A 57,671-nucleotide genomic window follows, 5' to 3' on the forward strand; every position below is an offset into this window, starting at 1 on the left:
GTGCTCCACGCCTTGGTGCAGTGGGACGTTCGGCAGCCTCGTCGCAGCGATCACCGGTTCCACTCGCCGATCCAGGGAGGGCAGGAGATCGTGCATCCAGTGCAGCAACGCCTCCCCCTCGGCGAGGGGAAAGGTCCAGGTGTCGTGCCACATGACCCGGGGGGCGGCATAGGTCTGCAGGTGGAAGGCGACGACGACGCCCGGGAAGCCGGGACCGGACCCTCGAGCCGCCCAGTAGAGATCGGCGTTCTGGTCGGCGCTGGCGTGGACCAGAACGCCGTCGGCCGTCACCACCTCGACGCCGACGACGCTCTCGCAGGCCCAGCCCCGGGATCGGCTGTTCCACCCCTGGCCGCCCTGGAGCAGGAAGCCGCCGATGCCGACCGATGGGCAGTGTCCGCCGGGGAAGGCTCGTCCACGCTCTGCGAGGAACGGCGCCAGCTCCAGTCCTCCCCTCGTTGCCGGCCCTGCTACGACGATGCCAGTCGCGTCGTCGTACTCGATCGAGCGGAGAGCGGCCAGGTCGATCAGCAAGGCGTCCTGCCGCAGGCTCCAGGCTGCCCACGAGTGACCACCCGAGCGGACCGAGACGCGCCAACCTCGTTGTCGTGCAAGCCGGATGCCTGCGACGATATCGTCGATCGACGCCGCCTCGAGCACGGCCGCGGGATAGCGGTCCTCGCGCCGCTCGTTGAAGATCCGTCCCACCCGCGCCTGGTCGTATGCCGTGTCGCCCCGCTCGACGTACCTCCCGGAGAATGCCGGGTTGCCGACGGCCACCTGGTCTTCCTGGTTCATCTCAGCCCACCGCCGCCGTTCCGCCGTCGACGGGCAGGTTGACCCCCGTGATGTGGCCGGCCTCGTCGCTGGCGAGGAACAGGATCGCGTTGGCGATGTCCTCGGGCTGGCCCAACTTGCGCAACGGGATCCGGGCGACGATGTCGGCGGCTGGACCGTGGGGGTCCCGCAACATCGGTGCGGTGTGGGGAGTCTCGGTCATCGCCGGGCTGACGGCATTCACCCGGATGCCCAGCGGCCCGCCTTCGACGGCGAGCTGGCAGGTCAACGCCAGGACCCCTCCCTTGGCGGCGCCGTGGGCGTTCTGCGGCATGAAGAAGGCTCCGCGCGACCCCGAGATGGAGCCGAGGTTGACGATCGACCCGCCACGCTCCTTGAGGTGGGGCCAGGCCGCGCGGATGGCGTAGTAGACGATGTCGAGCTCGTTGCGGATCGTAAAAGCCCAGTCGTCCACCGACAGCTCGTCGATGGCCCCGAAGCGGATGGCCGAGGCATTGTTGACGAGGATGTCGACCGCCCCCGCGAGCCGTACTGCCTCGTCGACGTAGGCAGCAGCCCCCTCCGCGCTGGCGAGGTCGACCGGCGCGATGGCATCCATCCGGCCGCCGGTGTCGCGCACCAGCCGAACCGTTTCCGCCGACGCCTCCGGGTCGAGGTCGCAGCCGACGACGTGCGCCCCTTCGCGGGCGAGGACCTGGGCCGTCGCCCGTCCGATGCCTCCACCGGTCCCCGTGACCAGGGCGACCTTGCCCGCCAGCCGTCCGCTCATGCCGGAGCTCCCGAATCGGCACCCTGCCTGCAAGACGGCCCTCCGGGCTGACCGCCGCCGGCGATGAGGACGTGCATGGGTCAGTTCCCTTCCGGGTGGACGACAGGATCGAACGAGTCGTAGGCGGCCGCGAGGCCGTCGATCCGGGACCGCTCCGCCCCGTGCCGCTGCGCGGTCTCGATGATCTCGCGGTAGTGCTCGTGCTTCTCCGCCATGGTGATCACCGAGGTGTCCAGGGAGGTCCATTCGACGGAGCCGTCGGACTGCAGGAGCCCTTGCGCACCGCAGGTCGCGCACTCGACCTCCCGGCCGCGCAGCTCGATGACTGACAGGTGGCACAGCGGGCACACCCCGGGCTCGCCGGCATACACGGCCTCGTCGAACGGGCGGCCGAGCTGGCCGGCGACGTGCCGCCCGAGCTGGCCGGCGCGCTCGAGGGCAGCAGTGTCGAGGACCACCGACTTGGGGGTGCCGCAGCCGCTGACGACCAGCTGGTCGACCACGGCGGTCTGCATGGAGAACGTCAGGGTGTGCAGGACCGGGAGGGCGAGCGTGTGCCACCGACCGACGAGCGAGCCTCCTACGGCCATCAGTCCGGCGACGCGCGGCTTGAGCACCCGCTCGTCGAGGCGGAAGGCCATGGCCGGCTGCTCCCCGCGGGCCTGCATGTCGAGCATCGTGCGGACGATCGCCGCATCGGCGTTGGGCCCGAGGAGACGGTCGACGACGACCTTGACGACCGCCGGGACGGTCCGGCTGAAGATCGGGGCGCTGACGACGAGGCCGTCACAGTCGAGGAGACGTTCCCACAGCCACGGGACGTCGTCGTCGCCGGTCTGACCGGCCCCGGTGCCGTAGCGCAGCTCCTCGAGGCGGACCAGCTCGACGGCGACGTTGTCGGACTGCGCGGCCCGCAGGGCCTCCTTGAGCAGGATCTCGGCGCTACCTCCCGGGGCGCCAGCACCGAGGCCGAGGATACGCATGGTCATCAGAACTCCTGGGTGGCGGCGGCCATCGTGAAGCAGTCGAACAACTCTTGCTCTGCGGAAGTCTTCTTCTCACAGTGAGAGTACGCTGAACTCGTTGCGAACGGAAGCGCGGACCCCAAGGAGCTCGAAATGCGGATCACCCACCTCGGCCACGCCTGCCTGCTCGTCGACCTCGACGGCACCCGGCTGCTCATCGATCCCGGCGTGTTCTCGGACGTCTCGGGCGTGACCGACCTGACCGCGATCCTCGTCACCCACCAGCACGGTGACCACCTCGATCCGGCGGGGGTCCGCGAGCTGGTGACGGCGAACCCGTCAGCCGCGTTGGTGATCGACCCCGACACGGCCGAGGCAGTCGTCGGGTTGCCCGAGGCTCGGGTCGTGCGTCCGGGAGAACGACTCCGGCTGGGCGGCGTCGTCGTCGACGTGCTCGGCGGAATCCACGCCCCGGTCTGGGGGCCGGTGCCCGGCTGCACCAACAACGCCTACCTGGTCGGCGACGGCGCGCTGCTGCATCCCGGGGACTCGTTCGTGGTGCCCCACCGCGACATCGACGTCCTGGCCGTCCCGATCGACGCACCGTGGCTGAAGCTGTCCGAGGCCGTTGACTACGTCGCCGAGGTCGCGCCACGCCTCGCCATCCCGATCCACGAGGGCGAGACCACGGACCCGGTGAAGTATGCCGGGATGCTCGCTGCCTTCAGCGCCGACGACGTGGTCCGCCGGCTCGCCCGCGGAGAGGCGACCGAGGTCTGAGCCGGGTCGACGAGTAGTCAGGTCGACGAAGGGTGGGGAAGGTCAGGTCGTCGAGGTCCAGGTGTGCGTGCCGGGGGAGGCCTGGTGTCTGGCCCCGTCGGGCAGCACGACGATCGCCTTTGTGCCCGGCGGGACCCTGACGTCCAACCGCAGGATCCCGTCGGTGATCTGCCAGGCGCTGCTGATCGGGCCGAACGGGCTGTCGAGGTCGGCACGGGCCGAGGTCAGCCCTCCGCCGGGCCGTGGCTCGACCCGGAACGTCCGGTATCCCGGGGAGGTGGGCACCAGTCCCGCGACGTACCGGTGGAGGAAGGAGATCACGGCGCCCTTGCTGTAGTGGTTGAGCGACTCGTGGGCCTCTCCGTCGGCGTCCACTCCCTCCCAGCGCTCCCACACGGTGGTCGCGCCGCGCTCGCGCATCACGAGCCAGGACGGCTGGGTGTCCTGCAGGAGCACGTCGTAGGCCGTGTCGAGGTGGCCGTGGTCGGCCAGGGTCGGCAGCAGCATGGCAGTGGAGAGGAATCCTGTGGCGAGGTGGTCGCCGGCCTCCCGGATCAGCTCGACCAGCCGGTCCGCCACGGCGGCACGGTGCTGCTCGGGAACCAGGCCGAAGGACAGGGCCCGGACGTGGGCTGCCTGCGTCTGCACCGACAGCCGACCCGTGTCGTCGACGAACTCGGCCCGCCAGGCCGCCAAGGTCCCAGCCGCAAGTCCGTCCAGCCACTGGGTCTCCGAAGCGGATGCGCCGACGACCTCGCCCATGCGGGCGGCTTGGACGGCTGACCGGTGGAGGTAGCCCGTGGCGACCTCTGACTTGTCGGCGCTGGCAAAGGCGAAGAAGTCGTGGAGGTCGACCCCCGGCTCGAGCCACTCACCCCAGTGGAACCCGGTGTCCCACAGGTACGCCTCGTGAGGCTGGGGGTCGGACCCGGAACGGCTCGGGTGACGCTGGCTGGCGGCCTGCCCCGCGGCATACCTCAACCACTTCATGAGGGCTGGCCAACCCTCCCGAAGGAGGTGCGCGTCGCCGTAGGCCTCGTGCAGGTCCCACGGGGCGCTGACGACGACGTCGCCCCATCCGGCGGACCCGTTCACGCGGCCGACAGGACCGTCGAAGCCCTCGATCGGGGAGGCGGGGGAGATGTTCGCGACGCACCCGTCGGCGCGCTGGTCGAGGGCCACGTCGCGCAGCCACTTGCGAGTGAAGGCGCCGACGTCGAAGAGGAAGGCCGCCGTCGGCGCGAAGATCTGCCAGTCCCCGGTCCAGCCCGAGCGTTCACGCTGGGGGCAGTCCGTGGGGATGTCGACGATGTTGTCGCGCAGCGACCAGACGGTCGCCTCGTGCAGCCAGTTGAGCCGCTCGTCACTGCACTCGAACCACCCGGTCCGCCGCAGGTCGCTGTGGATCGCCACCCCGGTGAGGTCCGTCTCGGCGAGTGAGTGGGGGAGTCCCTCCACCCGGACGTACTGGAACCCGTGCGTGGTGAACCGGGGTTCGAAGACGTCGCCCTCGACGCCGGCGGACGTGACCACGTCGACCTGCCCGACGGGCAGCTTCTCGGGGAAGATCGGCACGTCGACGTCGAGGTGCGCCGTCGTGAGGTCGCCGCCCACCAGGTGCTCACCGTGCCGCAGGGTCACTGTCGTGCCGGCCGGGCCGAGGTCCGCGAGTCGCACCCGCCCGGTGATGTTCTGGCCGAGGTCGACCAGGCTCGCTCCGTCGGGCAGCCTCGTCACCGAGGCCGGCACGAGCTCCTCGATCGGGCGCACGGGCGGCGCGATCGACCGGACGACCCGCACATCGGGGTCCCGCGCCTCGGCGGGGGCGAAGCCGGCGGGGGTGTGAGCGGGGTCGTGGACGGACGGGTCCAGACGCCGATGGTCCTCCTCCTGTCCTCCGATGAGGTCGGCGACCAGGAGGTGCGACGGCCCGCTCAGCCAACCCGGACCGCTGGTGGTGAGGGTGGCGCCGTCGCCCGACTCGAGCTGGAGCCGCACGGCAGTCTGCGTCCCGAACTGGTCCCCGGCGCGCGGCATACCCACCTGCCCGCGGAACCAGCCGTCGGCGAGCAGGACCGCCACGACGTTCTCGCCGTCGACGAGCAGGTCGTCGACCACGTGAGACTGGTACTGGACCCGGTCGCGGTACTGCGTGTAACCGGGAGTGAGCTCCGCGTCGCCCACGCGCCGGCCGTTGAGCCACACCTCGTAGAGGCCGAGGGCGGTAGCGAAAAGGGTTGCCGGAGTGCCGGATTGGGCATGGAACGTCGACCGCAGCCAGTATGCCGGTCTCCGCCCCTTGGGGGGCACCTCACCTTCGCGCGGACCGATCCAGGAGCCCTGCCAGTCCGCGTCCTCGAGCAGCCCGCTGTCGAGCTCGACGGCGCCGCTCCAGTCGCTCTCGCCGAGGTCGGTCCAGACCTTGACCCGTGCCGACGTGCGCCGCCTCGAGCGGTCGAAGACGGGGACGACGACGAAGCCCTGCTGTCGACCCTCGACCCGGCCGGTCTCGTAGCCGTCCCCGGTCCGGATCGCGTAGGCCACCTGTGCGGTGGCGCCCACGGGCAGCCACCAGCTCAGGGCGGGCTGGTCACCGCGGCCGAAGAAGTCGCCGCCGACGACGTCGACGCGCAGGTTCGTCGGCGGGAGAGGGGTGCTCACGGCAGGCGGTCAGACGAACATCGAGGCGCGCGCCCCAGTGATCCAGCCGACGAGGTGGTCGTTCTCGGTCTCGGCAGTGGGGACGTCGGCGACCAGCTTGCCGCGGTTGAGGACGGCGATCCGGTCGCAGACGGTCATGGCCAGCGGCAGGTTGTGGGTCACGAGGACGCACGCGATGCCCTGGTCGGCCATGCGGCGGATGAGGTTCTGGACCTGGAGCGTCTGCTCGTAGCCGAGGGCGGCCGTGGGCTCGTCGAGCAGCAGGACGCCGTTCTGGTCACCGGTGACCCGGGTCGCGCTGCGGGCCAGGGCGACGACCTGTCGCTGACCGCCGGAGAGCATCTCGACCGGACGGGTCATCGCAGCGGTGCGGACGCCCAGGCGCTCGAGCTCCGCCTCGGAGCGCTTGCGCTGCGCCCGGTGGTCGACGAAACCCAGCCAGCCGAGCGGTCCCTTGCGGATGATCTCGCGACCGATGTTGAGGTTGGTGGAGATGTCGAGGGCGTCGACGAGTGCGAGGTCCTGGTAGACCATCTGGATCCCGGCCGCCGTGGCGTCGCTCGGGGCCGAGAACACCTTCTCGTGGCCGTGGACCCGGAGGGTTCCTCCGGTGGGGCGGTGGGCCCCCGACATGATCTTGAGCAGGGTCGACTTGCCGGCGCCGTTGTCGCCGAGGAGACCGACGACCTCGCCCTGGTTGACCTGGAAGTCGATCCCGTCGAGGGCGCGGACGAAGCCGTAGTGCATGTCGACGCCCTCGAGCTGCAGGGCGGGTGCGGTGTCGGTCATGCGACTCACCTCGTGCCGGTGTGGACGGAGGCCTGTGCCGTGGTCATCAGGCGGGTGGAGACCGCCGTCGAGACCCACTTCTCGAGGCCGAGAGAGGCGAGCAGCAGGACACCGGTCACGCCGGTGGCCCAGTAGGGCTGCACTCCCTTGACGGTCAGGCCGTTGGTGATCGTGGCCAGCACGAGGGCACCGACGAGGACGCGGGGCAGGCTGCCCCGCCCACCGGCGAGGGAGACGCCGGCCAGGGCGACGGCGGTGAGGGCGTCGAAGATGATGCCCGGACTGGCTGAGGGGCTCGCCTCGGTGACGACCGCCGTCGTGACCAGGCCTCCGAGGGCGGCGCACACGGAGCTGATGACGAAGCCGGCGACCTTGTAGCGGTCGCTGTGGATGCCCGAGCGTCGCACCGCCTCGGCGTTGCCGCCGACCGCCATCATCCGGATGCCGTCGCGGGTCCGGGTGAGGAAGACCGTGACGATGACGAAGAGCACGGCGACGATCCAGACCGGTGCGGGCACGCCGAGGTAGCGCTGCGTGCCCATGAAGTTCAAGTTCGTCAGGCCCGGGAAGGTGTAGCCGCCGGCGATGAGGGCCGCGGCGGCACTCGTGATCGAGAGCGTGCCGATCGTGACGATGATGGGGTTGAACCCGCGCAGTGAGATGAGGCCGTTCGCGACCCCGACGAGCGCACCCACCGCGATGCCTGCGGCGATCGAGACGATGACGAGCTGGCCGTGGGTCATGAGCCACCCCGTGGTGCAGCTGGCGACCGCCGCCACGCCGGGGATCGAGAGGTCGAGGGCCCCGCAGATGATGCCGACCGCCACTCCGGCGGCGAAGATCGCCGTGAGGGCCGCGCCGTTGGCAATGAGGATGGCGTTGTCGAACGTCCCGAAGAAGGGACTCGCCCACACCGAGAAGATCACGATGATCAGAGCCCAGAGGACGAAGATCCCGCGCTCGCGGACGAAGATCAGGGCGCGGATACCGATCGGGTCCTTGGCGGGACGCGGGGGAGCAACGGCATCCGGCGTCCCGGCCGCCCCCTCACTGGAGGGAGCGGCCGCGCGCGGGGTCGTGGGGGTGGCGTTCATGGGGAGCTCGCTCAGCCGTTCTGGGTGACGATCTTCTGCGGCACGACCAGCACCTGGCCGACCGCCTTCGGGTCTGCCTGCATCTTGACCAGCGTGTCGAAGGACTGAGCCATGTCGGCCTGGAACTGCAGAGCGACGGAGGCGAAGACTGCACCCGACTTCACGAGGGCGAGGACCTCGTCGTTGCCACCGAAGTCGACGTTGCAGCCGAGGGTCTTGCCCGCCGACTTGAACGCCGTGATGGCGGCGAGGGTGCCTTCGTCGCCGGTGGACATGACAGCCTTGACGTTCGGGTGCCCCTGAAGGACGCTTGCGATCGTCGTCACGCCCTTGGTGCGGTCGACGATGCTCTGCTCGTCGACGATCTTGGCGTTGGGAGCAGCCGCCGCCAGGGCCTTCTTCGCGGCGTCCTCCATCTCCTGCTTGCCCGCGCTACCGGCGGCCGACGTGGAGAACAGAACGTCCGCGTTGCCCCCGAGCTTGCTGGTGATGCACTTGCCGAGCTGGTCACCGAGCGCGGTGCCGGCCTGGGTGTAGTCGATGTAGTCGAACGTGATGCCGGGCTGGGGGCCCGAGAGGCCGTACTCCTCGGGCTTGCCGTTGACCAGGATCGGCACACCCTTGGCCTGGGCCTTCTTCAGCATGTCGCCGAAGCCCTTGGGCGCGACGGCGAGGACCCAGGCGGCGCCGGCTCGCCCGGAGTCGATCACGGCGCTGAGGTCCTGGGTCTGCTTGCTGGGGTTGAAGTTCGGGTCCTGGACGATGACCTGCCAGCCCTTCGACCCGCCGTATCCCTGGACGCCCTTCGACAGTCCCTGAAGGGCCGGCGGGGCGAGCGAGATCGGCGAGAAGACCAGGGTCTTGGGGAGGGTCGAGGCGGCCCCGCTGGACGAGCTCGAGGAGCTCGAGGTCGACGAGGACGAGGTGTCCGACCCCGACCCCGTCCCCGAGGCGCAGGCGGACAGGGCGGTGACGGTCAGGCCGACCGTGACGACGGACAGGGTGCGGGCGTGACGCCGACGGGGGGTGCTCACGGTCGGTCTCCTCTTTGAGTGCGTGGCTGTGGATGTTCGGTTCGACTCTCGCATTGTGAAAGTCGATTTCGGTTATGGTAACTGTAGGCGGTCGCGCGGCGCTTGTAAACGCCTTCCGCGAAATCAGGATCGGGAGGCTTCGAGGCCGTGCAGCAGCGCGCACATGAGGTCGTGTCGCGGGGTCGCGATCCCGCGCCGCCTGCCCTCGGCGGCGATGCCGCCGTTGAGCACGTCGACCTCGGTCGCACGGCCGGCGAGGACGTCCTGGAGCATCGACGGCTTGTGGTGGAAGGCCACCTCGATCGCCTCCGCCATGGCTTCGTCGGGCGACTTCGTCAGGACGATTCCCGCGGCGTCGCAGACTGAAAGAGCCTCTGCCACAAGGAGATCCACTTCACGACGGATAGCAGGGTCGCTGCACACCTGACCGATGGTGAGACGGGTCAAGGCGGCGATCGGGCTCGTCGCGGCGTTGAAGACCACCTTGGTCCACTGCGGCCCCCGGGCGTCCGCGAGGGCATGCGTCGCGAGGCCACCCTCGGTGAGAAGGAGGGCGAGGCGCCGGATGGACTCCATCGGTGCGGGGCTCGGCTCGAAAGGCCCGATCCAGGTGTCGCCCTGGGCGTCGAAGCGGACGATGCCAGGTGCGGTGACCGCGCCGGCCGGGACGATGCTTCCCCGGGCCACGAGCGGCACCACCTCCGCGATGACCTCTTCGTTCCCCAGGCCGTTCTGCACGCTGACGACGGTGGCGTCCTGAAGCGCGGTGTGCGCGCCTCCGACCGCCTCCCGGGTGTGTTGGGCCTTCGTCGCGACGATCCCGAAGTCGCAGCGTGGGAGCTGTGACCCCTCGGTCACGGCGCGCACGGGTGCGACGAACTCGGCGCGGCCGATGACCCGGAGTCCATGTGCGGCAATGGTTTCAGTGTGCTCGCGCCACGGGTCGACGGCCCACACCTCGACGTCGGGCACCCGGGCGAGGTGCGCTGCATACAGGCTGCCGATCGCGCCGGTGCCGATCACGGCGACCCTGGTCGGCTCGGTCATGACGCGTATGCCGCGCGAGCCAGCTCGGCGCACAGGTCCGGGTGCACTCCGCCCACGCCGAGGCCCGCGACGATGCGGCCCTCCACCAGGACGGGGATGCCTCCCGGAGACGTGAGGAGGGGAGACGGAGCGAGTCGTCCGAGCTGCGCGACGGCGGAGCCGAACTGCTGCGCCACGTCCTCGCTCGCCGCTCCGTACCGCGCCGCAGTCGTCGCCGTCGCGAGGGCCACCTCGACGCCGGCCCCGGGCGTGTCGTCCATCCGGTCCTGCTGGATCGGGTCGCCCCCCGCGTCCACGACCGCGACCGCGACGCGCAGCCCGCGCTCGGCGGCAGCTGCGATGGCACGGTCCACCAGGGCGATGGCCCAGTCCAGCTGCACCTGCCGTGTGGCCCCGGGGGCGGGCGCAGTGCCGAGGCTGTCCTCGGGGGCGATGGTCAGGTCACCGAAGCGAGCAGTCCACCGAGCGGCGTCGTCACCGTGCTGACCGACGTAGGGGACGCCCAGGGCGTAGGCGATGAGCAGGTCCTCGGGGTTGGCCGGGGCGCCGTCGGCGCTGACCACCTCGGGGGCGACGTCGGCGGGGAGGAACGGGCTCACCGTCGCCCCTGAGGCCGCGATGCCGCCGACCACCTGACCGTCCTCGTTGCGCAAGGGCATCCCGCCGGCGCCGGGAAACATCGCCTGCGGCGATATGCCGACGAAGCCACTCGAGATCGGGGCCGGCAGGGTCGTCATCCGGTGCAGGTGCTCGGTGCTCGGGATCTGCTGGGTGGCGGAGATCCAGGCCTTCGAGGTGGCGCGCGCCATGCCGCCGAGGCCGCCGTGGTCGAGTCTCGACGCGGTCACCAGGGCACCACTGGCCCCGACGACGGCGACGCCGCCGCGCAGCCCGAGCTGTTCGGCCTTGTCCACGGCGCGTCGCACGATCGACCGCGCCTCGGCCAGCGGGACGTCGTGGGGATGGGTCATGTCAGCTCCTGGCCGAGGGTGACGGCAGATCGTGGGGAAGGTCGAAGCCCTCAGGCGCCAACCATGTTGTAGCCGCCGTCCGCGACGAGGTAGCCACCCGTGATGTGGTCCGCGTCGTCGGTGGCGAGGAAGAGGGCGGCGCCGGCGTAGTCGGCCGGACCGGGGATGCGACCCATCGGCGTCAGCTTGCGCAGCTGCTCACCGCGCCCGGACTTCCAGTCCTCGCGGCCGAGGGTGGCCTCGGTCTCGATGAATCCGGGAGCGAAGATGTTGACACGCACGGTCGGGGCGAAGGCGTGGGCGTAGGACTTGGTCGCGCCGAGGAGGCCGTACTTGGCCGCGGCGTACTGCGGCGCGCGGGCGCTGCCGCGGACGATGACCGTCGAGCCGATGTTGACGATGCTGCCGTGACCCTGGTCGAGCATCCTGCTGCCGAACTCGTGGATGCAGGCCATCGTGCCCTTGATGTCGACGGCGAGGACGTGGTCGATCGACTCCTCGGTGATGTCCCGCCAGGACATCTGCTCGCGCGCCACGTCGCCGACGTTGTTGACCAGCACGTCCACGCCACCGAGCTGCTCGAAGGCCGCGTCCGCCATTGCCGCCACCTGGTCCCAGTGCACGATGTCGGCCTGCAGCAGCACCGTCTCCGCGCCCTCGGCGCGCACGCGCTCGGCGGTCTTCTCGGCCCCGGCCCTGGAGCTGCGGTAGTGGATGCCGACGACCCGCGCACCCTCCTGCGCGGCGCGCACCGCGATCTCGGCTCCGAAGCCGGTGCCGGCCCCGGTGACGACGACTGAGCGACCCTCGAAGCGGCGGGGGATCGGGACGGGGTTGAGCGGCATACGGAGGGCCTTTCGCGGTAGGAGGGTTCGGTGGCGGGAGAGCCTCAGACGAGGACCCGGCCACCATCGATGTAGAGGACCTGTCCCGTGACGAACCTGGCACGGTCGGAGGCGAGGAAGGTCACCGCGTCGGCAACCTCCTCGGGTCGGCCCAGCCGACCGGCGGGCACGAGCGACTCGAGCTCCTCGCGGTGGCCGTCGGTGTCGAGGTAGGCGCGGGTCAGCTCGGTCTCGATGTAGCCCGGCGCGACGGCGTTGACCGTCACGTTGTGGGTGGCCCACTCACGAGCCATCACCCGCATCATCTGGTTGATGCCACCCTTGCTCGCGGCGTAGGGCGCGTGGTTCGGGTGGGCGAGCAGGCCGGAGACCGAGGAGACGAACACCATGCGACCGTATGCCGCGGACACCATCCGGCGCCCGACTTCCTGGCCGAGCCACCACGCCGTGGACAGGTTGAGGGTGACCATCTGCTGCCAGTCCTCGTCGGAGAGCTCGAGCACCGGCCGGCGGGTGTTGCGGCCCACGGCGTGGAGGAACACCTGGGGGGTGCCGACCATTCGCACGGCCTGTTCGACGGCGGCCCGGCTGGAGTCGGCCGTGCCCACGTCGGCCTCGAGAGTCGCCAGCTCACAGCCGGACTCCTTGGCCTGACGGGCCACGGCGTCGAGGGCCTCGCCGTCGCGGTCGACGACCACCACGTGCGCGCCCTGCGTGGCGAGGCCGAGCGCGCTCGCTCCTCCGAGCCCACCCGCTCCGACGACGAGGGCGGGTCGATCCTGCAGGGACAGCCAGCTGCTCACCTTGCCTGCCTCTCGCAGTTCTCGTATGATGAAAGTCGCTTTCTCCAAAAGTAACCCACCGGTGGCGATGTGTCCAGCGTGGGTCCGGGGGAGGCGGCTCTAGGCTGGCTCACAGGGAACGCTCAGCGCAGTTGGGACAGGAAGGTTCGCATGACACCGAGGACGACCGCGGCGGACAAGGGCGACGCCGCCGACAAGCCCGAGTACCGCGTCGAGGCGCTCGCCAAGGGCCTGCGCCTGCTGAGCCTCTTCGACGAGCAGCGGCCCACCTGGCGAGTGACCGACCTCGCCGCCGAGGCGGGTCTGCCCATGCCGACCGTGTACCGCGTCGTGATGACCCTGGTCTCCGAGGGTTACCTCGACCACCTTCCCGGAGGCGACTACCGGCCCGGGGTGAAGGCCTTGACGCTGGGGACCGCAGCGCTGCGCAGCTTCGACCTCGTCGGGCTCGCGACGCCCAAGCTCCAGCAGCTCGCGGAGCTGACGGGTGAGACCGTCAACCTCGCGGTCCTCACGGGCGACCAGGTGCTCTACCTGATCCGCCTGCGCAACCGTGACCTCGTGACGGCCAACATCCAGGTGGGTTCCACACTGCCCGCGGTCACGACATCGATCGGCAAGCTGCTGCTGGCCAACCTCGACCCCAAGGACCTCAAGTCGAGGATCACGGCCGCGTCCTTCGACACCCAGCACGGTCCCAACGCCAAGCTCTCCCTGGCGGCCCTCAAGGACGAGCTCGCGGCCATCCGCAGCCAGGGGTGGGCCACCCAGAACGAGGAGCTGGCGTACGGGCTCCGCTCGGTCGCTGCACCGATCGTCGGGCCCGGAGGGGCGGTCGTGGCGGGGGTGAATGTCGCTGTGCAGGCTCGGGACTGGTCCAGCGAACGACTGCTCGAGGAGCTCAAGCCGGCGCTGCTCGCCACGTGTGCCGACATCTCCACGCTGGCCTCGTCCGGCATCGTCGCGTGACGCGCCGGGTCGCCAAGCTGTCCCCGTCCGACCTCGACGACGACCAGCGGGTCGTCTACGACGCGATCGCTGGTGGCAAGCGCGCTCAAGGACCGCAGCTGTTCCGCCTGCGTGACGAGGACGGTGGCCTCGAAGGGCCGTTCAACGCCTTCCTCCTCCAGCCCCGGGTGGGCGGCACGCTCCAGGCGGTGGGGTCGGCCATCCGGTACGAGACCGCCTTGTCGGACCGCGCCCGCGAGGTCGCGATCCTCGTCGTCGGAGTCCACTGGCGCTCCGAGTACGAGTGGTACGCCCACGAGGCGGTCGGCCGGCACGTCGGGCTCACGGACGACGAGCTCAGCGGGATACAGGACGGCTCGTACGCCGTGCTTCCCGAGGATGAGCGCACGGTCGCCGAGCTCACCCTCGCGCTGGTGACCGACGGCGACCTGGCCGACGCGGCATACGCGAAGGCCGTTGCCCTGCTGGGGGAGTCCGGAGTCTTCGAGCTCACGACCCTCGTCGGCTACTACGCGACGCTCGCCCTGCAGCTGAGGGTCTTTCGCGTCGGGGTGCCGTCGCCCTGACCGCCGACTGAACGTCCACCTCGCCTCGACCGCCTTGACACGCGCCGGAACCTGAGTGACCATTTATGAAAATGACTTTCGCGATGTGAGAGTCTTCGTATCTCGATGAGGAGTGCCCCCATGAAGCTCGTGACGTTCGATGACGGTAAGGTCGGCAGGCTCGAAGGGGACACCGTCGTCGAGCTCGACGTCCCCTCGACGCGAGAGTTCTTCGAGCGCGGGGGCCAGGTCGGCGAGACGGGCGCCACGCATGCCCTTGCCGACGTCACGTTGCGCGCGCCGATCGTGCCGAAGAAGTTCTTCCACACTGCCGGCAACTTCTCCGACCACCACGAGGAGCTCCAGGCCGTCGACTGGAGCCACCCGGTCCACAAGGGCATCGTCTTCTTCCAGAACGTGGACGCGATCATCGGCCCGGACGAGGCGATCGTGTACCCCGAGGGTCTGACCAAGGAACTCGACTACGAGCTCGAGCTCGGCATCGTCATCGGCAAGAGCGGCAAGTTCTTCGGGCCCGAGGAGGCAGAGGACTACATCGCCGGCTACCTCGTCTTCAACGACATCACCGCCCGCGACATCCAGCGTCGCGAGATGCAGTCGGGTGTGTTCTCGTTCTCCAAGGCGATCGACACGTTCTGCCCGATCGGGCCGTGGATCGTGACGAAGGACGAGCTGCCCGACCCGCAGAACCTCGCCATGGAGCTGCGCGTCAACGGGGAGGTCCGCCAGGCCGGCAACACGTCCAAGATGCTCATCGACATCCCGCACCTCGTCGCCCACCACTCGGCCCAGGGTTACAGCGCGGGCGACATCATCACGACCGGCACCATCTCCGGCGTCGCGGCGATCCAGCCCAACCCGTTCGACTTCTACCTCCAGGTCGGCGACAAGGTCGAGGCCGAGATCGAGGGCGTCGGCGTCCTGCGCAACCACGTGATCGCGTGGCGGGACCGCCACGACACCGAGCCCTACACGACCGACCTCTACGCCGACCACGAGGACTGAGCGTGCGGTTCGGGACACTCGACGGGCGCTTCGTCCTCGTCCGCGGCGACGACCCGCAGGTCGAGGTCCTCGACGTGGCCACCGCCTCCGGCGGGGACCTGCCTGCCGACGCGGTCGGCGCCCTCGCCCAGTGGGATGACGTATGCCGGTGGGCCGCCACCGCGGACTGGTCCGGTGCCGCTCCGGTGGCAGTGGGTCGGCTGGGGGCGCCCGTCCCGATGCCTCGTCAGGTCTTCGCGGTGGCATTGAACTACCGGCCGCATGCGGCCGAGGCCGGCTACCAGCCGCCTGAGGAGCCGTTGCTGTTCACGAAGTTCCCGACCTGCATCACGGGGTCCGACGTCGAGGTGGCGCTGCCGCCCGGCAACGTCGACTGGGAGATCGAGGTCGTGGTCGTCATCGGGTCGGGCGGGTACCGGATTCCCCGCGCGCAGGGCTGGGCCGCCGTCGCCGGGGTGACCGTGGGACAGGACCTGTCGGAGCGCCTCCAGCAGCTCCGTGGGACGCCTCCGCAGTTCTCGCTCGCCAAGTCCCACCCGGGGTTCGGTCCCACCGGCCCATGGGCCGTGACCCCCGATGCGCTGCCCGACCGGGACGACCTCGGCTTCGAGTCGCGCCTGGGCGACGAGGTCCTCCAGAGCGGTCGGACGAGTGAGCTCATCTTCCCCGTCGACGACCTCGTGGCCCGGATCTCCTCGGTGTGCCCGTTGCTGCCGGGGGACCTCATCTTCACTGGCACCCCTGCCGGGGTCGGGAACCGCAGGACCCCGCCTCGCTTCCTGCAGGCCGGCGAGGAGCTGGTGAGCTCGGTCGAGGGCATCGGCCAGATCCGGCAGCGTTTCGTCTGAGTCTGTTGGACAGCACCGATGCTCGGGCGGTGGCTGGCCAGTCTTGACATGCTGGACGGACCTGAGCACACTTTGGTAGGAATGAAATCAACTTTCACGATGTGATAATGGAGTCACCATGAGTCGGACGATCTTCACCGGCGGGCAGGTCTTCGACGGGACCGGGGTGCCGGCCTTCCCCGGGGAGGTCGTCGTCGAGGGCGACCGGATCGTCGATGTCCGACAGGGCCACCACCCGGATCACCACGACGGCGCCGAGGTCGTGGACGTGGCGGGCCGGACGGTCATGCCCGGCATGATCGAGAGCCACGCCCACCTCACCTTCCCCTCCGCGGTCGGGCACATCGACCCGTCGTTCAACCCGCCGCTCGACGTGTCGTTCTTCCACCACATCGAGGGCTTCGAGTCCGAGCTGGCCCGCACCGAGCGCAACGCGAAGATCGTGCTCGACGCGGGCTTCACCTCTGCATACTCCGCCGGGTCGCTCCTCCCGATGCCGGTCGAGCCGGTCGTCCGCGACAAGATCCGCGGCGGGGTGATCCCGGGGCCGCGGATGCTGGCGGCGGCAGCGGAGCGCGACAACCACCCGCAACGCCCCGACGGCCACGTCGAGCCCGACTGGACCGGTCCCGACGCCTGCGCGCGGTGGGTGCGCGAGCAGGCGGCGATGGGCTTCGACAGCGTGAAGTTCCTCGTGAGCAACGACGACGTCTTCGTCCCCGGCGGCAGCCACATGACGCAGTACGACGCCGACGAGCTCAACGCCGCCGGCGAAGCCGCCCGTGAGGTCGGCGTGTGGCTCAACGGCCACTGCCAGTCACCCGAGTCGGTCAAGCTCGCTGTCCGCGCAGGCTTCCGCTCGATCTACCACTGCACGTACGCCGATGAGGAGGGCCTGGACCTGCTCGAGGCCAACAAGGACTTCCTGTTCGTCAGCCCTGCGCCCGGCATCATCTACGCCAACGTCCACGAGGGGGCCGAGTTCGGGATCACCACCGAGGTTGCCCAGCAGATGGGCTCCGTCGACGCGCTCGCGGGGATGCAGGCGATCTACCCCGCGATCCGCAAGCGCGGCATCCGGGCCCTCATCGGTGGCGACTACGGCTTCCCCAACAACCCGATCGGGCGCAACGCCCGCGACCTCGGGCTGTTCGTCACCGAGCTGGGCTACTCACCCGCCGAGGCCCTCGTCGCGGCCACCCAGTACGGCGGTCAGCTGATGGGCATGGGTGACGAGCTCGGGCTGCTCAAGCAGGGCTACCTCGCCGACCTGCTCGTCGTGAACGGCGACCCGACCGTCGACGTGACGATCCTCGAGGACGCCGACAACCTCGTGTGCATCGTGCAGGGCGGACGGTTCCACAAGCGCTCGCCGGAGGTGGCGGCCGTCTCGTGACCGAGGTCCAGATCCGCCGGGACGTCGTGTATGCCGGCCTGCCCGGCTTCCGACCGCTGGCGCTCGACGTCTACGCGCCGCGGTCGCCGCGGCTGATCTGTCTCTACCTGCACGGAGGCGGCTGGCGGGTGGGATCGCGACGGGCCGGCCCCGGGCCACTGTCGCCCACGTCGGGCCGGCTCTTCGAGCGCATGGCCGGCAGCGGCGTCGCGATCGTCAGTGCCGACTACCGGCTCAGCGGCGAGGCGCAGTTCCCGGCCCAGCCCACGGACGTCGCGGCAGCCTGGGACTACGTCGTCGCCAACCGGGACGGGCTCGGCCTCGGTGACCTGCCCATGGCGGCGTTCGGGGTCAGCGCCGGCGGTCACCTGGCCGCCTTGCACGCTCTGCGTGGGCAGGCTGCACCGCCCGTCAGCTCCGTCGCGCTCTGGTACCCGGTCACCGACCTGCTGGCGATGCCCGACGACCAGGCGGAGGTGGGGGGCGACGCCGACCGCGGCCCGGGCTCGCGTGAGGCGATGCTCCTCGGCGGACCGCCGGCCGACGTCCCCGAGCTGGCTCGGGAGGCGAGCCCCGTCAGTCACGTCCGCCCTGGCGCACCGCCCTTCCTCCTGGTCCACGGTGACGCGGATCTCGCTGTGCCACAACGGCAGAGCGCCCGGCTGGCCGAGGCGCTCCTGGCCGCTGGCGGGACCGCCGACCTCGTCACCGTGCCCGGGCAGGGGCACATGTTCCCGACCCTCCGGGCCCACGAGGTCGAGGCGCTGGTCGACCGGACGACTGACTTCCTGCTGTCCCACGCCGGCTGACCCTGAGGACTCTCATGCCGATCGACCCCCACTACACCCGCAGGTTCCACCTCATCGACGGCATCGCTTCCTGGCCTGAGGCCTTCGGTGATCCCGCGTCGAGGGGGCGCTTCGAGCAGTTCATGGCGCAGGGCCGGACCGACTACGTCCCACCGGCGGTGGAATCTGAGGCGGTCGAGGCGCCTGGACCGCATGGTCCGGTTCCGATGCGCGTGTACTCATCCGGTGGTGTCGCGCCCGGAACGCCTCGTGCCGGCCTGGTGTGGCTGCACGGTGGCGGCTTCGTCGCCGGAGACCTCGAGATGCCCGAGGCCGATGCCGTGGCCCGTGAGCTGGTCGTCCGGGCCGGTGCAGTGGTGGTCAGCGTCGACTACCGGCTGGTCGACCCGGCCACTGGCGCCAACGCCTTCCCGGTGCCGCTCGACGACGTCCTGGCTGCCTGGCGCTGGGTCGTGGTGCACGCCGACGCCCTCGGTCTCGACGCGCGGCGGGTGGCGATCGGGGGTGCCAGTGCCGGCGCGAACCTGGCCACGGGTGCAGCCATGAGGCTCCGTGACGACGGTGACGAGGTGCGACCGTGCCGACTCCTGCTCGCCTACCCCTGTCTGCACGCCGTTCTCCCGCCGCAGCCCGTCGCCCACGAAGGTGCCATGTCCGACGTGCCGGAACTGTTGCGCTTCCGTCCGGCAGACGTCGAGCGGATCACCCGGGACTACGCCGGCGGTGACATCGCGTCCGTGAGCCCGTACGCCATGCCAGCGGCAGGCGACCCCGCCGGGTTGCCGCCGGTGACCATGGTGAACTCGGAGTACGACGATCTACGCGTGTCCGGTGAGGACTTCGCGCGAATGCTCGCCGAGGCCGGTGTGCAGTGCGATGTCTCCACGGAGCCGGGCGTCCTGCACGGTCACCTCAACGAGTCGCCGCGCGTTGCCGGGACGGAGCGCACGCTCGCCCGGTTCGCCGCGGCGCTGTCGTCCCAGCTGGACCCTGGGTCAGCGGGGCGCCACGTCTGACCAGGCCGAGGTACGACCTGCGGAGGAGGATCGATCAGGACCCGCCGGCCGACCGTCGCATCGCCTGCTCTCGTCGACCTGCCACGCACGAAGGAGACGACCATGGAGTACACCCGTCTTGGCAGCACAGGGCTGCGCATCAGCCGGCTCGCGCTCGGTTGCATGAGCTACGGCGACCCCACGGCCGAAGCAGCGCACCGTTGGGCACTGGACGACGATGCTGCACAACCATTCTTCCGGCAGGCCGTCGAGCTGGGCATCACGTTCTGGGACACCGCGAACGTCTACCAGCACGGCACCTCCGAGGAGGTGGTCGGCAGAGCCATCGGTCGCTACTCCCGACGCGAAGACATCGTCCTCGCGACAAAGGTCTACGGAAAGATGCACGATGGGCCTGGTGGTCGAGGTCTGTCACGCAAGGCCATCCTCGAGCAGCTCGACGCGTCGCTGGGCCGTCTTGGCACCGACTACGTAGATCTGTACCAGATCCACCGCTACGACCCCGACACGCCGGTCGAGGAGACGATGGAGGCCCTGCACGACGTCGTCAAGGCGGGCAAGGTCCGCTACGTCGGCGCCTCGTCCATGTTCGCCTGGCAGTTCGCCAAGCTGCAGCACGCCGCAGACCTGGGGGAATGGACCCGATTCGTGTCCATGCAGAACCAGTACAACCTGCTTCGCCGCCAGGACGAATCAGAGCTGATGGCCATGTGCGCCGACATGGGTGTGGGCTGCGTGCCCTATTCGCCACAAGGCAAGGGGCGGCTTGCCCGCCCGTGGGGACAGCAGTCGCACCGATCCGATGTCGATCACCTCGTCCAGGCCTTCGACTCTCCCTTCGACGAACCGGTCGTCACCGCGGTCGAGGCGGTCGCGAACGCGCGTGGTTTGACGATGGCGCAGGTGGCCTTGGCGTGGGTGTTGCGCAACCCGCTGGTGTCTGCCCCGATCGTCGGTGCCACGAAGGATCACCATCTGCCGGAGGCGGTTGCCGCTTTGGATGTCGAGTTGACCGATGAAGAGGCTCAAACCATGGAGAAGGAGTACACGCCCCAGGGTCCCTCTTGGTACTGACCCCTCGCACCCCCGTCGTCGCCACCTGCGGGTGGAGTTACAGCTGCCGCTCCAAGGCGTCGAGGGTTCGGTAGCAGTCGAGGACGTCGGCGATGGAGGAGTTGGGTTGCCTTCCTTCGCGGATGGCTGACACGAACTCGCGGTCCTGCAGCTCGATGCCGTCCATGGACACGGCCACCTTGCTCACGTCGATCGGCTCGTCCTTGCCCGTGCTGAGGTCGTCGTACCTCGCCAGGTAGGTGCCGGTGTCGCCGATGTAGCGGAAGAAGGTGCCGAACGGGCCGTCGTTGTTGAACGACAAGGACAGGGTGCAGATCGCGCCGCTCTCGGCGCGCAGCTGGATGGACAGGTCCATCGCGATGCCGAGCTCGGGGTGGATCGGGCCCTGGATCGCGTTGGCCTGCACGATGGGCGAGCCGGTCTGGTAGGCGAAGAGGTCCACGGTGTGGGCGGCGTGGTGCCACAGGAGGTGGTCGGTCCACGACCGCGGCTGACCCAGCGCGTTGAGGTTCCGGCGGCGCAGGAAATAGGTCTGCACGTCCATCTGCTGCACGTGGAAGCTGCCGTCCACGACCCGCTGGTGCACCCACTGGTGACTGGGGTTGAACCGGCGGGTGTGGCCCACCATCGCGACCACCCCGGTCTTCTCCTGGAGGTCGGCACACGCTTCCGCCCCAGCCAGCGAGTCGGCGAGCGGGATCTCGACCTGGACGTGCTTGCCGGCCCGCAGGACGGCCTGGGTCTGGTCGGCGTGCATCGGGGTCGGGGTGGCGAGGATGACGGCGTCGACGTCGTCCATCGCGAGGATGTCGTCGAGCGTGGCCACCGCGCGTCCGATGCCGTGCTCGGCCGCGAACGCCTCTCCCGACTCCAGGGAGCTGCTGACGACGGCCGCCACGTCCACGTCGGGGATGCGCTTGAGTCCGTTGACGTGCTTGGCGCCGAAGGCGCCGCCTCCGGCGAGGGCCACTCGGATCGGCTGGTTGGTCATGTCACTCCTGGGTCGGGGTGGCCGGGTCGCTGGCCGGGTCGCTGGCCGGGTGGTTTGCGAGGACCAGGTGGCCGACCGCGGTGTTGGAGGCCGGCACATGGTAGAAGCGGTGGAGGACCTCGGTGCTCCCGGCGCCGGGACCACCGTCATCGGCGACGTCGGCCATCGCGCCGCGGGCGATCAGCCACATGACGAGCTCGATGCCCTCGGACCCGGCCTCCTCGACGTAGTTGAGGTGGCCCACCTCCGACTGCCCCGCCGGGTCCGAGATGAGCCGGTCGAGGAACGCGTTGTCCCACTCCCGGTTGATCAGTCCGGCTCGCGGTCCCTGCAGCTGGTGGCTCATCCCCCCAGTGCCCCAGACCTGGACGCGCAGCGGCCGGTCGTAGGACTCGACGGCACGGCGCAGGGCGCGACCCAGGGCGTAGCACCGGGCGCCGTGCGGGACGGGGTACTGCACGACGTTCACGGCCAGGGGGATCACCTTGCACGGCCACGGCTCATCCGGCGCGCGCTCTCCGAACATGAGCGACAGCGGCACGGTCAGGCCGTGGTCCACTGCCATCTCGTTGACGAGGGTCAGGTCGAAGTCGTCGAGGATGAGCGACTGGGCGAGGTGCGCCGCGAAGTCGGGGTCGCCCTCCACCGGCGGGACCGGTCGCGGCCCGTACCCCTCGTCGGCGACCGGGAAGTGCGGACCGGTCCCGATGACGAAGGTCGGGATGAGGTGCAGGTCGAAGGCCGTCGCGTGGTCGTTGTAGACGAGGATCACGACGTCGGGGGTGTTGTCGGCCATCCACTGACGGGACCACTCGTAACCGTCGAAAACCGCCTTCCAGTAAGGCTCCTCGGTCTTCCCGAGGTCCATCGCCGCACCGATCGCCGGTACGTGCGAGGTGTAGACGCTGGCCGTGATGGTGGGGTGGCCGTCGGCGGCGGTGGACGGCGCGGCATACCCCTCCTCGACGATCCGCGCGGCAAGCGCGTCGCGGATCCGGTTGCCCTCGATCGAACGACCGCCGGCGAGCATCATGTCGCGGTACTCGGCCTCGGTCATGCCCGTCATGGACCCGGCCATCTGCTGGAAGGACAGGCCGAACGTCGCGCCGATCTTGGACAGGAAGTAGATGTTACCGCCGAGCCGGATGCACTCGTTGAGGTCGAGGTCTAGCACCGCCTGCTTCTGCTCGGGCGACAGCTCCCACTCGTCGAGGTAGGCGCCCTGGTCGGCGATGAAGCGGCTGCGGTTCTCCGGCGACATGAGGGACATGCAGAACTGGTTCAGGTGGTAGCCCTTGGCCGACTGGTCGGCGTCGAAGATCGTCGTGCCGGGCACGTCGAGATATGGCTTGTCCATGGTCATGGGGTTGATCCTTCCTCGGGCCAGTAGAGGCGCATCGGGTTGTCGACGAGCAGCGCCCGCTGGAGTTCGGGAGTCGGTGCGATGTGGGGGATGCCGTCGACGAGCAGGCCGTCGTCGGGCATGTGGTCGGTGAGGTTCGGGTGCGGCCAGTCGGTGCCCCACAGCACCCGGTCGGGAAACTCCTCGACGACGCGGCGAGCGAACGGCACGACGTCCCGGTATGCCGTGCGCTCGCCATCGAGGGCGGGTGGCCCGGTCCGCGACAGGCGTTCGGGGCAGGTCACCTTGCACCACACGTCGGGCTTGTCCCGCATGAAGTCCAGGAAACCGGTGAAGCCCGGTCCGTCCGGCGACGCCGCCACGTCGGGCCGGCCCATGTGGTCGACGACGAGGGGCAGGGGGATCGAGGTGAAGAAGTCGCGCAGCTCGGGCAGGTCGGGTGCCTCGAAGTAGATGACGACGTGCCAGCCAAAGGGCGTGATCCGGGAGACGACGTCACGGAGGTCCTCGGGGGAGGGTGTGTCGACCAGCCGCTTGACGTAGTTGAACCGCACGCCGCGCACGCCTGCCTGGTGCAGGTCGGCCAGCTCGGGCTCGGAGATGCCGGGCCGGACCGTGGCCACCCCGCGCGCCCGACCGTCGGCCGCCCGGAGGGCGTCGACCATGGCCCGGTTGTCGGCACCGTGGCAGGTCGCCTGGACGATGACGTTGCGGCTGAAGCCGAGGTGGTCGCGCAGGGCGAAGAGCTGGTCCTTGGAGGCGTCGCAGGGCGTGTACTTGCGTTCGGGCGCAAAGGGAAACTCCGCGCGGGGACCGAACACATGGCAGTGTGCGTCGACCGCGCCGGGGGGCACGACGAAGTGGGGCTTCGTCGGCTCGGCGTACCAGTCGAGCCACCCGGGCGTCTTCGTCGTCGTCTCGCTCATCGGGGCGTCAGTCCTCGTACCGCAGGCCGAGACGGGCGAGCGGCTCACGCATGTCGTAGAGGTCCAACCCCAGTGTCCCGCTGCGGAACTTGGCCCGCTTGCCCTCTTCGTTGGCCTCGCGCCTGCCCGCCTCGGCAGCGACCTCGGAGGCCCTCGCCGCGGGCACGACGACCACCCCGTCGACGTCGGCCACGACGACGTCGCCGGGGTTGACGAGGGCGTTGGCGCACACGACCGGGATGTTGACCGAACCCAGGGTGGCCTTGATCGTGCCCTTGGCGTTGATGGCCCGACTGAACACGGGGAAGTCCATCTTCTCGAGGTCCTCAACGTCCCGGACGCCACCGTCGATGACCAGCCCGGCGCACCCACGACTACGCAGCGAGGTGGCGAGCAGCTCGCCGAAGAAGCCGTCCTCGCTCTCGGTCGTGCAGCCCGCAACCAGGACGTCTCCCTCCTGGACCTGCTCAGCCGCGACGTGGAGCATCCAGTTGTCGCCGGGTTGCAGGAGCACTGTCACGGCAGGGCCACAGAGTTTCGCGCCGCGGTAGACGGGCCGGAGGTAGGGCCGCATCAGGCCGACCCGGCCCATGGCCTCGTGGACGGTCGCGACACCGTAGGCCGACAGGGCCCGCACCGCGTCCGCGTCGGCCCGCTCGATCCTGGTGTGCACGACACCGAGCTCGGTCCCGCTCATGGGGTCTCCTCCTCTGTGCTCATGTCAGCGTCCCTGCTCACGCAGCCGCGCGTCCAGGCGCGGGTAGACACGTCGCGCGTTCGCGGCATACACGTCCTCGCGGTGGGCATCGGTGAGGTGGGGTGTCGCGTCGACGTATCGCCTGGTGTCGTCGAAGTAGGCGCCGGTGCGGGGATCGATGTCGCGGACGGCCCCGATCATCTCGCTCGCGAACAGGATGGCGCTGGTGGGGATGACGTTCGTCAGCAGGTCGATGCCGGGCTGGTGGTACACGCAGGTGTCGAAGAAGACGTTGGCCAGCAACGTTTCCGGGTCAGGCCGCTTCAGCGCCATGGCCAGGCCCCGGAACCGGCCCCAGTGGTAGGGGACCGCGCCACCGCCGTGCGGGATGACCAGTCGCAGGGTGGGGAAGTCGGCGAACAGGTCGCCCTGGAGGAGCTGCATGAACGCCGTGGTGTCGGCATTCAGGTAGTGCGCTCCCGTCGTGTGGAACCCGGGGTTGCAGGAGGTGCTGACGTGCACCATGGCCGGGACGTCCAGCTCGACCAGCGCCTCGTAGATCGGGTACCAGGACCGGTCGGTCAGCGGTGGGCTGTCCCAGTGGCCACCGGACGGGTCGGGGTTGAGGTTGACCGTGACGGCGCCGAGCTCCTCGACCGCACGACGCAGCTCGGGCACCGACGTCGCCGGGTCGACCCCGGGCGACTGTGGCAGCATCGCCCCCATCACGAACCGCTCCGGATAGAGCGTGCTGACCCGGTGGCAGAGGTCGTTGCAGATCCGCGCCCAGGTCGAGGAGACGTCGAAGTCGCCGATGTGGTGCGCCATGAAGCTCGCGCGCGGCGAGAAGATCGTCACGTCGATGCCGCGCTCGTCCATGAGCCGCAGCTGGTTGGCCTCGATGCTGGCGCGGATCTCGTCGTCGGTGATCCGCAGTGCCGCCGGGTCCGGCGCGTTGTCGGGGTGGCCGATCGCGGAGACCTGCGCGTTGCGCCAGGCCTCGAGCGGCGCCGGCGCCGTCGTGTAGTGCCCGTGGCAGTCGATGATCACGAGTCCAGCCTCGCATCCGAGAATGCTCCGGAGAGGCAGCCTTCCGTCTGACGGAAGGCCTCTGTGGCGGGCCGGGAGGTGCACCTAGCGTGGTCCTCGTGCTGACCCTGCGAGGGCTTTCGTCGATGGCCACCCGCGACGTCCTCGCCGCGTTGACGGCTGAGGGCGACCTCGGGTTGAGCCAGCTCGTCGTGCAGTCGGCCGGAGGCGTCGAGGTGGCGCGACGCCTCCGGGAAGGCGAGCAGGCCGACGTCGCGGTGCTGGGGGGCGACGCGATCGAGGCGCTCGCTCGCGACGGCCTCGTCGACCGCCACACGATCGTGCCGTTGTTCGTCTCCGACGTCGTGGTCGGCGTCCCGGAGGGCGCTCCCGTGCCGGACGTCAGCAGCGTGGAGTCGTTGGTTGCCGCCCTTCTTGCCTCACGGCGAATCGGCTACTCCACCGGGCCCAGTGGCTCCGCGCTGGTGGGCCTGGTGGACACGTGGGGCCTCACCGAGCGGCTCGCGGACAGGTGGGTCCAGGCACCTCCGGGTATGCCGGTTGCCCGGCTGCTCGCCGACGGCGCCACCGATCTCGGCTTCCAGCAACGCAGTGAGCTCGCTGCCGCACCTGGCGTCACCGTGGTCGGCCCGATGCCGCCCGGTGCGGAGATCGTCACGACCTTCACCGGGGCGGTGCCGACCGCGTCGGAGCATCCGACGGAGGCGCTGGCCGCACTGGTCCGGCTCGCCGCCCCTGAGACGTACGAGATCGTCAGGCGTCATGCCCTTGCCCCTGCCGGTTGATCCCGTCGACTGACGTCAGGAGTCAGTGCCCTGACGAGTCACTGCCGTGAGGAGTCATTGGGCCACCCCGCGTACTGCTCGGCCAGGTAGGTCCGACCGGCGCGCGTGGAGACGACGTTGTCCAGCTCACCCAGCTGTCGGCGGAGGTCGAAGGCGCTGGCACCGGGCGCCGTGTGCAGCATCTGGGTCATCCAGTACGAGAAGTTCTGTGCCCTCCAGACCCGGTTGAGCGCCCGCGGCTCGTAGTCGTCGAGCGCGTCGAGTCCTGCGCTGCCGAGCGCACGCGGGATCACCTCGGCCAGCACCTTCACGTCGTGGAGGGCAAGGTTGAGGCCGCGGGCTCCGGTCGGCGGAACGGTGTGCGCCGCATCGCCCGCCAGCACCATCGACCCCCACCGCATGGGTTGCTGCACAAAGGATCTGAAGCGCAGCACGGTCTTCTCGATGACCGGGCCCTCGACGAGCGAGAAGCCGTCGGCGCCAGCAACGCGCGACTGCAGGGTCTCCCAGATCCGCTCGTCGCTCCACGCCTCGGTGTCCTCCTCGGGGTCGCACTGGAAGTACATGCGCTGCACGAGGTCGGTGCGTTGGCTGATCAGCGCGAAGCCGTGCTCGGAGTGGGCGTAGACGAGCTCGGGTGCGCTCTTCGGCGCTGCGGCGAGGATCCCGAACCACGCGAACGGGTACTCACGGAAGTACTGGGTGCGGCTCGCCTCGGGGATGAGCGAACGACACATCGACCGTGAGCCGTCGGCACCGACGACCACCCTGGCGCGCACCTCGTGGCGCCCACCGTCCGCACTCGTGAAGCGCAGCGTCGGTCGGTCGCCGTCGATCCCGCTGACCTCCGGGTCGGTCACGCCGTAGTGGACCGTGCCACCGTCCCGGTCCCGGGCGTTGGCGAGGTCGATGAAGACGTCCGTCTGGGGATAGAGCCAGACCGACCCGCCGACGAGCTCCCGGAAGTCGATGCGGTGGGCCCGGCCGGCGAAACGCAGCTCGGTCCCGTCGTGCTCGTGCCCGTCCCGCAGGATCCGGTCCGAGACGCCCGTATCGACGAGGTCGCGAGCGGCGCCGGCCTCGAGGATCCCGGCGCGGTGCGTGCCTTCGATCTCTGCCCTGGTGCGAAGGTCGATGTTCACGCAGGCGATGCCTGCCCTGCCCAGCCGGTGCGCGAGCATCAACCCGGCCGGCCCGGCTCCGACGATGGCGACGGGCACGTCGAGGACGCTGTCGACGGGCGTTGTCGGAGCGGATTCCACCCGGGTCTCCTCGGGTCGGTGGGAGGGGTGCCAGTCGGCGGCTGGGGGGCCGCTCGCTGGTTGACGAGTCCAGCATCGCCGGTTGCCCCGTGCCGCCACAGGCAACTTCCGTCAGGTGGAAGGGCTATCGCTGCGCGGAGATCATGACGTCGGTTGTCGCGGGGCTGCCCGCTCGACGGCCCAGCTCGACCGAGATGGCGTTGGCAGCGGCAACCACGGGCTGGCGGAGGTGGCGCACCGCAGCAGCGGTCTTGCCCAGCACCACGATCCCGATGGCGGCATGGACGGGACCTCCGGCGCCGATCCGGACCGGGGCGGCCAACCCCACGGTGTGGTCGGACAGCTGGCGGTCGTTCACGGCGTACCCATGTCGTCGCACGGACGCCAGCATGGCGCGCAGGCGACGCGGGTCCGTGACCGTGAACTCGGTATGTCGGGGCAACGGCTGGGACAGGACGGCGTCACGGATGTCGGTCGGGGCGAAGGCGAGCAGCACCAGGCCCACGCCCGTCGACGGCAGGGGGAAGCGGGTGCCCACCATCGTCTTCAGCTCGACGGACCGGTGGCCGGCGATGCGCTCGACGAACGTGAGCTCGGTGCCCTCGCGCACGGCGAGCTGGATGTTCTCGTGGGTGACCTCGTAGAGGTCCTGGAGGTAGGGGAGGGCCACCTCGCGCAGGATCTGGCCGCGCGGACACAGGGAGCCCACTTCCCACAGGCGCAAGCCGATGTGCCACCTTCCCTCGTCGTCACGCTCGAGGGCCCCCCAGTCCGCGAGCTCGGCGACGATGCGGTGTGCGGTGCTGAGAGGGAGCCCGGTCCGGCGGGCGATCTGGGACAGGGTCAGCTGGGCGTGGTCGCGTCCGAACGTGGACAGGACCGCCAGGGCCTTGCCGCCCGCGGTCAGCCCTTCGCGTGCCATGAGCCGATCCTGTCACCCTCGACGGCGCCGCGTCCGTTCGGCCCATGAGCGAGTGGGCCGTTTGGTTGACCTCCGCGGGGGCTGGCGCATGACCGCCATCACATTCCCGCCAACCGTCGTCACGACGAGCGGGCCCAAGAGTCTGCCAGTCATAGGGATAACCACGTGCCGTGGCCAGATGGGCGCCGCACGATTCTTGACTCGAAGGCGGCATCAGCAGAATGAACGATCCGGGCGGCACGACTCCGGGCGCTCCAGCGCGCAGACCACGCGCAGGCGCTCATCGCCGCGGCCTGACCCGTGCGTGGACGCCAGGCGCACGCAGGCGTGCCGCGTCGCTGGTGGTCGTCGCCCTGGTCGCGACCCTGGGCCTCGTCGTGCAGTCGGTGATCTCGGCCACCCAGTCCCCGGCCTTCGCGGCGGCGGGTGTGCCGGCGGCGCCGGTGCTGCTGTTCAACGAGACCTTCGAGAACGGCACCGGCGCGGACCCCGTGGATGTCGATGCGTACACCGGCACCGGCGGGATGACCTACACCGGCGACCCCTACTTCGTCGACCAGGCGAACTGCAACGGGGTGCTCGTCCAGTACGCCAACACGAACTTCCCCCTGACCGGTGTCTGCACCCAGCCCAACATTGCCGACTCCCGCAGCAACATCCGGCGGTTCGCGGACGTCCTCGGCCAGTTCAATGCAGGCGTGGTCGGCGGCACCGACGCCAGCCCTGCCAACGGCTCCACTGCCGCCACCCAGGCCAACCACGCCGTGGCCGAGTGGACCACCAGGAACGCTGCGGCTGCTGGCGCAGACATCGAGCTCCAGAGCACCGTGCTCAACCTTCCTGCGACGTCGTCGCGGTACGTGACCATGTCCCTCGATGTCGTCGAGGCCTCGTGCACCTACCTGGCAGGTGCGAACAACTCGAGGCTCGACTTCTACCTCGTCAACGGTGCTACCGAGACCAAGATCAACGTCAACCCCATCCGGGCCTGTACTGACAGCTCCACCCGTTCGTACACGTCGCCGTTCCCGCCGGGCGTCACGTCGTGGGGGAATGGCGGCAACGCGGTGCGGGCCGGTCGGTACTTCTCGGACAAGGCAGTTCTCCTCTCCCCAGCCGCCCTCGCGGCCCTCCAGATCCGGGTGCGAAACCAGACGCTCACCGGCGACGGCAACGACCACGCGTTCGACAACCTGCGCCTCCTCGACGCCACCCCGGCCCTGGACAAGTCGTTCTCGCCGACCTCGGCTCCGGTGGGTACACCCAGCACCCTCACCCTCACCGTCACGAACACCAGCGAGCTGGGTGGAAAGGACGACTTCGCATTCACGGACACGCTGCCCTCGGGGCTGACGGTTGCCAACCCGGCCGGAGCCACCACCACGTGTGGCAACGGCACGGTCACAGCCGTGGCAGGCGCCCAGTTGGTCGCGCTCAGCGGTGGCGACCTGGCCAGCGGGGAGACCAGCTGCACCGTCGTCGTCCAGGTCACGTCGAATGCTGCCGCGACCTACACGAACGGCCCCAGCAACGTCTCCACGTCCGGGCTCAACCCGCCCAGCGCCGCAAGCGTCACCTTCTTCAACACCGACTTCGGCGACGCGCCGGCCAGCTACGGCACGGCCACCGCGTCGCACAGCCTGTCCTCGACCCTTGCCGCGCCCACGACACCCACCCTGGGACTGGGCTCCTCGCGGGACATGGAGGCGGCGGCCGCCGTGAGTGCTGGCGGCACGGGTGACGACACCACCGGTAGCGACGACGAGGATGCGGTCAGCGGAACGCCGACACTCATCACGAACGGCCCCATGAGTCTTGCTGTGCCCTTGCGCAACACGACTGGGGCAGCGGCCACGCTCGCCGGGTGGGTGGACTTCAACGCCGACGGCGCGTTCCAGGCCACCGAGCTGGTCACCACCTCGGTTCCCGCCGGCGCCACCACGGCCACCCTGGTCTGGCCGACCAAACCCACGGCCTCGGCCGGCGCGTCCTTCCTGCGACTGCGACTCTTCCCAGGATCGGTCGTCACGCCCAGCCCCACCACCCCGGCGGTCGGCGGGGAGATCGAGGACCATCCCGTCGCCCTGAGCCGCTCCGGCATCGTGGTCGACAAGACCGCCAACGTCACCGCGGGCGTCTCGCCCGTTGCGGTGACCTACTCCTACGCGGTGACCGGGCAGCTCGAACCACTCAGGAACGTCACGCTGACCGACGACAAGTGCTCGGTGCCGGCCACCAGGACCGGCGACGTCAACGGCAACAACGTCCTCGAGCTGGGGGAGACGTGGGTCTTCACGTGCGCCGCGACCCTGACCTCCACCACGACCAACACGGCCACGGCGACCGGTATCGGGACCCTCTCCGGCGCCACCGTCACCAACACCGACACGTGGACGGTCACCGTGACCGCCCCGAGCCTCAACCTCTCCAAGACCGGCGGCAGTGTGTCGGGCCCGAACGCCGCAGGGGACTTCACCGCGACCTACACCGTGCGGGTCGCGAACACCGGCACGGCCGCCGGCACCTACGGTCCCATCGCCGAGACCCCGGCCTTCGCCCCCAACCTCGCCGTCACGGGCGCGTCCTGGACCGGTCAGGCCACGGGCAGCGCCACTGGCACCGGGCCGTTCGCCATCGGCGCCGCTGGGACGACCATTGCAGTCGGTGCCACTCACACCTACAACCTCACGGTCACCTTCCACTACTCCAACGCCACCCAGGCGAGTGCGTGCGCGGGGACCGGCACCGGGCTGTACAACTCGGTGGCCCTCGCCGCGGGCCAGGAGCAGGGCGCGACCACCGACAACGCGGCCTGCATCGCGCCACCGGTCCCGCCCACTCCGGCGATCGCCCTCACGAAGTCGATCTCGTCGACGGTCCCGAGCCCCCTCACCGGCGCAGGACAGACGGTGAACTACCGCTTCGCCGTGACCAACCCGGGCGTGGTCCAGCTGACGTCGCCGAAGGTCAACGACAGCCGCTGCACCCCGACCTACTCCTCGGGTGACACCAACGCCGACGGCATCCTGCAGAACGGCGAGACCTGGATCTTCACCTGCGCCTACGCGACGACACAGGCCGATGTCGACGCCGGTGCGGTCAACAACACCGCCACCGCCCAGGGCACCCCGCCGTACCTCAGCACCCCGGTGACGTCGCCTCCCTCGTCCACCTCGGTGACGATCGCCGAGGTCCCGGTGATCGACCTGACCAAGACGGCGACCGCGGTCACCGACGTCGACGGCAACGGTCCCGACGCCGGAGACCGGATCACGTTCGGCTTCACCGTGCGCAACGCCGGCAACGCCACCCTCACCTCGATCACGGTCACCGACCCGATGCTCGGCACCGTGACCTGCCCGCAAACCACCCTCGCGCCGGGCGCGTCGATGACCTGCACCTCAGTCGTCTACACGCTGACCCAGGCCGATGTCGACACCGGTGCGGTCAACAACACCGCGACCGCGCTCGGCACCACCGTCCGCGGCACCCAGGTCAACGACCCGTCCTCGACCTCGACCACGGTGGCCAAGTCCCCGGCCCTGACGCTGACGAAGGCGGTCGCCGGCGTCACGGACGTGAACGGCAACGGCGTCACCGACCCGGGCGACCGGATCCGCTACACCTTCACGGTCACCAACACCGGCAACACCAGCCTGTCGTCCGTCACGATCACTGACGACAAGCTCGGCGTGACCAACCTGGCGTGCGCCGCGGGTCCGATGGCGCCCGGCGCGACGGCCACCTGCACCCCCACGCAGACCTACACGGTCACCGCGGCCGATGCGACCGCCGGCACCGTCGTCAACAAGGCGACTGCCGGCGCGACCTCTGTCGGTGGAGCCGCGGTCACGTCCAACCAGGCCACCGCCACCCAGCCGGTGGCGACGCCGGCCAGCCTCAACGTGAGCAAGACGGCCGCCACGCCCAGCACCGTCGACCCCACGACCGGTCGTTTCACGGTCACCTACACGGTGCGCGTCACCAACAGCGGCCAGACGCCGACCACCTACGGCGTCCTCACGGACACCCCCGCATTCGCTGCGAACCTCGTCGTCGACGGCACCACGTGGAGCGGGCCCGTGAGCGGTTCGTCGAGCAGTGGCGGGCCCTATGCCCTGGCCCCCGCCGGCACCGCGATCGCCGGGACCACGACGCAGACGTATGCCGTGACCGTCACCGCCCACTACACGTCCTCGGCCGCAGCCGCCGCGTGTGGCGGCACCGGCACCGGGCTCTTCAACTCGGTGGCCCTGGCCTCGGGCCAGGAGCAGGGGACCACGACCGACAACAGCGCCTGTGTGACCCCGCCGGCCGCCCCGATCACCGGCCTCACCCTTACGAAGTCGGTCGCGTCGTACCAGGACGTCAACGGCAACGGCCTCACCGACGCCGGGGACCGACTGACCTACACCTTCGTGGCGCGCAACACCGGTTCGCTCGACCTGACGTCGACCAGCGTCAGTGACCCGAAGCTGGCCGCGGCCGGCATCACGATCGTCTGTGCCGACACCATCCTGTCGCCGGGGGAGTCGACCACCTGTTCCCCGTCCGGTCCCTACACAATCACCGCCGCCGACGTCACGGCCGGCAGCGTGGTCAACACGGCCACGGCGACGGGAACGCCACCGAACGGGCTGCCTTCGCCCACGGCCACGTCCTCGACATCGACGCCGACCCAGCGGGCCAGCCTCACCCTCGACAAGCAGGCCGGCTCGATCGTCGACGCCGACGGCAACGGCCCCGACGCCGGCGACACGGTCACCTACGCCTTCGTGGTCGAGAACACCGGCAACACCGCCCTGAGCAACGTCGTCGTCAACGATGCCCTGCTCGGCCTGACGAACTTCGCCTGCGGCACGGGCGCGCTCGCCCCCGGTGCGACCCGCACGTGCACGTCCCCTCCCCACGTGATCACCCAGGCCGACGTGGACACCGGTCGGGTCGCCAACTCGGCCACGGCGGTGGGGACGCCGCCGAACGGCGCCACCCCGGTCAGCGCCACGGACACCGCCACCGTGACCATCGCGCCACGCAACGAGCTGAAGCTGACCAAGGCGGCGAGCGGCATCAACGACCTGGACGGCAATGGTGCCGATGCCGGAGACACGATCACCTTCACGTTCTCGGTCCTCAACACCGGCAGCACGACCTTGACGAACGTCCGCTTCGACGACGCCCGGCTCGGGCTGACCAACGCCGCCTGCGTGCCCTCGCTGGCCCCCGGCGCCACCGCTGCCTGCTCGACGACGGTCGTCTACACGCTGACCCAGGCGGACGTGAACGCCGGTGGCGTGAACAACTCCGCGACGGCGACAGCCACTCCGCCGTCCGGGACGCCGCCGACCAGCACCTCCACCACGTCGACCTCGATCGCCAACGTCGCGTCGATCACCCTCACGAAGGCGGCCGGCGCAGTCTCGGACGCGGACGGCAACGGCCCGGACGCGGGGGACACGGTCACCTACACGTTCACCGTGGCCAACACCTCGAACGTGCCGCTGACCTCGGTCTCGATCGACGACGGCAAGCTCGGCCTGGTCGACCTCGTCTGCTCCACCGCCACGCTGAACCCGGGACAGAGCGTCACCTGCGCGAGCCCGGCCTACGTCCTCACCCAGGCTGACGTCGATGCCGGACGCGTGGACAACACGGCGACGGTGAGCGGCACCTCACCGAGCAATGTCGTGGTCCAGGCCAGCGCCTCGGCCACCCGGACGTTCACCCCGGTCAACTCGATCGCCCTGGTCAAGACTGCGAGCGCCGTCAACGACGTCGACGGCAACGGCCCCGACGCGGGTGACACCATCGCCTACTCGTTCACGGTCACGAACACGGGGCGGCAGTCGCTCACGCAGGTGCTCGTGTCCGACCCCCTGCTCCGGATCAGCAACCTCCTGTGCACCGCTGGTCCGCTGGCGCCGGGTGCCTCCGCGACGTGCGCCGCTCCGACGCCCTACGTCCTGACCCAGGCCGATGTCGACGCTCGCAAGGTCGACAACACCGCCTCCGTGACGGGCACGCCGCCCGGCGGCGCCCCCGTGACCAACGCCGACACCGAGACGGCCGGCTTCGCGCCCCTCAGTCGCCTGGCCCTGGTGAAGGCGGCGGGCACGGTCACCGACGCCGACAGCTCCACCACCCAGAACGCCGGCGACACCATCGTCTACACGTTCACGGTCACGAACACCGGAGCGACGTCACTCGACCCCATCGCAGTCACCGACCCGATGCTGGGTGCGGGGACGGTCACCTGCCCCTCGGGCCGCCTGGCCCCGGGTGCGAGCGTCACGTGCACCAGCACGGCATACGCCCTGACGCAGACGGACATCGACGCAGGCCGGGTGGACAACACGGCCACGGCCACGGGTGGCGTCCCGGGTGGCGGCACGGTGTCCGCCACAGACCAGGAGACCAAGCCGGTCGCTCCGACCAACGCCGTGGAGCTGACCAAGACCGCGGGCACCGTGACGGACGTCGACGGAAACCTCCGCCCCAGCCCCGGTGACACGATCACCTACTCGTTCACGGTCAGGAACACCGGTGGCAGCACCTTGACGCACCTCGTCCTGACCGACGGGTTGCTCGGGCTGTCGAACTTCCTGTGCTCCGAGGGACCGCTGGCGCCCGGCGCCAGCCTGACCTGCACCTCGCCGGTGACCTACCCGCTGACCCAGTCGGACATCAACGCGGGCAAGGTCGACAACACGGCAACGGTCACCGGCACGGCCAAGGCGGGTGCCAACCCGTCGGACTCGGACGCCGCCACCGCACCAGTGACCCGGGTCGCGGCCATCGAGCTGACCAAGACCGCCTCCGTCCCCACGACGGCCGGAGGGCAGCTGCCCGGCTCGACGGACGCCGGTGACACGATCACCTACACGTTCACGGTGACCAACACGTCCAACGTGACGCTGACCGACGTCGGCATCGACGACGGCAAGCTCGGCCTGAGTGGCTACACGTGTGACGACGACAGCCTCGACCCCGGCCAGATCGTCACGTGCACGCGGACCTACACGATCACGCAGGCGGACATCGACCTCAGGGCGGTCAACAACACCGCCACCGTCGAGGGCACCGACCCGCAGGACAAGGTCGTCACCGACGAGGCGACGGCCAACCGCGCGCTCGCCCCGGTCAGCTCGCTGGTCCTGGACAAGCAGGCCGGCACGCCGACTGTCGCGAACGGGGCCAATGCCAGTGCCACCGACGCCGGCGACACCGTCACCTACACGTTCGTCGTCACCAACACCGGCGTCACCTCGCTCACCACCGTGCGGATCTCCGACGCGAAGCTCGGCCTGACCGACTCCTTCTGCGCCACCGGACCGGTCGCCCCGGGCGCCTCCGTCCAGTGCACGGCGACGGCCACGCTGACCCAGGCCGACATCGACGCAGGGCGGATCGACAACCAGGCCCAAGCCGGCGCCGCGTCGCCCAACGGCCCCGTGACCGCCACCGACACCGCCACGGTCGCGGTCACCCCGGTCAACGCGATCAGCCTCGTCAAGTCGGGCTCGTCCGTGGTCGACGCGGACGGCAACGGCCCGGACGCCGGTGACAGAATCAGCTACACCTTTGCCGTCACCAACCAGGGCACCACGACGCTGGCTCCGGTCACCATCACCGACAGCAAGCTGGGTCTGACCGACCTCCCGTGCGTGACGACCCTCGCCCCCGGCGACACGGCCACCTGTGCGGCGCCCTCGGACTACCTGTTGACGCAGGCAGACGTGGACCACGGCGCGGTCGACAACACCGCGACGGCGACGGGTGACGCCCCGGCCGGCCCCGACCCGACGGCGGTCGACTCCGAGACCGTCCAGGTCGCCAACCTCGCGTCGCTGACCTTGGCCAAGACCGCTGGTGCAGTGAGCGACGTCGACGCGGGCGGCCAGGACGCCGGTGACACGGTCGTCTACACCTTCGTCGTCACCAACGTCTCGAACCTCACCCTCACGAACGTCGTGGTCACGGACCCGATGCTCGCCGGTGCCGGCGTGGGCCTCTCCTGCCCGGCCACGACCCTCGCGCCGCGCGCCTCGATGACCTGCTCGTCGGCGCCGTACGCGCTGACCCAGGCCGACATCGACCGCGGTCGCGTCGACAACACCGCCACGGTGCGCGGCACCACGCCGCAGAACGGTTCGGTCCAGGCGACCGACCCGGCCGACGTGGTCCTGACCCCGGTCAGCAGGATCAGCCTCGACAAGACGGCAGGCGCGCCCACCGATCCCGATGCCAACGGCCCCGACGTCGGTGACGCGGTGACATACACGTTCACCGTCACGAACACCGGCGCCACCACGGTCTCCAACGTCGCTATCGACGACGGTCTGCTCGGCCTGACCGGCCTGGTCTGTGGCACCGCGCCGCTCGCTCCCGGCGAGTCGACCGAGTGCACCGCGACCTACTCGCTGACCCAGCAGGATGTCGACAGGGGCCGGGTGGACAACACAGCCACCGCCCAGGCGACCAGCCCGAACGGCACCGTGTCTGACAGCGACCCGGCGCAGGTGGTCTTCACCCCGCGCAGCTCGATCATCCTCACCAAGACCGCGGGCAGCATCACCGACGTCGACCAGGACAGGCGCACCAGCCCCGGCGACACCATCGAGTACTTCTTCACGGTCCAGAACACCGGCAGCACCACGCTCACGGATGTCACCATCGACGACCCGAAGCTGGCCCTGTCCGGTCTGGTCTGCACCGCGGGTCCGCTGGCTCCCGGTGCCACGGCGACCTGCGAGGCGACGAAGGTCTACGCGCTGACCCAGGCGGACGTCGACGCCGGGTCGGTCGACAACACGGCGACGGCGACCGCTGACGCCCCGCTGGGTGCCGACCCGACCGACACCGACGACGAGACCCGCCTGGTCGACCGCGTGACCGGCATCGACATCGTCAAGAGCGCGGGCACGCCCACCACGAGCGCCGGCCGACTCCCCACGGTCACCGACGCGGGCGACACGGTCGTCTACACCTTCCGCGTCGAGAACACCTCCAACGTCACCCTGACCGACGTCACGGTCAGCGACGCGATGCTGGCCGCGGCCACGGTCGCGGTCACCTGCCCGACGGCGACGCTGGCTCCCGGTGCGGTCATGACCTGCACCTCGGCGGGCTACCCGCTGACCCAGACCGACATCGACGCCGCGCGAGTGGACAACCTCGCCTCTGCGGCTGCCTCGAGCCCGGCCGGCCCGGTCTCCGCCTCCGACGTCGAGGACCTCGTGCTGACCCCGGCCAGCTCGATCACCCTCGACAAGACGGCTGGCACCCCCACCGATGTCGACGACAATGGCTTCGACGCCGGCGACACCATCGTCTACTCGTTCGCCGTGACCAACACCGGTGCGACGACGCTCGACAGCGTCACCATCGCGGACCCCCGGATCGGGCAGCCGGGTATGCCGTGCGGCTCAGGCCCCTTGGCGCCCGGCGCCGTGCGTGGCTGCTCCGCGCCCGCCTACGTGCTGACCCAGGCGGACGTCGACGCAGGCGGCTTCACCAACAGGGCCACGGCGTCGGCGACGCCGCCGGGTTCGACCCCGCCCGTGACAGCAGTCGACTCGGTGACCGTCACGGTCGGCTCCTCGCCTGCCCTCACCGTCCAGAAGACCGCGGGCACGCCGACGGTCGCCGCGGGCCGGCTCGCCACCGCCACCGACGCCGGTGACACCGTCGTCTACACGATCACCGTGGCGAACACCGGCAACGTCACCCTGGACCCGGTGCTCCTCACCGACCAGCGGCTCGGGCTGTCCGGCGTCCCCTGCGATGGCACCACGGCGCTGGCTCCCGGGTCCGCGGCGACGTGCACGTTCACCTACGAGCTGACCCAGGCCGACATCGACGTCGCGGATGCCGACAACCTCGTCGTCGCCTCGGGCACCCCGCCGACGGGCCCGGCCATCACACCGCAGGACACGGTCCCGGTCCCGCTGACGCCCGCCCCGGCACTGTCGCTGGTCAAGAACGCCTCGGCGATCAACGACCTCGACGGCAACGGCGCCGACGCCGGTGACACCATCGACTACTCGTTCACCGTCACCAACGACGGCTCGACGACGCTGTCGCCGGTGACGATCACCGACCCGCGGCTGGGGCTCACCGATCTCGAGTGCGTCGCGACCTTGGCCCCCGGTGCCACCGCAACGTGTCCGGCCCCCGCGGCCTACGTGCTCACCCAGGCCGACATCGACGCCGGTACCGCGACCAACCTCGCCACCGCGACCGGTGACTCCCCGGTCGGCACCGACCCGAGCGACCAGTCCTCGACGACGACTCAGCTGACCAACGTCGGCTCGGTCGTGCTGACCAAGACGGCCGGCACCCCGACGGTCTCCGCCGGCACCCTGCCCACCGTCACCGATGCGGGCGACACCGTCAGGTACGCCTTCACGGTGACGAACACGTCCAACGTCACGCTGACCTCGGTCGAGGTCACCGACGCCCTGGTCGGGACGTGACCTGCCCGGCTTCGACCCTGGCGTCGCACGCCTCCATGGACTGCACCGCCGCTCCCTACCGGCTGACCCAGGCCGACATCGATGCCGGTCGGGTGGACAACCACRCGACGGTGGCTGCCCTGGCGCCCGGCGACAAGCCGGTGAACGACGCGGACGACGCGGCCGTCACGATCACCCCGCAGGGCGGCCTGCGCCTGGACAAGTCCGGTGCTGCACCGACCACCTCGGCCGGCCGTCTTGCCACGACCACCGATGCGGGTGACTCGGTGACGTACACCTTCACCGTGACGAACACCGGCTCGCAGACGCTGAGCCCGGTGACGATCGCCGATGCCCGCATCGGCGTCACCGCTCTGACCTGTGTCACCGCTCTGGCACCCGGTGCGACGGCCGAGTGCACGGCGACGTACGTCCTGACCCAGGGCGACGTCGACGCCGGTCGCGTCGACAACACCGCGACAGCCAGTGGTATGCCGCCGGGTGCGAGCGTCTCGCCCGTCACCGACACCGACGACGACTCCGTGGTCATCGCCCCGAGCCCGTCGATCAGGATCGACAAGACCGCAGGCACGCCGACCGTGGCTGCCGGCCGCCTCGGCACCGTCACCGACGCGGGAGACACAGTTGACTACACCCTCGTGGTCACCAACACCGGCAGCGTGTCACTGAGCTCGGTCACGGTGACCGACGAGAAGCTCGGGCTGTCCACTGCGGTCTGCGCCGGCGTGACCTCGCTGGCGCCGGGTGCCTCGGCCAGCTGCAGCTTCACGTACACCCTGGGCCAGCCGGACATCGACGCCGCCGGTGTCGACAACACGGCCTCGGCCAGTGGCAACCCGCCCACCGGCGCGCCCGTCACCCACAGCGACTCGGTGCACGTGGCAATCGTGGCGCGCAACGCCCTGTCGCTGGTGAAGTCCGCGTCCCAGGTGGTCGACGTCGACGGCAACGGCCCCGATGTCGGTGACACGGTGGACTACACGTTCACCGTCACCAACGACGGCTCCGGGGTGCTGGCCCCGGTCACCATCACCGACGCCAAGCTCGGCCTCGTGGACTACGTCTGCACCACGTCGCTCGCGCCCGGCGCCAGCACCACGTGCCCGGCTCCGGCGGCATACCTGCTCACGCAGCAGGACGTCGACAACGGCGAGGTGCTCAACACGGCCACCGCCACCGGCGGTGCCGGGACCGGCACGGACCCGACGGCGACCGACGACGCCACGGTGGACGTCAGGAACCTCGCGTCACTGGTGCTGGACAAGGTGGCGGGAGCCCCGACCGTTGCGGCCGGGCGGCTGGCCACGGTGACCGACGCCGGCGACACGGTGCGGTACACCTTCACCGTCACCAATGTCTCCAACGTGACCCTGACCGACGTTGCGGTGAGCGACCCCCTGCTCGGCGCCGTCACCTGCACTGACACGACGCTGGCACCGCACACCTCGACCACCTGCACGGCGGCGCCCTACGTCCTGACCCAGGTCGACGTCGACGCCGGTCGGGTCGACAACACTGCGACCGCCACGGCCACGGACCCCGACCGCGCCACCGTGAGCGGCGGCGACACTGCCGTCGTGCTGGTACCGGCCGCGAGCTCGCTGTCCCTGGACAAGCAGGCCGGTGCGGTCACCGACACGGATGTCCCGGTCAACGGGGCGGGTGACCTGGGTGACACGATCACCTACACGTTCCTGGTGACCAACACCGGCAACACGACGCTGACGATCGTCTCGATCTCCGACCCGGCGCTGAACCTGGCGGCCTTGCAGTGCGTGGCCACGCTGGCGCCCGGGGAGGCGACCACCTGCACCGCGGTGCACGCCCTCACCCAGGACGAGGTCGACGACGGAGGCATCATCAACACGGCGACCGCCACCGCGGTCCCGCCGAACCCGAGCGACCCGCCGGCCACCGGCACGGACACCGCCGTCACGACGGTCGCGAGCGACCCCTCCGTGACGATCGAGAAGACCGCCGGGAGGCCGACGGTCGCCAAGGGTCGCCTCGACACCGTGACCGATGCGGGAGACACGGTCGTCTACACGCTGCTCGTCACCAACACGGGCAACGTCACCCTCGACCCGGTGCGCGTCACCGACGCCAAGCTCGGCCTCGACTCGGTGGTCTGCGACGGCGGCAGCAGCCTGGCTCCCGGAGCCAGCGCCACCTGCGCCTTCAGCTACCCGCTGCTCCAGTCGGACATCGACGCGGGCAGGGTGGACAACCTCGCATCGGTGTCGGGCACCCCGCCGACCGGCGCACCCGTCAGCTACACGGACCTCGCACGGGTCGACCTGACCCCGACCAATGCCCTGTCGCTGACCAAGACGGCTTCGGCAGTCCATGACCTCGACCGCAACGGCCCTGACCTGGGTGACACGGTGGACTACAGCTTCTCCGTCACCAACGGCGGCAGCACCACGCTGGCTCCGGTGACCATCACGGACAGCCGCCTCGGCGGCCCCGCCTTCACCTGTGTGGCTTCGCTGGCTCCCGGCCGCACAGCCACCTGTGACGGGCCCGCGCCCTATGTGCTCACGCAGGCCGACGTGGACTCCGGTGCCGTCGTCAACGTCGCCACCGCGACCGGCGACGCCCCGGTGGGCACGGACCCGACCGATACGTCGACCGCCACCGTGGACGTGGACAACCTCGCGACCATCGCGCTCCTCAAGACGGCGGGTGCGCCGAGCACCGGCGCGGGTGCCCTGACCACCGTGACCGACGCAGGTGACACCGTGACCTACACGTTCCGGGTCACCAACACCTCCAACGTCACCCTCGAGGCGCTCGAGGTCACCGACCCGAAGGTGGGCCGGGTGACCTGCCCGCAGGACTCCCTCGCCCCGCGCGCGTCGATGACCTGCACGGCGGCCCGGTACGTCCTCACGCAGGCTGACGTCGACGCTGGGCGGGTGGACAACACGGCCTCGGTCAGCGCCACGAACCCGGATGGCGACCCGGTTGGCGCGACCGACTCCGAGGTCGTCCCGATCACGCCGCACAACGCGGTCTCGCTGGCGAAGTCGGGCGCAGCCCCGACGGTTTCCGGAGGAGCCCTGCCGACTGTCGTGGATGCTGGTGACACCGTGACCTACACCTTCACCGTCACCAACGACGGCTCGCAGACGTTGAGCCCCTTGAGCCTTGACGACGCCAAGCTGGGGCTGGTCGGCCTGACCTGCGCCCGGTCCCTCGCCCCGGGCGAGAGCGCCGACTGCACGGCGGTCCACCCGCTCACCCAGGCTGACGTCGACGCCGGCCGCGTGGACAATACTGCTGTCGTCACGGGGACACCCCCGGGCGGGGCGGCGCCGGTACGCGGCGACGACTCGGCGACCGTGTCGTTCGCCCCGGCGGCCTCGATCGAGCTGACCAAGCACTCGTCGGCCATCGTCGACGTCGACGGCAACGGTGCCGACTCCGGCGACACCATGACCTTCGACTTCCTCGTCGAGAACACCGGCGCGCAGACCCTTGCACCGGTCACGATCGACGACCCGATGCTCGGGCTGGTCGACGTGCCGTGCGTGGCGTCACTGGCGCCGGGCGACTCGGCGACCTGCGAGGCCCCGGTGCATGTCCTCACCCAGGGCGACATCGACGCCGGGCAGGTGGTCAACACCGCCACCGCTACCGGAGACGCCCGCACCGGCACGGATCCGACGGACGAGTCGACGACCCGGACACCCCTGACCAACCTCGCCACGATGACGATCGACAAGTCGGCAGGCGCCGTGGTCGATGTCGACCACAACGGGCAGGACGCCGGCGACACCGTCACCTACTCCTTCGTCGTGGCGAACACCTCCAACCTCACCCTGACCGGGGTGCAGGTGACCGACCCCAAGCTGGGCACCGTCACCTGCCCGTCGACGACGCCCGCAGCCCACACGTCGATGACGTGCACGGCCGCGGCATACCTCCTCACGCAGGCGGACATCGACCGGGGTCGCGTGGACAACACGGCGACGCTCGTGGCGACCGGCCCGCAGGGCTCGTTGCCCTCGGTCACCGACACGGCCGCGGTCACGCTGACCCCGGTCAGCGCGATCGGGCTGGTGAAGTCCGCCAGCGCCGTCGCCGACCTCGACGACAACGGCACGGACGTCGGCGACTCGGTCACCTACTCGTTCACCGTCACCAACAGGGGGACCACCACCCTGGAACCGGTGACCGTGACCGACGCAAAGCTGGCCCTGGCCGGTATGCCGTGTGGTTCCGGACCCCTGGCTCCGGGCGCCTCGCGCACCTGCGCCGCTCCGGCCTACGCACTGACCCAGGCCGACCTCGACGCCGGTCACGTGGAGAACGCAGCCACCGTCACGGGTCGCGGCCCCGGTGGAAGCAGCGTGACGGCCGATGGCTCGGTCTCGTTCCAGACCGCCGGCCCGAGCGCCATCACGCTGCGGAAGACGGCGACCCTCAACGACCGCGACGGCAACGGCGCGGCCGACGCCGGTGAGACGATCGACTACGGACTCACCGTCACGAACTCCGGGTCCGTCACATTGACGTCGATCCGGATCACCGACGCCATGCTGGGCATCGACGATGCGCTCTGCGCGCGTGGACCGGTCGCGCCGGGTGAGTCGGTGGCTTGCACCGAGCTGGTGACGAGCCACCGGGTGACGGCCAGCGAAGTGGCCGCCGGTCAGGTGCGCAACGTCGCCACCGCCACCGGTGAGGGGCCGGGTGGGCAGGTCGTCCGGGATGCCGATGCGGTCACGACGCCGGCCGATCCGCCCGCCGGTCCACCTGGGCTGGAGTTTCGAGACGACCCGAGCCCGCTTCCGGACGGTCTGGCCTTCACGGGAAGCAACGCTTTCACCATGCTGGGAGCTGCGCTCGCCTTGCTCGTGCTCGGATTCCTGCTCCTGCTCGGGCGCCGCCGTGCTGACGGCCACCCGGCCGCCGCTGCCGGCAGACACCGCGGGTAACAGGCCTCGCGAGCAACAGACACGGCAAGCAACCAGGCACAGCAAGCAACTGACAGACAGCCCAAGGAGATTTGACGTATGCGTTCGCCTTCCATCGTGATGAAGTGTGCGGTCCTCGGCACCGTGCTGCTGGCGGCTGCGGGCTGCCAGGGGGAGAAGGGGACCGACACCCCGAACCCCAACCCGCCGGCCACCGTGACCGCTTCGCCACCCAAGACCCAGCCCGCCGGAGCGATCAAGGACCTGCATGACGCCACGTGCACGTACGCAGCAGGCGCCTGGTCCTTCTCGGGCGAGCTCACCAACGCTGGAAAGGCGAAGGTGATCTACACCGTGATGGTGGCCGTCGCCAAGACCGACGGCGGCACCGTCCTCGGTTCCAAGCAGATCACCCGGACGCTGGCTCCCGGAGAGTCCGCCACCGTCAAGGCGGACAAGTTCTACAAGGGAAGCAACAAGGGTGTGTCCTGCGTGCCCAGCGCCACCAAGGCACCCGCCTGAGTCGCACGACTGCTTGACTCGAGGCCAAACAGGCGTGGGCGCGCTCGCTCACCGGCTGACGGACCACTGCCCCGTGGAGTGGTCCCGTTCTGCCAGGCCCCGGCCCGCGAACTCAGCCAGCCATCCCTCCATGGGGTACCACCCCCAACGGTCATGAAAGACGTTGGCGTTGCGCACGATCGAGTGCAGGTGCTGCACGGGCGGAGTGTGCGTCGGGTGGTGCTGGTGGTACGCCGCGGTGCCGCCGACCCAGAGCAGGTCACCCTGGGCTGCCGTCAGGCGTTGGCCGAAGTCGGTGTCCTCAGCGCCGTACCCGACGTAGGCCTCGTCGAAGCCGTCGAGGGCCAGCCAGTCGCGAGTGGACATGGCAAAGGACAGCGACCAGAAGAGGCGTGCGTCCTCGGCGACGAGCACGGCGTCGGGGGCCGGAGAGGGGCGTGCGGAATGCGGTTGAGCAGTGTCACCCAGTCCGGGAACGCGGTACTCAGATGGGTGGCCAACGGGCGGTAGGTAGCGCACTTCCCCGCAGGCGACCACGGGTGTTGCCCGGCACAGGGTCGACACCACGCCGGCGTAACGCGCGACGGTGGTCGAGTCCGGGATGCAGTCGACGTCGAGGAAGATGAGCACCTCAGCGCCCTCGTGGATCGCCGCACGGGCTCCGGCGTTCCGGGCCGCGGCGAGGGGCAGCTCGGAGTCGACCGGCGCGACGTCCAGCACAACCACGTCAGGATGCTGCTCGCGGGCGACCGTGGCGATCTCGGGATCACCCATCGCCACGACAACGTAGAGGTCGGCGGTGCGGGTCTGACGGAGGAGTCCCCACGCCTGGCCGCGCAGGTGCTCGTGGCGCCCGTGCGCAATCGTGACGACGGCAGCCCTTGCCTCGGTCACGAGCTGACGCCTGCCCGGACTCCCACGTTGAGCAGGGCCGCCGCGGCGTCCCTCGCGCCTCGCCCGGTGGACCAGCGTTCCCAACCGTCCCCACCCAGGTGAAGGGCACGCTCGAGCACGGCCGGCCAGCGCTCGGCCCTCGGCCAGGTGGGGCGTCCCACAGCGATCCCCCACTCGTCGAGCCGACGTGCAGTCGCGACCTGCTCATCGAAGGGTCGCGCCTGGGCCACGACGACGGCCGGTCGACGGGCGGCGGCGACCTCGGCCACCGCGTTCTGCCCGGCATGGGTCACCACGACGTCGGCTCGCCGAAGGTCGTCCCAGAGCTGGTTCGTCGACGAGACCCCTGGCGCACGCTCGACCCACGTCCATGAGGGAGTGGCTGCTCGCGCCGCCTCCAGCTCGGACCGCGTGGTGGTCCGGCCGCCAGCCCCCCAGAGCACGAGCACGGTCCTTCCTGCAGTGGCTCGGTGCGCGGGAGCCGGTGACGCAGCACCGAGGTGGTCGAACCTGGAAATGGCTCCCACGAAGTACGCCTTGTCGGTCCACCCGCAGGGCCAGTCGTGGTCGTGAGCACCCTGCGGCCACGGCGCCAGGAGGGCGTCGGCCGTGTCGTAGGCGAGCCGGTGTGCCCGGTCGCGCCTGTGTCCCGGCATGGCCACGACCACCGTCGGAATCCCACAGAGTCGCGCGAGCAACGCAATCTCCACCGAGACGTCGACCACGAGCGCCCGTGGCCGTTCGTGGACGGCCCAAGCCGTGACCTGGGCCGACCGACGGGCCAGACCTTCATGTCCGCGGGGCACCCAGTGCAGGACGCCGTGCGCGGTCGCGTCGCAGTCCCGCGCGAGCTGCGCCGCGTCGGGGTCGTCGTCACGGGCCAGCTGGGTCCAGCCCGAGGCCCAGCCGGCGGGAGCGGGGGAGGAGCTCAGGCCCCAGACCGGCTCGTCCATCTCGGCCGCGATGCTCAGCATCCGTGTGATGTGGCCGGCGCCCTGGTGGTGGGCGTAGTAGCCGATCACGCGGCCCTCCCCAGTCTCGTGGCGAGATCGAGGTAGTGGGCCAGGTATGCGTCGACCATGACGTCGAGGGAGCAGTGGGACACGGCGTGGTCACGGCAACCCTGACGATCCATGGCGCAGACGCGGTCGACCTCCGCGGCCGCTGCCGCGACGTCACCGGGCGCGACGAGGGCGCCGCACTCGTCGACGACGAACTCCGGCAGCCCGCCGCGGCGGAACCCGACGACGGGGGTGCCGCAGGCGAGGGACTCGGCGGCGACCAGTCCGTACGGTTCGTCCCACTCAGGCGTGACGACCATGGCCGCGCTCGACCCGACCACGTCGCGCAGGGCGGCCGCGTCGAGGTGGCCCAGGTACTCGGCACGCGGCCCGAGGAGCGGCTGCACCTCGGAGCGGAAGTACTCCGCGTTCCCGACAGGACCGGCTAGCCGGATCTTTCGCCCGCTGGCCGTGGCGACGCGAATCGCCTGGTGCGGCGCCTTCTCGGGGACGACCCGACCCACCCACACGAGGTCGTCGCCGCCGCGGCCCGGAGTCCACGCCGCTGTGTCCACGCCGTTGTGGACGACCTCGGCGTGGGCCACGTGCTCCCACTGGCGCGCGGTGTGGGTGCTGACCGCGACGAAGGTGCTGCGCGTCTGGTCCATCAGGGCAATGGTCGGCTCCAGCCACGGAGTCGGGGGTGTGTGCAACGTGGTGAGCATCGGCGCAGCGCAGGCTTGCGCGAGCGCCAGTGGGAGGAAGTGAAGGCTGTTGTTGTGGATGACGTCCACATCGAGACGATCCCTGAGCTCGAGCATCACCTGGAGGTAGGCGTGGTGCTCACGAAGCCACGGCTCGGGCGGCATCGAGGCATCGCTCCGGGCCACGTCACTCAGGTGGAAGGGTGCCACCGTCAGCTCCCGGGCATCCAGGGCCGGATCGCTTCCCGGGCCCGCGAACAGTGTCACGTCGACATCGCGTTCGCGCAGGCCCCGGACCAGGGCCCAGGTGAGCGACTCCAAGCCGCCGGCGAACGGCTGCCGAAGGGGGTGACGGGCCGCGGCGAGTATCACGACGTGCATGAGAGCCTGCGTTCCAGGACGTCCGCGTAGAGCTCCTCGTGGGAGCGGGCGAGGGACAGGCGTTCGGTTTGCCGTTGCGCCAGCTCAGCGCGCGGGGCGACCTCCCCGGTCAGCCAACGGGTGTGTGCGGTGCGCACCGCCTCGACGAGGGACGCGGCACGCTCGGGTCCGGACGCGGCATAGGTGAGGCACGGGTGCTGCTCGGCGTAGAACCCGCAGTCCGGGACCGCGACCCACGTGCCGAGGTCGTGACACGCCTCCAACCAGCCCGAGTGGGAGCCGAAGCGGTAGGGCAGCACCGAGACATCCAGACCGTGCAGGTAGCTCCACAGCTCGTGGTCGGAGAAGTAGTCGTGAACCTCGAGCTGGATCAGCCCGCGTTGACCCAGCGAGGTCAGGTGGTGGGCGAGCTCACCGTCATGGCGCTCGAACCCCGCTGTCATGACGTCGGTGTGGGCGTCGACGCGAAGCCGGGCACCCGGCATACCGGGGAGGGCGGCGACAAGCGCGTCGACGAGCGGCAGCGGGTCCATGTTGGCGCGCAGGCTCTTGACGTGCAGCCCGACCACGAAGTCGTCGCGGTCCGGACGGGGGCGACCCAGCCACTGGTCCGGGACCACGTGCGGGTGGGGGAGGACGATCGCCTCCCGTCCCCAACGACGGCGGATCACCGAGGCGGCCCCGTGCGTGAGGGTGATGACCGCATCGGCCGAGGACACCAGCACCCCCAGCTGGTCGTCGTGCAGTCCTGCCGTGCGGTGGTGCGGGTTGCGAAGGTCGTGCACGGTCAACACGAGCGGCTTGTCGTGCCGACGCAGGGTTCTGGTGAGGTCCTCGAGGTCCTCCGGCGCGATCGCGTCGAAGCCGAAATGGACGTGCATGACGTCGAAGTCGGCAGCGTGGCGGGTGACCCAGTCGGACCTGAGCATCTGCGGGGGCCACCACGGAGAGTCCGGCGACGGTCCCGATGGGGGGTCGGGCATGCGCACGACCGCGTCCTGGCCCGAGGCAGTCGGCGGGGAGAGGTGTCTGACGTAGACGTGGCCGGAGGGGATGGAGGCGACAACGATGCTCAAGGCTCACCTTTGGGAAGGGGCGTCGAGCGCGCCAGCGGCAAACCCGACGTGGGCAGCTGGCTCGTTGCTTGACCGGCTCTGGATGTTCTTGCCCAACATAACCCCTGTGGCCGTCAAGGGCGAGGTCCCGTCCGAAGAGGGACCAGTGGTCGTCCCGGCCAGCCGACACCGTTTCATCTGATGCTTCCGCGGGCAAGAATGGAAGTACGCCGTGGAGGCCCGCACCAACCGGTACCCGGGCACCCACGACGGAGCATCCGCTCGCGCCCGGGTCAGATCATCCGGGTCCGGGCCCCACAAGGAGGCGAACATGAAGAGCACACACGAGTCCCGCGATCATGACCAGGACGAAGCACTGGTGGCAGACCGCCACGACCGAGCCGGCGATGCCGAGGGCGGGCGCGCGACCTATGTCGAGGACGGGCGTGCTGGCTATGACGAGAGGCGGGCTGCAGCCCAAGCCGAACGGTTCGGAGGCGTGAAGGTCGGCTCCGCCTTCTTCGGCTGGCTCACCGCCATGGGCATGGCGGTCGTCCTCACCGCGGTGCTGGCTGCCGCAGGTACGGCAGTCGGGCTGAGCACCGGGACCGACGCCACCGAGGCGGTCGACCAAGCATCCGCCGACGCGACGACGGTGGGCATCGTGGGTGCGATCGCCCTCGCCGTGATTCTCCTGGTGAGCTACTACTGCGGCGGATACGTCGCCGGTCGCATGGCGCGGTTCAACGGTGCCAAACAGGGTGTGGCCGTGTGGGTCTGGGCCCTGGTGGTCGCGGTGGTCGTGGCCATCGTCGGAGTCGCCGCGGGCAGCAAGTACGACGTGCTCGGTCAGCTCAACAGCTTCCCCCGGCTCCCGATCAGCACCTCGGACCTCAACACCGCCGGTGTCATCGCGCTCGTTCTCGCCGCTGTCACCAGCCTGGTGGGTGCCATCGCCGGGGGCGTCGCAGGGATGCGATTCCACCGGAGGGTCGACCGAGTCGACCTCGAGGCGTGACGGACGTCCGTTCGACGAGTCAAGGCGTCCGACTGGCAGCCTGTAGGGATGAGCGACTGGTTCCTCCCGCAGCGAGATCGCCCGTGGACTGCGGGAAACCTCGTGGTTCCACACGTGCACGGCGCCGAGTACTTCGCGCGCCTGATCCAGGTCGTGGGAGCCACGCTCGAAGGGGACCGGATCTTCTTCACGGACTGGCGAGGCGACGCCGACGAGCTGCTCGCTGAAGGCGGTCCGACCATCGGCGCCCTGTTGGTCGACGCCATGGGTCGGGGTGTCGAGGTCCGTTGCCTGCTGTGGCGCTCGCACAGCGACAACCTGCGCTTCAACGAGCAGGAGAACCGCCATCTCGGCGCGGTCATCAACGAGGCGGGTGGCGAAGCGCTCTTCGACGAGCGCGTGCGCCGTGGCGGGTCGCACCACCAGAAGCTGCTGGTAGTGCGGCGGCAGGGTCGCCCGCACGAGGACGTGGCTTTCGTCGGCGGGATCGACCTCTGCCACGGTCGGCGGGACGACGCCGAGCACCTCGGAGATCCGCAGGCGGCGCCGCTGGACGAACGCTACGGCCCGAACCCGCCCTGGCACGACGCCACCATGGAGATCCGCGGTCCGGCCGTCAGCCACGTCCTCGATGTCTTCTCCGAGCGCTGGGACGACCCCACACCGCTGGATCACCGCAACCCGTACCGCGCGCTGGTCAACATCGCGTCCCGGGTGCCGAGGCATCCAGAGCCCTTGCCGGAACGCTGGGACCCTCCACCAGCGCGCGGTCCCCACCTGGTGCAGATCCTGCGCACGTATCCCGCGAAGCGACCGCCGTTTCCCTTCGCCCCGCACGGGGAGAGAACGATCGCCAAGGCGTACGAACATGCCTTCGCCCGCGCGCAGCGGCTGGTCTACATCGAGGACCAGTACTTCTGGTCCGAGGCCGTGACGGGCACGCTCGCGGAGGCACTCCGCCGGGAACCCGCACTACAGGTCATCGCCGTGGTCCCGCGGTTCCCCGAAGAGGACAGCGCGATGAGCGGCACACCGATGCGCCGGGGCCAGCAGCTGGCGAGGGACCTGCTGCACGCGGCAGGCGGGGCACGTTTCGCCATGTACGACCTACAGAACGCCGCCGGCACACCGGTCTACGTCCACGCGAAGGTCTGCATCGTCGACGACGAGTGGATGACCTGCGGGTCCGACAACCTGAACCTGCGCTCCTGGACCCACGACTCCGAGGTCACCTGCGCCGTGGTCGACCCGGAAGGCCGCCTGCCGGGCGAGCTCCGCGCGACCCTGTGGGCTGAGCACCTCGGACTGCCGCCGGAGGACCCTCGACTCCTCGACCTGGATCACGCCACGGGCCTGTGGGCGGAGCGTGCCCAGGAGCCAGCCGCCCGCATCCGGCCCCACGCCCTCGCGCCGGTACGCCGCGCTGTCCGACTGTGGGCCGACCCGGCATACCGGATCCTGTTCGACCCCGATGGACGACCACGGGGCCTGCGCCGCACCGACACGTTCTGAGGTCCGGCCTCGGCGGGTGGTCGTCGGCGACCTGTCGGGTGCTACCCGCCCGCTGACCGGCCCGAACCCGAGGTGTGCCCGGTGAACAGCCGGCTCATCAGCCCGTCGGGATCGAGGGTGGTCAACATGGCGTCGCAGATCTGCCTGAGCTGCTCGACCTGGGCGGGTTCCAAGGCGTCGAAGACGTGACGGCGCACCGCCGTCACGTGCCCGGGTGCGGCCGCCACCACCTTCTCCCAGCCGGTCGGGGTGAGTCGGGCGTTGGTGGCCCTCTTGTCCTCGGGGCAGGGGAAGCGCTCGACGAGGTTGCGTTCCTCGAGTCGTCGGACGACGTGGGACAGGCGGGGGAGGGTGGCGTTGGTGCGCTGAGCGAGTGCGCTCATCCGCAGCGTGCGGTCCGGCGCCTCGGAGAGCATCGCGAGGACGAAGTAGTCGAAGTGGGTGAGCTGGGCGTCCCGCCGCAGCTGCGCGTCCAAGGCGCTCGGCAGGAGCTCCGTCACCGCGATGAGCCGCAGCCAGGCCGCCCGTTCGCCCTCGTCCAGCCATCTCGGTTCCATGGGTCCACGATAGCGAATACTTGAAGGAACAACTAAACGGTGTAGGGTGTTACTTGAAGCATCAACCAATCACCATCGACCCAGGAGCACCAAATGGCACACCTCTCCATCATCGGTACCGGCAACATGGGCCAGGCGATCGCGGCCGTGGCCGGACGCGGCGGACACTCGGTCCAGCTGCTCGGCCAGGACGACGCCGCGACGCAGGTCACCGGCGACATCGTCGTACTGGCTGTTCCCTATCCGGCCGTGAGCAGCGTGATCGCCGAGCGCGGCGACAGCCTGGCCGGCAAGGTGGTCGTCGACATCACCAACCCGCTCAACTTCGAGACCTTCGACTCCCTTACGGTCCCCGCGGACAGCTCCGCCACCGCGGAGATCGCCGGCGCGCTGCCGCAGTCTCGCGTCGTCAAGGCGTTCAACACCACGTTCGCCGCCACGCTGGCGGCAGGCACGGTGGGTGAGCTCACCACCACCGTGCTGATCGCCGGCGACGATGCGGACGCGAAGTCGGCCCTGGCCGGCGTCGTCACCTCCGGTGGCCTCAAGGCCATCGACGCGGGGTCGCTGTCGCGGGCCACCGAGCTCGAGGCGATCGGCTTCCTGCAGATCACCCTGGCAGCCAACGAGAAGATCGCCTGGACCGGCGGCTTCGGCGTCGTCCCCGCCTGACGACCACGTCGAGTCGATCGGAGCAGCCGTGAGCATCTCTCAGACCCACTCCAGGGACGGGGAAGGCGCGACGGGCGCGTTCGGCGCTCCCGTCGTCGCGACCTACGGTGGGACCGAGCCGTCCGCGCCGCTTGTCGTGTTGCTGCACGGACGGGGATCCAGCGAGCGGGACATCCTGTCGCTGGCTCCGCACCTGCCCGACGGCCTGGCGTATGCCGCGGTGCGTGCCCCTATCGCCGAGGGTGGCGGCTTCGCGTGGTTCGCCAACCGCGGGATCGGTCGCCCCGTCGCGGAGTCCCTCGGGGCGACGATGCGCTGGTTCGCCCGCTGGCTCGACGAGGTGGCAGCCCCCGGGCGGCCGGTGTTCCTCGTCGGGTTCAGCGGCGGCGCTGCGTTTGCCGGCGGCCTGGTCCTTGCCGACCCCTCCCGGTACGCGGGGGCCGCGATCCTGTACGGCACGATGCCGTTCGACGGGGGGCTCCCGGTCGACACCGGCCGCTTGGCCAACCTCCCGATGTTCGTGGCCCAGGGCGATGCCGACCAGGTGATCCCTGGTGAGCTGCTCGAGCGCACCTGGACGTACCTGCTCACGGAGTCCGGCGCGCCCACGGTTGCCCGGCGAGACCCTGGCGGCCACGGGGTCACCGCCGCCACGCTGCACAGCCTGTCGGGCTGGATCGCCGACCGGGCTGACTTCGTTGCCCAGCACCAACCTGTCACGATCGGGCTGGCGCAGGAGGTCACGTGGCCCTCGGTGCCGGGTGGGGTGTTGCCGCATCGACGCGGATCGCGACCGCAGGTGTCGTGGGCCATCCCCCAACAGCAGCTGACGCAGAACGCACCAGCAGAGCTGCAGCAGCAGCTGTTCGAGCGGATCGGTGGTCTGACAGGTGTCTCGACCGCTGCGTCCCACATCTCGGTGCCCGGCGCTCGCGCCTTCCTCGTCGCCGCCGGGAGCGGACCTGAGGACGCGTTCCTCGTTCCCCAGGTGGGGGAGTTCGCTCACCTCCACCCGGGCTACGACGGCTCACTCCACCTTGCCCTGCCGGCACCACTGGCGGCCGACCTGGTCGCCCGAGGGTGGGGCCAGCCGCACCCATGGGCCGGGACCCGGCTCGCACCTGGCTTCGTCATGCTCTTCGGACCCCGCGACGCCGAAGAGCTCGACACCGTCGTGGCCATCACGACCGCGGCTCACGCGTTCGCAACTCAATCAACGTCCTGAAGCATCGAAACAGGAAACACGAATCCCCGTCATGTCGCCCGCTTCTCGACCAATGCCGAAGGGTTGGTCGGACGCCCTGAGACATAGACTGGGGTCCCGGTCGATCGCCGCAGGGAGCCAGCTGCGCCGAGGGCTTGGTGACGCCCTGAGGACGAGCGATGGTCACATCAGCGGAGAGCGTCGTCGTCGCCCGCCGGCCCGAAGAGGTGTTCCGATACGTCGCCGACCTTCAGAATGAACCGAGCTGGCACGTCGACATAGAGTCGGTTCCTCGAGAGACCGATCGGGTCCCTGTCGTTGGCAAGACCTACCCCCTGAAGTTCAAGCCCTTCTTGGGCAAGACTGACGGAACGTTTACGGCTCTCGAGGTCGAGCCAGGCACGCGGGTCGTGTATCGGGCCGACTTCGCTGGGCTGCGGCCGCGGATCACCTACACGGTCGAGGCGGCGGGCGATGGGTCGCGGTTCACTCGCACGGTGGAAATGCGCCCCGAGGGCCTGAAGGTGCTCGTGACGCCGATGATGGCGTTCATGGTTCCGAGGCGGAACAAGGTCTTCGTCGAGAACCTCCGCCGTGCGCTGGAATCCTGAGTCGCCGTAGCCCTCGTCGCCTCAGCCCTGGCCACTTCGACAGCACCGGCGCAGGCCGCGTCCTCCAAGGGGTGCGTCAACGGCGGCTTCCGGCTGGTCAACCTCGCGACGGGAGCCACCGTCGCCGCCGCCGGGGAGGACCGAGTCCGCACGACGATCCCCGCATTTCAGTTCGGGGCCACGTTCGCCGTCCGTGGCCGGTACACCCAGTTCGACGTCCGCAGCGCGGACTTCGCCGTCATGAACCAGGCCTTCACCGGTGCGGCCAACGAGCTCGACATCACGGGCGGACGTTTCACCCCCGTCTTCGCCAGCAAGGTGCCCAACCACCGTGGGCTCGTGCTGAGCAGCGCCATCTCCATCGAGCTCGACGACGAGGACCTCGTGCTGCAACGCACGGGCCCAGGCCTGTCGATGAAGATCCAGGCCAAGGACTGCGCACAGGGCGGGATCTTCCAGATGGAGCCCGAGCGAAGCGACGGCACAACCACCCGCATCACGCACACCTTGGCCGAGTCAACGGTTCCCGGGCTGACACCGTTCTACTTCGACAACCCGAACTTCCGGGCCCGGGTTGGTCAGTTCCTCGGCTCGGGCTGCACCAGCGTCCAAACCGGACCGCCCGGGCAGTTCTGCGTCCAGGTGTCCACGCGCGTCAACATCGCCAACGACGTGTCGCCACGCTTCGTGGCTCGCGACAGCGCCCAGGTGGCGACCCGCGTGCCACAAGCGGCGTGCAACACGTCCACCCCCGTCACGCCCAGCGTCCGGCACTGCGGCGGCATGTCCGCCTGGGACGTTGCCAGTGGTGGCCGCCTGGGCTTCGTCACCGGTGAGGACGCAACCGAAGTCGCGAACCCGCCGACCAACTGCACCAACGACTGTCAAGCCCAGAACCAGGTGCGGGGCCGGCTCGCCGTCCTCGGCCATCCGTTCCCAGTGCCCTCCGGAAGTCGGCTGGTACCAAGGACGGCCGCCGTCACCCCCTGATCGATCTCGCGACCCGATGGGCCCGTCCCGCCAAGGTGGGACGCGCCCACTGCCGCGCGGGCGGGCTCGGTGTGGTCTGCCACGCCAGGTCCCTGTCCGAGGCGGACCGTGCATCGTCGGTCGGCTAGCCCTGTACGCCCTCGCATCGGACCCATAGCATGGGTTTGCCTTCGCATCGACGCGCTGACTCCTGCTGGCTTGCCGCTCGGCATGCCGAGCAGCCTCCCGGCGGCGTCGAGCCGGGGTCGGCGAGAAGGGATGCCTTCCATGTCGCACGAGGCGAGAGCACTCCCTCCGGTGTCGCGGATGCCCGGGTCAGACCCGGTCACGGCTTCAGCTCCGGGGGCAGCGACGCATGAGCGCCAACAGCCTCAGCCGGTCCACGACGCGGCCTTCGTGGAACGCAAGGGCCGCAAGTGCGCCTTCGCGCACCTCGCCGCTCTGAGTGCGGTGTCGCTGCTCCTGCTGCTCTATCTCGCGCTGCTCGACCAGGGCGCGCCCCAACAGAATCCAGCCTTGGTCTTCCTGGTGGTGGTGCTCGCCGTGCTGCTACTCATGACATTGCTGCGCTTCCTCGCCCTCGTCGTCAGCCGGCCGTTCGCGGGCGAGCAGGCTGAGCTTGTCGGCAGTGGCCCGCCCGCCGACGCGGTGCCCTCGGGGCCGGTCGGCATCGTCAAAGGCGCCCGGCCCGGGGACGACGACCCAGCGCCCGGGCCCACCACGGTCGTCTGCTGCTCGGGGGGAGGCATCAAGTCCGCCTCGTTCTGCCTGGGGGCCCTTCAGCAACTGTCGCACCACCGGATCCTCCAGGGTGCGAGTCACCTCGTCGGCGTCAGCGGTGGCGGGTACATGGCCGCGGCGTTCAGCACGTTGGCGTGGCGGCGGAGGCGGGCCAGCGGTGTCGAGGGCGTACGCCCGGCCGACAGCCCCGTGGACTGCCACGGCGATCCCGGTCCGTTCGCCAGCGGTTCCGATGAGCTCAACCGGCTGCGCCGGTCGACGAAGTACCTCGCCTCCTCACCGGAGGTACGGTTCGAGCTCATTGCCTCCCTGCTCCTGGGCATCATGTCCAACCTGGTTCTGCTGGGCTGCCTGAGCGTCGTGCTGGCGTGGCTGATGGCCACGTATGCCGTGAGCAGCGGGCTTCTCGTGGTTCCCGACGACGGTGACTGGGCGTGGAACGCTGGAGGCCACCAACCGCTTCCCCTGCTGGCGCTTCCGTCGCTGTTCCTGTTCGGGGTGGCCTTCGTGTGGTTCCTGCTCGCACGTCGGAATCCGGCCCCCTGGTCGGGGGAGGGGCGCAATGCCGAGCGCGCCCGCGCTGGCCCAGCAACGTTCTCCCAGCGCCGCAGCACCTGGGAGACCTCAGAGGGGTGGCAGTTCGCCGTCGGCAACCTCGGTGCCCGCGCGTCCCAGATGGCCCTGTTCTTCTTCCCGCTCTTCCCAGGGGTGCTGTGGTTGGCGTACCAGCTCGAGGGCCGGACGCAGAGCTGGACCGGCCCCGACCTCGGCACCTTCCAGGTCACCCTCGCGGGCCTGGTGACGACGTTGACCGCGTTTCTCGGCCTCCTGAACGCCGCGCGAACCGGTCTACGACAGGACGTCCTCAGCGCCGGACAGCAGGGTTTCCTCACCTGGTTCCGGCGTCAGGCGGCACCCGTGCTCGCCATCATCGTGTTCCTCGTCGGGCTGTACGGGTCGTTGGTCCTGTTCACCTGGCTCGCCCTTCGGGACGCCTGGATCCTCGGAACCCACGGCTGGGTGTTCGTGTTCGTCCCGCTTCTGATCGCCGTCCTCTTCAAGGTGAACGACACGTCGATCTTCCAGTTCTACCGCGACCGGCTGGACGCGGCATACCTCTCGTACCAACCGGATGGGGGGAAGCCGGAGCCCTTCACGACGCCCACCCTCGCGGAGGTGAACGCCGACGCGTCGCCCGGCGTCTGGCCGAAGCTCATGCTCCTGGGGACGGCCAACGTGCGCGACCCCGACCTGCTCCCGGCCGACCGCCACGGCACGCCCTTCGTCCTGTCCGACACGATCGGGATCAGCGATCCGCGGCTACCCGGGGGGACCGCCCTGCTCGACGCGAAGGCCTACAGCTACGACCTGGACGTCAAGTGGAACGCCCGGGCGTCCCGTCAGCTCACCGTGGCCATGGCGGTCGCGATGTCCGGGGCGGCCGTGGCCCCCATCGCGGGACGCGACGACAGGGTCCTGGGCCGCTACCGGCTGCTGCTGGCCCTGGCCAACATCCGCCTCGGTCTCTGGGTGCGGAACCCGTACTGGGTCGCCAACGACGCGCGACGACAGCGGGGCACCGAGGGACTGAGGTGGGCTCGGTGGGTCCTTCGCGTGAACGACTACCTCGACAACTTCGCGCCATCGCTGTTGTTCCACGAGGCCATCGGGCTGCCCCGGATCATCATGCCGTTCCTGTACGTCACGGACGGCGGCCACTACGACAACCTCGGTCTCGTGGAGGCCCTGCGCACGAAGCCGCGTCGCATCATCATGCTCGACGGATCGGGGGACCCGGAGGACGGCTTCCCCACTATGGCCAACGCCATCGCCACCGCACGGATGGACCAGCAGGTGGAGATCGCGTTCGACCCCCGCCGGTTGCGCCGAGGAGCTCGCCAGTACCCGCGGAGCGGGTGGACCGTCTGCACGGCGACCTATCCCGACGGGTCGACGTGCGACATCGTCTACATCAAGGCCTTGCTGCCGAAGGGTCAGCCCTGGGACCTGCAGAGCTACCGCACGCGCAACCCCGGCTTCCCGTCAACGACCATGGAGTACGAGCTCTTCGACGAGTTCACCTTCGAGGCGTACCGCGAGCTGGGGTGCAGCCTGGTGCGTCAGGCGATGACGGAGCTGGCGTGGTGCAAGGCGCCGACGAGCACCACGTGCCAGGA

At 70.0% G+C, this 57,671-nt stretch carries 43 protein-coding genes (2 of these 43 cut by a window edge); 20 read left to right on the forward strand and 23 right to left on the reverse strand.

Translation table 11 applies throughout. From position 1 onward, the window contains the following. From AC1DXJ_RS12920 to AC1DXJ_RS12930, 3 genes are all read right to left on the reverse strand, one after another. A protein-coding gene (locus AC1DXJ_RS12920) for an FAD-binding oxidoreductase (protein WP_477615232.1) crosses the window boundary here: on the reverse strand, positions 1 to 798 show its 5' portion. 600 nt of this gene lie to the left of the window's left edge; the window shows 798 of its 1,398 coding nt (coding positions 1–798); the start codon lies at positions 796 to 798; its stop codon lies off the left edge, out of view. Position 799: 1 nt separating this feature from the next. Next, complete coding sequence (locus AC1DXJ_RS12925; RefSeq protein WP_477615233.1) at positions 800 to 1,567, reverse strand: SDR family NAD(P)-dependent oxidoreductase; 768 nt, start codon at positions 1,565 to 1,567, stop codon at positions 800 to 802. 80 nt (positions 1,568 to 1,647) lie between these two features. Next, positions 1,648 to 2,556 (reverse strand): flavodoxin family protein, encoded by a 909-nt coding sequence (locus tag AC1DXJ_RS12930; RefSeq protein ID WP_477615234.1) that lies wholly within the window; start codon positions 2,554 to 2,556, stop codon positions 1,648 to 1,650. Between the two features lie 129 nt (positions 2,557 to 2,685). Between AC1DXJ_RS12930 and AC1DXJ_RS12935 the strand changes: the two genes are divergently transcribed. Beyond that, entirely contained in the window at positions 2,686 to 3,312 is a 627-nt protein-coding gene (locus tag AC1DXJ_RS12935) for an MBL fold metallo-hydrolase (RefSeq protein WP_477615235.1), read from the forward strand. Positions 3,313 to 3,354: 42 nt separating this feature from the next. On the opposite strand, the gene AC1DXJ_RS12940 is transcribed toward AC1DXJ_RS12935, so the two are convergent. The 8 genes from AC1DXJ_RS12940 to AC1DXJ_RS12975 form a co-directional block, all read right to left on the reverse strand. After that, positions 3,355 to 5,973: a family 78 glycoside hydrolase catalytic domain gene (locus AC1DXJ_RS12940; protein WP_477615236.1), complete on the reverse strand. Its 2,619-nt coding sequence runs from the start codon at positions 5,971 to 5,973 to the stop codon at positions 3,355 to 3,357. 9 nt (positions 5,974 to 5,982) lie between these two features. Continuing rightward, positions 5,983 to 6,762 (reverse strand): ATP-binding cassette domain-containing protein, encoded by a 780-nt coding sequence (locus AC1DXJ_RS12945; protein ID WP_477615237.1) that lies wholly within the window; start codon positions 6,760 to 6,762, stop codon positions 5,983 to 5,985. Between the two features lie 5 nt (positions 6,763 to 6,767). Then, on the reverse strand, positions 6,768 to 7,856 hold the full coding sequence (locus AC1DXJ_RS12950) for an ABC transporter permease (RefSeq protein ID WP_477615238.1): 1,089 nt from the start codon (positions 7,854 to 7,856) through the stop codon (positions 6,768 to 6,770). Between the two features lie 11 nt (positions 7,857 to 7,867). Further along, positions 7,868 to 8,890, reverse strand: a complete 1,023-nt coding sequence (locus tag AC1DXJ_RS12955) for a sugar ABC transporter substrate-binding protein (protein ID WP_477615239.1) — start codon at positions 8,888 to 8,890, stop codon at positions 7,868 to 7,870. Between the two features lie 123 nt (positions 8,891 to 9,013). After that, on the reverse strand, positions 9,014 to 9,937 hold the full coding sequence (locus tag AC1DXJ_RS12960) for a ketopantoate reductase family protein (RefSeq protein ID WP_477615240.1): 924 nt from the start codon (positions 9,935 to 9,937) through the stop codon (positions 9,014 to 9,016). Continuing rightward, entirely contained in the window at positions 9,934 to 10,908 is a 975-nt protein-coding gene (locus AC1DXJ_RS12965; RefSeq protein ID WP_477615241.1) for a GlcG/HbpS family heme-binding protein, read from the reverse strand. The genes AC1DXJ_RS12960 and AC1DXJ_RS12965 overlap by 4 nt, the downstream gene beginning before the upstream one ends. A 50-nt stretch (positions 10,909 to 10,958) precedes the next feature. After that, on the reverse strand, positions 10,959 to 11,753 hold the full coding sequence (locus AC1DXJ_RS12970) for an SDR family NAD(P)-dependent oxidoreductase (RefSeq protein WP_477615242.1): 795 nt from the start codon (positions 11,751 to 11,753) through the stop codon (positions 10,959 to 10,961). A gap of 44 nt (positions 11,754 to 11,797) precedes the next feature. After that, the gene (locus tag AC1DXJ_RS12975) at positions 11,798 to 12,556 is read right to left on the reverse strand and encodes an SDR family NAD(P)-dependent oxidoreductase (RefSeq protein WP_477615243.1); all 759 of its coding nucleotides are present in this window, start codon (positions 12,554 to 12,556) and stop codon (positions 11,798 to 11,800) included. A 150-nt stretch (positions 12,557 to 12,706) separates the two neighbouring features. Between AC1DXJ_RS12975 and AC1DXJ_RS12980 the strand changes: the two genes are divergently transcribed. From AC1DXJ_RS12980 to AC1DXJ_RS13015, 8 genes are all read left to right on the forward strand, one after another. Further along, on the forward strand, positions 12,707 to 13,525 hold the full coding sequence (locus AC1DXJ_RS12980) for an IclR family transcriptional regulator (RefSeq protein WP_477615244.1): 819 nt from the start codon (positions 12,707 to 12,709) through the stop codon (positions 13,523 to 13,525). Then, complete coding sequence (locus AC1DXJ_RS12985) at positions 13,522 to 14,091, forward strand: carboxymuconolactone decarboxylase family protein (RefSeq protein ID WP_477615245.1); 570 nt, start codon at positions 13,522 to 13,524, stop codon at positions 14,089 to 14,091. The genes AC1DXJ_RS12980 and AC1DXJ_RS12985 overlap by 4 nt, the downstream gene beginning before the upstream one ends. Positions 14,092 to 14,211: 120 nt before the next feature. Beyond that, on the forward strand, positions 14,212 to 15,096 hold the full coding sequence (locus AC1DXJ_RS12990) for a fumarylacetoacetate hydrolase family protein (protein WP_477615246.1): 885 nt from the start codon (positions 14,212 to 14,214) through the stop codon (positions 15,094 to 15,096). A gap of 2 nt (positions 15,097 to 15,098) precedes the next feature. Beyond that, the gene (locus tag AC1DXJ_RS12995; RefSeq protein WP_477615247.1) at positions 15,099 to 15,944 is read left to right on the forward strand and encodes a fumarylacetoacetate hydrolase family protein; all 846 of its coding nucleotides are present in this window, start codon (positions 15,099 to 15,101) and stop codon (positions 15,942 to 15,944) included. 118 nt (positions 15,945 to 16,062) lie between these two features. Further along, positions 16,063 to 17,340: an amidohydrolase family protein gene (locus AC1DXJ_RS13000; protein WP_477615248.1), complete on the forward strand. Its 1,278-nt coding sequence runs from the start codon at positions 16,063 to 16,065 to the stop codon at positions 17,338 to 17,340. Continuing rightward, positions 17,337 to 18,149, forward strand: coding sequence for an alpha/beta hydrolase fold domain-containing protein (locus tag AC1DXJ_RS13005; protein WP_477615249.1), 813 nt, complete (start codon positions 17,337 to 17,339; stop codon positions 18,147 to 18,149). Before AC1DXJ_RS13000 ends, AC1DXJ_RS13005 begins: the two co-directional genes overlap by 4 nt. A 14-nt stretch (positions 18,150 to 18,163) precedes the next feature. Then, entirely contained in the window at positions 18,164 to 19,165 is a 1,002-nt protein-coding gene (locus AC1DXJ_RS13010; protein WP_477615250.1) for an alpha/beta hydrolase, read from the forward strand. A gap of 102 nt (positions 19,166 to 19,267) precedes the next feature. After that, entirely contained in the window at positions 19,268 to 20,239 is a 972-nt protein-coding gene (locus tag AC1DXJ_RS13015; RefSeq protein ID WP_477615251.1) for an aldo/keto reductase, read from the forward strand. 37 nt (positions 20,240 to 20,276) lie between these two features. Here AC1DXJ_RS13015 and AC1DXJ_RS13020 read toward each other — a convergent pair whose 3' ends face one another. Genes AC1DXJ_RS13020 through AC1DXJ_RS13040 form a run of 5 tightly spaced genes read right to left on the reverse strand, consistent with a single transcriptional unit; the run spans position 20,277 to position 25,266 of the window. Beyond that, the gene (locus AC1DXJ_RS13020) at positions 20,277 to 21,230 is read right to left on the reverse strand and encodes a Gfo/Idh/MocA family oxidoreductase (protein WP_477615252.1); all 954 of its coding nucleotides are present in this window, start codon (positions 21,228 to 21,230) and stop codon (positions 20,277 to 20,279) included. 1 nt (position 21,231) lies between these two features. Then, positions 21,232 to 22,593 (reverse strand): protocatechuate 4,5-dioxygenase subunit alpha, encoded by a 1,362-nt coding sequence (gene ligA / locus AC1DXJ_RS13025; protein WP_477615253.1) that lies wholly within the window; start codon positions 22,591 to 22,593, stop codon positions 21,232 to 21,234. Next, the gene (locus AC1DXJ_RS13030; protein WP_477615254.1) at positions 22,590 to 23,519 is read right to left on the reverse strand and encodes an amidohydrolase family protein; all 930 of its coding nucleotides are present in this window, start codon (positions 23,517 to 23,519) and stop codon (positions 22,590 to 22,592) included. Before AC1DXJ_RS13030 ends, ligA begins: the two co-directional genes overlap by 4 nt. 7 nt (positions 23,520 to 23,526) lie before the next feature. Then, positions 23,527 to 24,216, reverse strand: a complete 690-nt coding sequence (gene ligK / locus AC1DXJ_RS13035; protein WP_477615255.1) for a 4-carboxy-4-hydroxy-2-oxoadipate aldolase/oxaloacetate decarboxylase — start codon at positions 24,214 to 24,216, stop codon at positions 23,527 to 23,529. A gap of 24 nt (positions 24,217 to 24,240) precedes the next feature. Then, positions 24,241 to 25,266 carry an amidohydrolase family protein gene (locus AC1DXJ_RS13040; protein WP_477615256.1) on the reverse strand — a complete coding sequence of 342 codons (1,026 nt, stop codon included), beginning with the start codon at positions 25,264 to 25,266 and terminating at the stop codon, positions 24,241 to 24,243. A 98-nt stretch (positions 25,267 to 25,364) separates the two neighbouring features. On the opposite strand from AC1DXJ_RS13040, the gene AC1DXJ_RS13045 reads away from it, so the two are divergent. Next, positions 25,365 to 26,051: a substrate-binding domain-containing protein gene (locus AC1DXJ_RS13045; RefSeq protein ID WP_477615257.1), complete on the forward strand. Its 687-nt coding sequence runs from the start codon at positions 25,365 to 25,367 to the stop codon at positions 26,049 to 26,051. 38 nt (positions 26,052 to 26,089) lie between these two features. On the opposite strand, the gene AC1DXJ_RS13050 is transcribed toward AC1DXJ_RS13045, so the two are convergent. Together AC1DXJ_RS13050 and AC1DXJ_RS13055 are read right to left on the reverse strand one after the other, a co-directional pair. Next, positions 26,090 to 27,313, reverse strand: a complete 1,224-nt coding sequence (locus tag AC1DXJ_RS13050; protein WP_477637147.1) for a 4-hydroxybenzoate 3-monooxygenase — start codon at positions 27,311 to 27,313, stop codon at positions 26,090 to 26,092. A gap of 124 nt (positions 27,314 to 27,437) precedes the next feature. Beyond that, positions 27,438 to 28,235, reverse strand: a complete 798-nt coding sequence (locus AC1DXJ_RS13055) for an IclR family transcriptional regulator (protein ID WP_477615259.1) — start codon at positions 28,233 to 28,235, stop codon at positions 27,438 to 27,440. A 341-nt stretch (positions 28,236 to 28,576) separates the two neighbouring features. Here AC1DXJ_RS13055 and AC1DXJ_RS13060 point away from each other — a divergent pair, with 341 nt between their 5' ends. From AC1DXJ_RS13060 to AC1DXJ_RS13070, 3 genes are all read left to right on the forward strand, one after another. Continuing rightward, entirely contained in the window at positions 28,577 to 38,710 is a 10,134-nt protein-coding gene (locus AC1DXJ_RS13060; RefSeq protein WP_477637148.1) for a beta strand repeat-containing protein, read from the forward strand. Then, positions 38,707 to 43,653 (forward strand): beta strand repeat-containing protein, encoded by a 4,947-nt coding sequence (locus AC1DXJ_RS13065; protein ID WP_477637149.1) that lies wholly within the window; start codon positions 38,707 to 38,709, stop codon positions 43,651 to 43,653. The genes AC1DXJ_RS13060 and AC1DXJ_RS13065 overlap by 4 nt, the downstream gene beginning before the upstream one ends. 78 nt (positions 43,654 to 43,731) lie before the next feature. After that, complete coding sequence (locus tag AC1DXJ_RS13070) at positions 43,732 to 44,154, forward strand: hypothetical protein (protein WP_477624400.1); 423 nt, start codon at positions 43,732 to 43,734, stop codon at positions 44,152 to 44,154. 48 nt (positions 44,155 to 44,202) lie between these two features. Here the strand turns inward: AC1DXJ_RS13070 and AC1DXJ_RS13075 are convergent, their stop codons facing one another. Genes AC1DXJ_RS13075 through AC1DXJ_RS13090 form a run of 4 tightly spaced genes read right to left on the reverse strand, consistent with a single transcriptional unit; the run spans position 44,203 to position 48,210 of the window. Continuing rightward, positions 44,203 to 45,048, reverse strand: coding sequence for a glycosyltransferase family 2 protein (locus AC1DXJ_RS13075; RefSeq protein ID WP_477624401.1), 846 nt, complete (start codon positions 45,046 to 45,048; stop codon positions 44,203 to 44,205). After that, positions 45,045 to 46,070 (reverse strand): glycosyltransferase, encoded by a 1,026-nt coding sequence (locus AC1DXJ_RS13080; protein ID WP_477637150.1) that lies wholly within the window; start codon positions 46,068 to 46,070, stop codon positions 45,045 to 45,047. The genes AC1DXJ_RS13075 and AC1DXJ_RS13080 overlap by 4 nt, the downstream gene beginning before the upstream one ends. Then, positions 46,067 to 47,134 (reverse strand): glycosyltransferase, encoded by a 1,068-nt coding sequence (locus tag AC1DXJ_RS13085; RefSeq protein ID WP_477637151.1) that lies wholly within the window; start codon positions 47,132 to 47,134, stop codon positions 46,067 to 46,069. Before AC1DXJ_RS13085 ends, AC1DXJ_RS13080 begins: the two co-directional genes overlap by 4 nt. Beyond that, positions 47,122 to 48,210, reverse strand: coding sequence for a glycosyltransferase (locus AC1DXJ_RS13090; protein ID WP_477637152.1), 1,089 nt, complete (start codon positions 48,208 to 48,210; stop codon positions 47,122 to 47,124). Before AC1DXJ_RS13090 ends, AC1DXJ_RS13085 begins: the two co-directional genes overlap by 13 nt. A 310-nt stretch (positions 48,211 to 48,520) precedes the next feature. Here AC1DXJ_RS13090 and AC1DXJ_RS13095 point away from each other — a divergent pair, with 310 nt between their 5' ends. Together AC1DXJ_RS13095 and AC1DXJ_RS13100 are read left to right on the forward strand one after the other, a co-directional pair. Next, positions 48,521 to 49,207, forward strand: a complete 687-nt coding sequence (locus tag AC1DXJ_RS13095; protein ID WP_477615266.1) for a hypothetical protein — start codon at positions 48,521 to 48,523, stop codon at positions 49,205 to 49,207. A gap of 48 nt (positions 49,208 to 49,255) precedes the next feature. Then, entirely contained in the window at positions 49,256 to 50,719 is a 1,464-nt protein-coding gene (locus tag AC1DXJ_RS13100; RefSeq protein WP_477615267.1) for a phospholipase D family protein, read from the forward strand. A 41-nt stretch (positions 50,720 to 50,760) separates the two neighbouring features. On the opposite strand, the gene AC1DXJ_RS13105 is transcribed toward AC1DXJ_RS13100, so the two are convergent. Then, the gene (locus tag AC1DXJ_RS13105) at positions 50,761 to 51,276 is read right to left on the reverse strand and encodes a MarR family winged helix-turn-helix transcriptional regulator (protein ID WP_477615268.1); all 516 of its coding nucleotides are present in this window, start codon (positions 51,274 to 51,276) and stop codon (positions 50,761 to 50,763) included. Positions 51,277 to 51,369: 93 nt separating this feature from the next. Here AC1DXJ_RS13105 and AC1DXJ_RS13110 point away from each other — a divergent pair, with 93 nt between their 5' ends. From AC1DXJ_RS13110 to AC1DXJ_RS13130, 5 genes are all read left to right on the forward strand, one after another. Further along, positions 51,370 to 51,948, forward strand: coding sequence for an NADPH-dependent F420 reductase (locus AC1DXJ_RS13110; protein ID WP_477615269.1), 579 nt, complete (start codon positions 51,370 to 51,372; stop codon positions 51,946 to 51,948). A gap of 28 nt (positions 51,949 to 51,976) precedes the next feature. Continuing rightward, a complete protein-coding gene (locus AC1DXJ_RS13115) occupies positions 51,977 to 53,173 on the forward strand; it encodes a luciferase domain-containing protein (RefSeq protein ID WP_477615270.1) in 1,197 nt (398 codons plus the stop codon). Between the two features lie 158 nt (positions 53,174 to 53,331). Beyond that, positions 53,332 to 53,763, forward strand: coding sequence for an SRPBCC family protein (locus tag AC1DXJ_RS13120; protein WP_477632616.1), 432 nt, complete (start codon positions 53,332 to 53,334; stop codon positions 53,761 to 53,763). Between the two features lie 240 nt (positions 53,764 to 54,003). Further along, a complete protein-coding gene (locus AC1DXJ_RS13125) occupies positions 54,004 to 54,753 on the forward strand; it encodes a hypothetical protein (RefSeq protein WP_477632617.1) in 750 nt (249 codons plus the stop codon). Positions 54,754 to 55,149: 396 nt separating this feature from the next. After that, positions 55,150 to 57,671, forward strand: partial view of a hypothetical protein gene (locus AC1DXJ_RS13130; RefSeq protein WP_477632618.1) — the 5' portion only. Its footprint extends 16 nt past the window's final position; 2,522 of the gene's 2,538 nt are visible here — the first part of the coding sequence; it begins with the start codon at positions 55,150 to 55,152; its stop codon lies off the right edge, out of view.

Source organism: Pedococcus sp. P2_D9, assembly GCF_056404275.1.

What these genes read in the sequence shown, in the direction of transcription:
- AC1DXJ_RS13100 (WP_477615267.1), top strand. Translation starts at nt 49,256, where the DNA reads ATGAGCGACTGGTTCCTCCCGCAGCGAGATCGCCCGTGGACTGCGGGA.
- AC1DXJ_RS13000 (WP_477615248.1), top strand. Translation starts at nt 16,063, where the DNA reads ATGAGTCGGACGATCTTCACCGGCGGGCAGGTCTTCGACGGGACCGGG.
- AC1DXJ_RS12945 (WP_477615237.1), bottom strand. Translation starts at nt 6,762, where the DNA reads ATGACCGACACCGCACCCGCCCTGCAGCTCGAGGGCGTCGACATGCAC.
- AC1DXJ_RS12980 (WP_477615244.1), top strand. Translation starts at nt 12,707, where the DNA reads ATGACACCGAGGACGACCGCGGCGGACAAGGGCGACGCCGCCGACAAG.
- AC1DXJ_RS13110 (WP_477615269.1), top strand. Translation starts at nt 51,370, where the DNA reads ATGGCACACCTCTCCATCATCGGTACCGGCAACATGGGCCAGGCGATC.
- AC1DXJ_RS12965 (WP_477615241.1), bottom strand. Translation starts at nt 10,908, where the DNA reads ATGACCCATCCCCACGACGTCCCGCTGGCCGAGGCGCGGTCGATCGTG.
- AC1DXJ_RS13015 (WP_477615251.1), top strand. Translation starts at nt 19,268, where the DNA reads ATGGAGTACACCCGTCTTGGCAGCACAGGGCTGCGCATCAGCCGGCTC.
- AC1DXJ_RS12935 (WP_477615235.1), top strand. Translation starts at nt 2,686, where the DNA reads ATGCGGATCACCCACCTCGGCCACGCCTGCCTGCTCGTCGACCTCGAC.
- AC1DXJ_RS13010 (WP_477615250.1), top strand. Translation starts at nt 18,164, where the DNA reads ATGCCGATCGACCCCCACTACACCCGCAGGTTCCACCTCATCGACGGC.
- ligK (WP_477615255.1), bottom strand. Translation starts at nt 24,216, where the DNA reads ATGAGCGGGACCGAGCTCGGTGTCGTGCACACCAGGATCGAGCGGGCC.
- AC1DXJ_RS12990 (WP_477615246.1), top strand. Translation starts at nt 14,212, where the DNA reads ATGAAGCTCGTGACGTTCGATGACGGTAAGGTCGGCAGGCTCGAAGGG.
- AC1DXJ_RS13095 (WP_477615266.1), top strand. Translation starts at nt 48,521, where the DNA reads ATGAAGAGCACACACGAGTCCCGCGATCATGACCAGGACGAAGCACTG.
- AC1DXJ_RS13105 (WP_477615268.1), bottom strand. Translation starts at nt 51,276, where the DNA reads ATGGAACCGAGATGGCTGGACGAGGGCGAACGGGCGGCCTGGCTGCGG.
- AC1DXJ_RS12950 (WP_477615238.1), bottom strand. Translation starts at nt 7,856, where the DNA reads ATGAACGCCACCCCCACGACCCCGCGCGCGGCCGCTCCCTCCAGTGAG.
- AC1DXJ_RS13125 (WP_477632617.1), top strand. Translation starts at nt 54,004, where the DNA reads ATGAACCAGGCCTTCACCGGTGCGGCCAACGAGCTCGACATCACGGGC.
- AC1DXJ_RS13055 (WP_477615259.1), bottom strand. Translation starts at nt 28,235, where the DNA reads ATGGCACGCGAAGGGCTGACCGCGGGCGGCAAGGCCCTGGCGGTCCTG.
- AC1DXJ_RS13070 (WP_477624400.1), top strand. Translation starts at nt 43,732, where the DNA reads ATGCGTTCGCCTTCCATCGTGATGAAGTGTGCGGTCCTCGGCACCGTG.
- ligA (WP_477615253.1), bottom strand. Translation starts at nt 22,593, where the DNA reads ATGACCATGGACAAGCCATATCTCGACGTGCCCGGCACGACGATCTTC.
- AC1DXJ_RS12930 (WP_477615234.1), bottom strand. Translation starts at nt 2,556, where the DNA reads ATGACCATGCGTATCCTCGGCCTCGGTGCTGGCGCCCCGGGAGGTAGC.
- AC1DXJ_RS13120 (WP_477632616.1), top strand. Translation starts at nt 53,332, where the DNA reads ATGGTCACATCAGCGGAGAGCGTCGTCGTCGCCCGCCGGCCCGAAGAG.
- AC1DXJ_RS13020 (WP_477615252.1), bottom strand. Translation starts at nt 21,230, where the DNA reads ATGACCAACCAGCCGATCCGAGTGGCCCTCGCCGGAGGCGGCGCCTTC.
- AC1DXJ_RS13030 (WP_477615254.1), bottom strand. Translation starts at nt 23,519, where the DNA reads ATGAGCGAGACGACGACGAAGACGCCCGGGTGGCTCGACTGGTACGCC.
- AC1DXJ_RS12960 (WP_477615240.1), bottom strand. Translation starts at nt 9,937, where the DNA reads ATGACCGAGCCGACCAGGGTCGCCGTGATCGGCACCGGCGCGATCGGC.
- AC1DXJ_RS13085 (WP_477637151.1), bottom strand. Translation starts at nt 47,134, where the DNA reads ATGCACGTCGTGATACTCGCCGCGGCCCGTCACCCCCTTCGGCAGCCG.
- AC1DXJ_RS12970 (WP_477615242.1), bottom strand. Translation starts at nt 11,753, where the DNA reads ATGCCGCTCAACCCCGTCCCGATCCCCCGCCGCTTCGAGGGTCGCTCA.
- AC1DXJ_RS12925 (WP_477615233.1), bottom strand. Translation starts at nt 1,567, where the DNA reads ATGAGCGGACGGCTGGCGGGCAAGGTCGCCCTGGTCACGGGGACCGGT.